A 52,082-nucleotide genomic window follows, 5' to 3' on the forward strand; every position below is an offset into this window, starting at 1 on the left:
CGCGGTAAAACCGATGCCTGCCAAAATCGTCATACAGACCCCCGATCCAAAGCACGATAAAGCCACAACAGAGCCGCCTGCGCGCTGTCACCCGTATGATGCAGCCCAAGTTGCCAACCGGTCGCGCGGCACAACTGCGTCAGCGCATCCTTGCGTTTGGCAAGCCGGTCCAGATAGCGATCGCGCAGCTCTCCGGCCTTCAATGTCTCGTGGCGGGTCGTGCCGCCGACGCTTTCGAAAATGGTCCGGCCACGATAGGGAAAGCTCTCCTCGGTCGGGTCCAGAATCTGCAACAGAACGCCGCGAACGCCCCGGTCCGCAGCTTTGGTCAGGGCCAGTTCGACCTCGTCCATGGGCCCCAGAAAATCGGAAATGAAAACGGCCCGCGCATGCGGGATCATGGCGCGGTGCTCGGGTGGAGCATAGTCGGCCTCGGCATCCTCGGACCAGGCTTGCGCCAGCCGCACGATCTGTGCGTTGCCGCGCCGAGGCGGTAGTGTTGTTCCTGTCAGGCCAACACGTTCGCCACCCCGCACCAGCAGGATGGCCGTAGCCAGACCCAGCAAGCGCGCCCGGTCCGCCTTGGTCGGTTGGTTCTTGTCAGACGCAAACCGCATCGAGGCGCCCTGATCGACCCACAGCATCACCGATTGCGCGATCTGCCATTCGCGCTCGCGCACAAATTGCTGATCCCCGCGCGCCGAGCGGCGATGGTCGATCATCCGACGACTGTCACCGATCTGCGCCGGGCGGTACTGCCAGAAATCATCACCCAGACCCGACCGCCTGCGCCCGTGATCGCCCAGCAGAACCGTTCCGGCCAGATGTTCGGCCCGCGCCAACAGGGGCGGCAGCCGGGACGCCTCTGCCTCGGATCTTTCACGAAGGGTCAGCGCGGCATTCACGCCGCAGCCTCGGTGCGGATCAAGCCGGCAGCGGTGCTTTCGATCAGATCAGCAAGGCTGTCCCCGCGCGCCCGGGCGGCAAAGTTCAGCGCCATCCGGTGGCTGAGCACAGGGCGCGCCATATCCAAGACGTCCTCAGCATTCGGGGCCAGCCGTCCCTGCAACATCGCCCGCGCCCGCACGGTCATCATCAGCGCCTGCGCCGCCCGCGGACCGGGGCCCCACGCAACGGTTTCGGCCACACGTTCAGACACGCCCGCCTCATCCGGGCGGAAGGCGCGAACCAGATCGAGGATCAGCTCAACCACCGAATCTCCGACGGGCATGCGCCGCAACAGAACCTGAGCGGCCAGCAATTCCTCTTTAGTGAAAATCTCATGCGCGTCGTCTTCTTCGACGCCTGTTGTCGCCAACAGAATATCCCGCTCGGTCTGGCGATCGGGGTATTCCACGTCGATCTGCACAAGGAAACGGTCCAACTGCGCCTCGGGCAGCGGATAGGTGCCTTCCTGCTCAATCGGGTTCTGCGTCGCCAATACATGAAAGGGCGTCCCCAGCGAGCGATCCTCGCCCGCCACTGTCACAGTGCGTTCCTGCATCGCTTGCAGCAGCGCAGATTGCGTCCGGGGGCTGGCGCGGTTGATCTCATCCGCCATCAGCAGCTGGCAAAAGATCGGGCCCGAAATAAAGCGGAAATGGCGGCTGCCATCTTCGGCGGTATCCAGAACCTCGGACCCCAGAATATCGGCAGGCATCAGGTCCGGCGTAAACTGGATGCGGTTGCCGTGCAGGCCCATCACCGTCGACAGCGTCTCGACCAATCGCGTCTTACCCAGACCGGGCAGACCGATCAGCAACGCATGCCCGCCGCACAGCAGAGCGGTCAGGGTCAGGTCCACGACCCTCTCCTGTCCGATAAAGCGACGGGTGATCGAGGACTTGGCCTCTTGCAGTTTGGTTTCCAGCGCTTCGATCTCGGACACGAGGTCGGCAGGTTCGGTCATGACTTTCCCTTCCGTGGACTAATATGGTTGAAGTGTATCGCGCGAAAAGGAAATGGCAAAAGTAATGAGCGGACAAAAACCTGTGACACCTTCCCCTGATGGCATTGCGGCATCAGTCAATGCCGCCAAAACCAAGGGCCTACCCCCGGTTCATCTGTGGAATCCTCCGTTTTGCGGCGATCTGGACATCCATATCGCCAAAGATGGCTCTTGGACTTATCTAGGGTCGCCGATCAACCGGTTCGAGCTTGTGAAGCTTTTTTCCTCAATTCTTAAGAAGGAAGACGGGAAATATTACCTCGTTACCCCTGTCGAGAAGGTGGGAATCACTGTCGAGGACGCGCCTTTCGTGGCGATCGATTTCGATGCGACGGGCAAGGGCACGGCGCAGACGCTATGTTTCACCACCCATGTGGGGGATGAAGCCGTCGCAGGGCCCGGCCATCCGATCCGCATTGTCATCGACCCCGAATCCGAGGAACCCGCGCCCTACATCCTGATCCGCGCAAATCTTGAGGCGCGGATCGACCGCAAAAGCTTCTACCGGTTGGTCGATATCGCCGAACATAGCGACGGCTGGTTCGGTGTCTGGTCGGGTGGGCAGTTTTTTCCCCTGATCCGGTCCGAGGAGTTGCCGGATTAGACCCGACGCGCCACGCGACGGTCCTGCGCCAACAGCACGGCGATTGCCACGATCCCCGCGCCCAGCGCGCGGGTCCAGTTCCAGTCCTCACCCAGAACCAGCATGATCAACATCACGTAAAACGGCGCAATGTTGATGTGGAACGCGGCCAGCGCCACGCCGATTTTGCCAACGGATGCGATGAAAAAGACCTGACTCAGCCCCATTGAGATCAGCGCATACATCACAAGCATACCCATCTGTTGCATATCGACCGGCGCTGTCGGTGCAACGCTGACACCCATTTGCGCGGCGCAGAAAAACAGAACCGAGGCCGTTACCAGCCCGCCGACAAAAGTGATCGTACTGCGCCCTGTCTGGCTAAGCGCCGGGAAATCCCGCGCCGTCGCCATACTGGCCCAGCAAAACAGGGCCGTGGACGCAATGGCGCAGGCCGCACCCAAACCTAATTGCGCCGGGGCCAGCGCGCTGGTTGCAATCAGCCCGCCGATGATCGACACGACCACGCCCAGCGCAAAATTCCACCGCAAGCGCCGCGTACCTGTCGCCAGTTCCAGCAGAGTTGCAAACAAGGGCGCGCCGGACGCAATAATCGCAACCGTCACCGGGTCAGTCAGCTTTTGCGCCAGAATGATCAGGAACATCCCCGACCCCAGCGCAGCGCCGACAAACATCGCGTGCCCCCAACGCGCGCGCAACACCCGCGCGGGCCCATCCATCAACACCCAGACCGGCACCATCACCAGCACTGCCAACGCCAACCGCGCCACCAGCAACGTAATCGGAGGCCAAGTTTGCAGCAAAACCTCGGCCGCAGGAAACCCGGCTGCCCATGTCAGCATGGACGCCACTGCCAGGCCATTGCCGGATACAGCCGAGCGGCGCCCCGCAGACACAGAAAGAGTGTTCCCGCGCACGGGGTCAGGGCTCATCGCCATGGTGTCAGACCTTCTGTTGGAACGGTGGCCGAAAATGATCCACCGTGATGGCTGAAGGCTGGCTGATTCGGGCCGATGGTTCTGGCCGGTTTTCGACAAACTGTCGTTTTCAGTCTCTTTCGTTGAAATCGCTCCAAGGCTAAGGTCCGGCCAGCATCACGTGGGACCTCTTATGCCGAAATTCGCCGCCAACATCTCGCTGCTCTTTACCGAGCTGCCCTATCTCGACCGGTTTCAGGCCGCGGCGGAGGCCGGGTTTCAGGCAGTCGAGATCCTGTTTCCCTATGAGCTGGCTGCCAAGGAAACCCGCCGCGCCCTGCTGGCCAACGGGCTGGACCTGGTGCTGATCAACGCCCCTCCGCCCAACTACACCGGTGGCGAGCCAGGCTATGCTGCGGTCCCAGGTGGCGAAGCGCGGTTTCAGTCCGATATTCGCCGCGTCATGCGCTACGCCGATGTTTTGAAACCAGGGCTGATCCATATCATGTCGGGGTATTACGCGGGACCAGATGCACTAAAAACCATGGTTGAGAACCTGAAATGGGCCGCCGATTTCGCCCCCAAACAGCACTTTACGATCGAGCCGCTGAACCCTGTCTCACAACCCAACTACTTCCTGAACGATTATGATCTGGCTGCCGAAGTTCTGGCCTTGGTGGACCGCCCCAATATCGGCCTGCAATATGACAGCTTCCACGCTCATATGATCCACGGTGACGCGCTGGACGTCTGGCACCGCTTTCACCACATTGTCACCCATGCTCAGATCGGTGCCGCCCCAGGCCGGTCCGAGCCCGGACGCGGGCCAACAGACTTTGCTGCGCTTTTCGAGACCTTTGACGAAATGGGCTATTCCGGCTGGGTCAGTGCCGAATATACCCCCTCAACGGCGCAAACTATCAACAGTCTGGACTGGGTAGAGTTCTGATATCTGGCCTTTTCAAAAAAAATCGCGCAGACATCACCACAATGACTTGAAGGAACTGTGATGATCCCTGCCCGCTTTTCGCGCATTGTGTTCTGTCTGATCATGTCGGGGCTGATGTCCTGCATCGTCACAGGCATTGCCACTGTCAAGGCCATAGGATTTGGGCCCACCACATTCGGCGATTGGATGTCTGCTTGGGGGTTTTGCTGGCCCATCGCCTTTACGGTCATCTTTATCCTGGGACCCACCGTACAACGGTTGGTGAACCGTCTGGTCAAGACGCAGGATTGACCCGCTGCGAAGAGGGCCCGCCGGGCCTGATGAGCAGCGCTTCTTAGTGCGCCTCGGCCCAATTCGCGCCTTGCCCTGCATCCACGCTTAGCTTCACGTCCAGCTTCACCGCGGGGTCCGATGCCCCCTCCATCACATCGCGCGCCACACGAATCACCTGATCCACTGCATCCTCAGCCACTTCGAACAGCAATTCGTCATGCACCTGCAATAGCATCTTGGCAGGCAGCCCGTTGATCGCATCCGGCATCCGTACCATCGCGCGCCGGATCACATCTGCTGCCGTGCCCTGAATCGGCGCGTTGATCGCCGCCCGACGCGAGAACCCGGCATGCGGCCCCTTGGCATTGATCTCAGGCGTATGGATTTTGCGGCCGAACAGCGTCTGCACGTATCCGTTCTCTTTCGCAAAAGCGATGGTGTCGTCCATATATGTCCGTATACCCGGAAAGCGTTCGAAATAGCGGTCAATGAACCCCTGCGCCTCGGACCGAGGAATGCGCAAATTGCGCGCCAGACCAAAGCCCGAAATCCCGTAAATCACACCAAAATTGATCGCCTTAGCCTGGCGGCGGATTTCAGGTGTCATCTCATCCAGCGGCACGTCAAACATCTCGGAGGCGGTCATGGCGTGAATGTCCAACCCATCCGAAAACGCCTGTTTCAGGGTCGAGATGTCAGCGATATGAGCCAAAATCCGCAATTCAATCTGGCTATAGTCGAGGCTAACCATTACATTGCCCGGCTCGGCAATAAACGCCTCACGAATGCGACGCCCTTCTTCAGTGCGCACCGGTATGTTCTGCAGGTTCGGATCGGTCGAGGCCAGACGCCCCGTATTCGCCCCCGTGATCGAGTAAGACGTATGCACCCGGCCTGTATCCGGGTTGATATGGGTTTGCAGCGCATCGGTATAGGTCGATTTCAGCTTGGAAAGCTGCCGCCAGTCCAACACCCGGCGGGGCAGTTCGTGTTCGGTGGCAAGATCTTCCAGAATGTCAGCCCCGGTCGAATACTTCCCAGTCTTGCCTTTCTTACCGCCCTCAAGCCCCATCTTGTCGAACAGGATCTCACCCAGTTGCGCGGGCGATCCCACATTGAAATTCTCACCGGCCAATTCGTGAATTTCAGCCTCTAACCCGGCCATTTTTTGCGCGAAGGCGTTGGACATGCGGCTCAGGACATCGCGGTCCACCTTGATGCCGTGCATCTCCATTTCCTTGAGGACCGGCACCAGAGGCCGCTCCAGCGTCTCATACACGGTCGTCACCTGCACCTGATGCAGTTGCGGCTTGAACAGTTTCCAAAGGCGCAGCGTGATATCCGCATCCTCAGCGGCATAGGCAGTGGCCTCGTCAATCGGCACCTTGTCGAAAGTGATTGCGGATTTGCCGGACCCCAGCAGCGGTTTGATCGGAATGGGCGTGTGGTTCAGGTAACGCTCGGACAGCGTATCCATCCCATGCCCGTGTTCGCCGCCATGCATGGCGTAAGACATCAGCATCGTGTCGTCGATTGGCGCCACGTCCACGCCATAGCGCGCGAAAATCTTGGCGTCGTATTTCATGTTCTGGCCGATTTTCAGGATCGAGGCGTCCTGAAGCATCGGTTTGAGCAAAGTTAGAGCCTCATCCAGCTGCATCTGCCCCTCGGCCAGCGCGTCTGAGCCGAACAAGTCATCCGATGCCCCATCGCGGTGAGTCAGCGGGATGTAACAGGCCGAACCCGCCTCAACACTTAGCGAAATACCCACCAGATCGGCGATCATTTCGTTCAATCCGGTGGTCTCGGTATCGACGGCCACCCAGCCGGTCTGATAAGCGCGGTCGATCCACGCCTGCAGCGCGGTTGCATCGCGCACGCATTCGTATTTCGAGGCGTCGAAAGAGATATCCTCAGCCTCGGTCACAACTTCGGGCGCAGGCGCATCAGCAATCACCGGGGCCTCGGCCCCCAGCTTGTCGGCAATTCGCTTGGTGAGGGTGCGGAACTCCATATCCGCCAAGAACCCCAGCAGGGTCTCAGCGTCGGGGTCCTGAACCTCAAGATCATCCAGCGTGAAATCCAGCGGGGTGTTTTCGTCCAACTGCACCAGTTTTTTCGACAGCTCAATCTGGTCGCGCTTTTCGATCAGGGTCTGGCGGCGTTTGGGCTGTTTGATCTCTTCCGCGCGGTCCAGCAGGGTTTCCAGATCACCGTATTCATTGATCAACAGAGCCGCCGTTTTCACCCCAATCCCCGGCGCACCGGGCACGTTATCTACAGAATCCCCCGCAAGCGCCTGCACATCCACCACCCGTTCAGGCCCCACGCCGAACTTCTCAATCACGCCGTCGCGGTCGATACGCTTGTTCTTCATCGCGTCCAGCATTTCGACGCCGCCGCCCACCAGCTGCATCAGGTCTTTGTCCGAGCTGACAATGGTTACGCGCCCGCCTGCCTCACGCGCCTGGACGGCCAGCGTGGCGATGATATCGTCGGCTTCATAGCCTTCCAACTCCTTGCAGGCGATGTTGAAGGCGCGGGTCGCCTCGCGTGTCAGAGGCATCTGCGGACGCAGGTCTTCAGGCATGGCCTCGCGGTTGGCCTTGTAGAGGTCATAGAGGTCATTGCGGAACGTGTGCGAGCCCTTGTCAAAGATCACCGCCACGTGGGTCGGCGCATCCGGTCCCGCGTTCCCTTCGACATATTTCTGCAGCATGTTGCAGAAGCCCGATACAGCGCCGATGGGCAGCCCATCGGATTTGCGCGTCAGCGGGGGCAGCGCGTGATAGGCCCGAAAAATAAAGGCTGATCCGTCGATCAGATGCAGATGACACCCTTTTCCGAAATTGCTCATGCGCGCTCTCCCTGTCGGTCAGGGATCGTTCTGCCACAGGGGCAGACGGGTGACCAGTCAGGAACGTGCCCTAACCCCCAAAGAGGCCGCTGAAAAAGTCCGAAAAACTATGCACCAGGGCCATTATGACCAGCACACCGAGGAACGCAAAAAACGCAAAGGCGAAAAACTGAAACAGAATGGCGCCAACACCGATAACCATTCCGGCGATGGCCGGGCGACGCCTTTCGTGACGCAGAAGGCCAATGACCGAAACAACAATCGCCAGCCCGCCAAGCATCGCCACACCGATTTGCAAAAAATCATCCAGATCGCGGGTTCGGGCTACAGGCTCGGGTTGCTCTGCCCCCGTGGCGGCACGCAGGGTCGATTTCCCGATCTCGGCCGCCAGTTCGCCAAGCGTGACGCCTGTAGATTGCTGAGGCGCAAACGGTCCCGCCCAAAACACAAACAAGGCGGCGAACAACGCCAAAGCAGCGAAACAGAATCCGACCCAGCCAAAAACCGGGCTTGCGCTGTCCGTTTGAGTAATCTCAGTCATCACACTCACCTAAGACGAATGCGGCACAGCGTATCACGCAAATATGGGCGCGTTTTGGGAAAAAATGACTATTGGAGCAGTTGAAGCCGATCTGTGTTTAAAAAACATAGATGCACAAGACACCCGCTCAGGATAAATCACGCGATACTGAAGGCGCGGTTCGTCTTGTCCCAGTTCATCCCGGATTGCTGCGCAATGTGCTGCATCTGCTTGTTCAATGACCGATCATTCAGCCTGCGACTTAGCGAGCGTAACGGCACAAGGTTTCGTTCCCCGTACCCATCGATCAGAAAGAACATACGTATGTCGTCACGCAATCCATAGACGATGTTTTTCCCATGGATGTCCCGACCCACAATTTGGAACTCAAAAAGCTTTCGGACAAAGATGTTCAGATCATCCAATGTCTCAACCGTCATTTCCTGCCGCGCGCACATCGACAGCAAGTCCTGCGCTAATGCGCCATCTTCGGTGCTGATCCTCTCGACCACGACGCCGGGCCCGACATCTGTCTGCACGACACCAAAGGACCGCGCCAGTGGCAGTCTGGAAATGTCCAGACCACTTTTCAGCGCCGCCTTCATCTCGCACTCCAGCTCTTTCAAGGCGTTTCGGAATGCTGAATCGGGCAGCAGACGACGCACAGCGCGTTTCATTATGGATCTGTTGCGGCGGATTCTGGGACGCGTCACTTTGATCAGCAACTCTGGCTGGTTGGGGCAGGCATAAACGTTCCGGTGGCCGCCCTTGGCCACAATATCCCGGTCTGAAAGGTGCATGACCTGCACGGAAAAGAGCATCTTCGCGCCCTGGAATCATAAAGCTATTTCGTCAGGATATAGAGTCTTCACTCGGGCGGAAATAGGACGCGTAACAGTTTTGTGACGAGCCTACTGATCCTGATCCGCCAGCATATATTTGCAATCGCAATAGGGGCACTCAACCCAGCCGGTATCCTCGGGGATCTGCAGCCAGACCCGCGGATGGCCCAGCGCACCCTCGCCGCCGTCGCAGGCAACACGAGAGGTTTCGACGATCTTGGTTTCCGGCGCTTCGATGGTCACGGCTGGCGATCCTTCTTCGGTTGTCGGCCTCGCGGGCATGGTTTAGGTGCGTTTATGAGCGATGAGCAAACCGGGGGCAAGAGCCACATGAGCGATGCGGCAATCAGGATCGAAGGGCTGCGCAAGACCTATCGTGGCGGTAAGGGCCAGCCTGAAAAGCACGCGCTGAAGGGCATCGATCTGACCGTCCCGCGCGGCTCGGTCTTTGGGCTGTTGGGGCCGAACGGGGCCGGGAAATCGACTCTGATCAACATTCTGGCCGGTCTGGTGGTGAAATCGGCGGGTTCAGTGTCGATTTGGGGGTTTGATCAGGACCAACACCCCCGTCAGTCGCGCGCTGCCATTGGCGTGATGCCGCAAGAACTGAACTTGGACCCGTTCTTCACCCCGCGCGGCGCATTGGAGGTGCAGGCCGGGCTCTATGGCGTACCCAAGTCGCAGCGCCGCAGCGATGAAATTCTCGATCTTGTCGGCCTCAGCGACAAGGCCGAGGCCTATGCCCGCACGCTATCGGGCGGCATGCGGCGACGGCTTTTGCTGGCCAAGGCACTGGTGCACCACCCCAAGATTCTGGTTCTGGATGAACCCACGGCGGGCGTGGATATCGAACTGCGCCAGATGCTCTGGACCAATGTGCGCAAGCTGAACGAACAGGGTATGACGATCATCCTGACCACGCATTATCTGGAAGAAGCGCAAGAGATGTGTGACGAGATCGCCATCATCAACCACGGCGAAAAGATAGCGCAGGACAGTACCGCCAACCTGCTGGGTCGGATGGACAGCCGGACGATGGTGATCCTTCCCGACAGCCCGGTCGTGGATCTGCCCACGACTGATGGTGTCGAAGCCGCTTTGCGCGATGATGGCAGCCTTGTCCTGCAATATCGCAGCGCCCAGACCAGCGCTGAACAGGTGCTTGAGGCCGTGCGCGCCGCAGGCATCCGCATCCGCGACGTGCGCACCGAAGAGGCCGATCTCGAGGATGTGTTCCTCGCCCTGACCTCATCCCGTGCCGATGATGGCCCAGCGGATGATCTGGATCAGCCGCGCCGGGGGATGCACCGGGTCAAGCTTTAAGACCGGTCGATTCGCGCCTGATAGCAGTTGTTTCGGGCGGATCGCACGTGGACATAGGCGATGTCCGCACGGGCAAAGATGTCCTTTACCGCCGCACCAATCTGATCTGTCGGGGCGATCGCCCCGGTGCCATAGACGATCCGGTCATCCAATCCATACCCCTTGATCAGATAGTCCGGAGAGGTGGTCAAAATCTCGGGCAGCTCCGTGCCCTCATATCGCTTACACGGGCTGGCACATAGAAAGATCGGACCCGTTTCCGCGTAAGGTTGTGCCTCTGGAAAAGGGCGATGCGCCAATATCAGCATTTCTTGGCCTTCTGGTATGTTTTGTAGGCAATGTCGGCAGGGATTGCCCGCACCTTTGGAAACGGCGTGCTCGGGTGAGGCGCCATATGCGTCCGGCCCTCCGGCCTGAAGCGCGCGGACTTGGGGGGTGGGAAGGGCAGTGATCTTGAACATCTCGGGTCTCCTTTTTCTGCCACCCTGCCCAGAGGGGAAACTGCAATCGACCCGTTTCCTGCGCAAAGGACTCGAAAAAGAACAAAAGGTGAATATAATGTGGAATCGCCATGTATGCCGAGCTGTCGATCACGTCGAATTTCACCTTTCTCACCGGGGCCTCGCACCCCGAGGAGTATATGCAGCGTGCCGTCACACTTGGTCTGCCCGCCATCGCGATTGCCGATGACAACTCGGTCGCCGGGATCGTGCGTGCCCATACCCAGGCGCGCGAGATTGCCCGAAAGGTGCGCGAACGTATCGAATGGGAAGGGCAGAACACGCCCATCGGCCCGCCCTGCCCCGATCACATTCCCAAACCACCCTCCTACCCGATCCACGCCGTGCCGCGCCTGATCCCAGCGGCACGGCTGATCTTCACCGACGCGCCCACCGTCACCGCCCTGCCCCTGAACCGGCAGGGCTGGGGCAACCTGTGCCGCATCCTGTCGAAAGGCCGCCTGCGTGCGGAAAAAGGCGACTGCATCCTGCACCTGTCCGACCTGTTGGAATTCTCTGACGGTCTGCACCTGCTGCTCTGGCCACAAGCGACCCGGCCGCAGGGCGGCGCGAGTGCTTGGCGGACACAGGCGCAAAAGCTGACGCGCCGCTTTTCCGGGCGGATGCATCTGGTGATGCACCCCAGATATGATGGCGCAGACAGGGAGTATTTCTCTGTATTAGAGACTGAATCACAACAACTCAACCTCCCCACCCTCGCCAGCGCTGCGCCGATAATGCACCATGGTACCCGTCGCAAACTGGCCGATGTACTGACCGCCATCCGACTGCGCCGCAAGGTCGACGATCTGGGCCGCGACGCTCTGGCCAATGGAGAGCAGCGCCTGCGCTCGGAAACCGAGATGCTGCGCATTTTCAAAGGCCATGAAGGCGCTGTGACCCGCGCCCATATGGTCAGCGAGCAGCTACAATTCTCGCTGGATGAGCTACGCTATGAATACCCCAACGAAGGCAGCGACCAGGAAACCCCGACCCAGCGCCTGCACCGTCTGGCCCATGAGGGGTTGAACTGGCGTTATCCGGCGGGCGCGTCCGAGAAGGCCAAGAAAATGCTGGCGCATGAACTGACCCTGATCGGCAAGCTGAAATATGAACCCTATTTCCTGACCGTCCGTGACATCGTCACCTTCGCCCGATCCCGCGATATCCTGTGTCAGGGGCGCGGTTCAGCGGCCAATTCGGTGGTCTGCTATTGCCTCGGCATCACCGAAGTCAGCCCGGAACTGGGCACGATGGTGTTCGAACGCTTCGTGTCTGAGGCGCGGGACGAGCCCCCCGATATCGATGTCGATTTCGAACATGAACGCCGCGAAGAGGTGATTCAGCACATCTATGACCGCTATGGCCGGGAACGCGCGGGCCTCTGCGCCACGGTCGTACATTATCGCGGCAAACGCGCCATCCGCGAGGTGGGGCGAGCGATGGGGTTGACCGAGGATACGATCTCGGCGCTCTCGTCACAGCTATGGGGGTTCTTCTCGGCCAAAGGTCTTGAAGCCGAACGCATGCGCGAGATTGGCCTTGATCCCGACGATAAACGCCTGAAACAGACTCTAATGCTGGTCTATGAGATTGACGGCTTCCCCCGTCATCTGTCTCAGCATGTGGGTGGGTTCATCATCACCGAAGGGCGGCTGGACGAACTTGTCCCCATCGAAAACGCCACGATGGAGGATCGTACGGTTATCTGCTGGGATAAGGATGACATCGATTCCTTAGGTATTCTGAAAGTCGATGTGCTCAGCCTCGGGATGCTGACCTGTATCCGCAAGGCGTTCGATCTGATCAGCCAGCACCACCAGACGGGCTATAGCCTCGCCACCCTGCCGCCCGAGGATCCGGCGGTGTATGACATGCTGTGCAAGGCGGACAGCGTCGGCGTGTTTCAGGTGGAATCGCGGGCTCAGATGAACTTTCTGCCCCGCATGCGACCGCGCAATTTCTATGATCTGGTGATCGAGGTCGCAATCATCCGCCCCGGCCCCATTCAGGGCGACATGGTCCACCCCTATATCCGCCGCCGGAACGGAGAGGAGGAGGTCAACTTCCCCTCGGATGCGTTGGGTGAAGTGTTGGGCAAAACGCTGGGCGTGCCGCTGTTTCAGGAGCAAGCCATGCAGATTGCCATCGTGGGCGCGGGGTTCACCCCAGAACAGGCGGACCGGCTACGGCGCTCGCTGGCGACGTTCAAGAAACATGGTAATGTCAGCGAATTCCGGGCCCTGTTTCTGCGCGGGATGGAGCGGAACGGCTATGAACAGGATTTTGCCGAGCGCTGTTTTTCGCAGATCGAAGGCTTCGGCTCTTACGGTTTTCCCGAAAGTCACGCAGCCAGCTTTGCGCTACTGGTTTATGCCTCAGCCTGGATCAAATGCCACCATCCGGGGATTTTCGCCTGCGCGCTGCTGAATTCGCAGCCGATGGGCTTCTATGCCCCCGCCCAGATCGTGCGCGATGCGCGCGAACATGGTGTCCAGGTGCGCCCGGTCTGTATCAATGCCAGTTTCTGGGACAATGTGATGGAACCCGACGGTCACGGCGGGTTGGCCCTGCGGCTGGGGTTCCGTCAGATCAAAGGCCTGAGCGAGGAAGATGCCAGCTGGCTGACCGCCGCGCGCGGCAATGGCTACCATCAGGTGGATGACGTGTGGCGTCGTGCCGGGCTTGGTCCCTCGGTGATCGAACGGTTGGCTGAGGCCGATGCCTTCTCCGCCTGCGATCTGACAAGGCGCGAGGCGTTGTGGCAGGCCAAAGCGATTGCCACCGCCAAGCCCCTGCCCCTGTTCTCGCAGGATCTGGAAGGCGAGGCGCTGGACGAGCCTGCAGCCTATCTGCCGCAGATGACGTTGGGCGAGCAGGTGGTTGAGGATTACGTGGCCACCCGCCTCAGCCTCAAGGCGCATCCGGTGGCTCTGATACGGCATCTACTGACGCCAGAGCCGCGCGACAAAACCACACCTGTTGCGTGACGTCTGAACCGGGTATCCGCCCGGAACAGAGTCGAAAACGGACCAAATATGACCCGCCCCACCCTGCCGCCGCGCTTTCCCGCGACCCCGGAACAAATCAACGCGCAGGTCCGTGCCTTTTACGCCCGCGTACGCGAGGATGCGGTGCTGGGGCCGGTCTTCAACGCACATGTCCACGATTGGCCAGCACATGAGGACAAGATCGCCGCCTTCTGGAGCAACGCCATCCTGTATGAGCGTAGCTATGACGGCAATCCGCAGCGGGTCCATATCGAGCGGCCCGACGTGCAGTCCGACATGTTCGCACATTGGCTGGATTTGTTCGAAGAGGTCGCCACCCAGGCCTTACCCCCGGAAACCTCCACACCATGGGTCGCGCTGGCCCGAAGAATCGGCGTGGGAATGAAGGCCGGTGTGCAATCTGCACGCCAACCCAAAGACGCACCTACCATCCTGCGTTGATCCCAGGGCATGGCAGCTTTGCCATGTTAGCGGTAAAATAAGGGCTATGCGGGTCGGCCAAATGGGTTTACTCAGGGGTACGACAGCCCCAATGCGCTGCGCCCCTACACCGACACATCACCCGAGGCCGCCTCATGAGCACTCAGAACACCACCCTTCGGGGGCTTGGCTATGCGTTTGCGGGCTTTGCGGTTTTTGCCAGCCATGATGTACTGATCAAAGTGCTGGGTAGCACCTATTCGGTGATGCAGATCATCTTTTTCGCAACTCTGTTTTCCTTTGTGCCGATGGCGGTGACGATCCTGACCGACCGGACCACGGGCAATTTCCGACCACATCATCCGTGGCTGGTCCTACTGCGCTCGGCCCTGATGGTGACGTCCATGGTCTGCGCCTTCTACGCTTTCTCGGCGCTGCCGCTGGCCGAGGTCTATTCGCTGCTATTCGCCTTCCCTCTGTTCGTCACTGTCCTGTCGATCCCAATCCTGGGGGAAGTCGTGCGCGCACAGCGTTGGGCCGCCGTCGGCTGTGGCCTCATCGGAGTTCTGATCGTCCTGCGCCCCGGTGCAACGGACATCACTCTGGGCCACCTCGCGGCCCTGACTGCGGCATTTTCCAGCGCGTTAGGGTCTGTTTTGGTGCGCAAGATCGGGAATGAGGAACGCTCGGCCGTGCTGATCCTATATCCGATGCTGCTGGCCATTGTGGTCATGAGCTTGATGCAACCCGCCGTTTACCAACCTCCCTCGCTGCTGCATCTGGCGATGATGGCGCTGGTGGGCGTGTTCTCGGTCGTCGCACAACACTTGATCATCCTTGCCTATCGAGCCGCGCCCGCTGGGGTCGTCGCCCCCAGCCAATACAGTCAGATCATCTGGGCCACATTGTTCGGCATGGTCTTTTTCAACGAGCGGCCCGATGGCTGGGTCGCCGTTGGGGCCAGCATCATCATCGCCTCAGGCGTCTATGTGGTCTGGCGCGAAAGCCGGGCGAACACCTCGTCGGTCAATACCCCGGTTCTGCGGGTCCGCTCGCCACGCTCTGACACCGGCGCAAGCCGTCCCGGCAAATAAAAACGGCGCGCCATTCACAGCGCGCCGTCCTCAAAATCGCAGGTTGAGGACCTTAGTAAACCACGACCGAGCGGATGCTTTCGCCCTTATGCATCAGGTCGAAACCGTGGTTAATGTCGTCCAGACCCATGGTGTGGGTGATCATCGGGTCGATCTCGATCTTGCCTTCCATGTACCAGTCGACAATTTTCGGCACATCGGTCCGGCCCCGCGCACCGCCAAAGGCCGTACCGCGCCACGAGCGGCCCGTGACCAGCTGGAACGGACGGGTCGAGATTTCGGCTCCCGCAGGCGCCACGCCGATGATGATCGATTCACCCCAGCCCTTATGCGCCGATTCCAATGCGGCACGCATCACGCCCACATTGCCAGTGGCGTCAAAGGTGTAATCCGCGCCACCTTTGGTCAGGTTGACCAGATAGGGCACCAGGTCGCCTTCAACTTCGGTCGGGTTCACGAAATCGGTCATGCCAAACTTGGTCGCCATCTCGACCTTGGCGGGGTTCAGGTCAACGCCAACGATTTGATCGGCCCCGGCCAGACGCAGGCCCTGAATGACGTTTAACCCGATACCGCCCAGACCGAACACGATGGCGCGGCTGCCGATTTCCACCTTGGCAGTGTTGATCACAGCGCCGATCCCTGTGGTCACACCGCATCCGATATAACAGATCTTGTCGAAGGGCGCATCCTCACGCACCTTGGCCAGCGCAATTTCCGGCAGAACCGTGTGGTTCGAGAAAGTCGAGCAGCCCATGTAGTGCAGGATTGGATCACCATCCAAAGTCGAAAAGCGCGAGGTCCCATCCGGCATCAGGCCCTGCCCCTGCGTTTCACGGATCGCCTGGCACAGATTGGTCTTGGGGTGCAGACAGTATTCGCACTCCCGGCATTCCGGGGTGTAGAGCGGGATCACGTGGTCGCCCGGTTTCAGGCTGGTCACACCGGGGCCGACCTCGACCACGATGCCTGCGCCTTCATGGCCCAGAATCGCGGGGAACAGCCCCTCGGGATCCGCGCCCGACAGGGTGAATTCATCGGTGTGGCAGATGCCGGTGGCCTTGATTTCCACCAGAACCTCACCCGCCTTGGGGCCTTCGAGGTTCACATCCATCACTTCCAAAGGTTTGCCTGCCTGAACGGCGACGGCGGCACGGGTGCGCATATTCGGTGTCTCCCTGTCACTTTTGCCTCGACCCTGCGTCAATTGCCGGGCGTTTTCAACTGCGCTTTGATGCCAGCTTTGCTAAACATCTGATATTGCAGAAACGACATTGCCGGAAAGAGGAACGCCAATGCACCGTTTTATTCCCACGCTGGCCCTGCTGACCGCCTGTGCCCAGCCCCCCGCGCCCGAGGATGCGCCCCTGTCGCTCGAACCCGCCCCGGTCGATCTGGCCTTTTGTCAGGGCGAAGCTGTTGCAGGCTCTGTCGGTCAACCGGTTTCGACCATTCAGGCCAAGTTGCCCGAACGGTCCCGCGTTCTGGGGCCCGGTGATCTGGCCACGCAGGATTACCGCATCGACCGGCTGAATGTTTTTGTAGATGAGACCGGGATCATCCAACGCCTGACCTGCGGGTAAGCGTGGACTCGGCGGGCGATTCTACGATAAGAACAAAATGGGAACATTTTGATGTCTGCCAATGCCAAAACGCCGAATACTCTCGCTCTGGTTTCCCCGTCTGGGGGCTGAACGGCTGATCCGCGCTGCGCGGGGGCTGCAAGATGGGCCTTTGGCTGTGGTGACTGAGCAGTCGAACATGCAGGTGATCACATCCCTGAACGCGGATGCGCAGACCGCTGGTCTGCGCGTGGGCCAACCAGTGCGCGACGCTCATGCCATGTGCGCCAATCTGGTGACACGCCCCCGCAACGCCCCGGCCGAGGCTGCGTTTCTGACCGCCCTGCGCCGGTGGGTGGGCAAATTCAGCCCATGGGTGGCTGAAGAAGCGCCAGACGGATTGATCGTGGACCTGTCAGGCTGCGCGCATCTGTTCGGCGGGGAAGAAGCGTTGTTGAACGTGATCGAAACCGACTGCGCCGATATGGGGCTCAGCGTGCAGATGGGCATCGCCGACACGCTGGGTGCGGCCTGGGCGCTGGCACGCTACGCGGGGCAAGAGGCCACCTCCGACCGCAATGGCGACGCCATCAGCCAAGAGGCCCGCGCCACCCGCGCCCGCGCCACCAAGCGGCGGCACTGGACCAAGGGCGGGGCCGCACCGCAAATGGTGGCTGTGGGCAGTGGCGCGCGGATCACAGCGCCGGGGCAATCCTATGGCGCGCTCAGCTCGCTTCCCATTGCAGCGCTGCGGCTTGAGGATCAGGTGGTCGCACAGCTGAACCGTCTGGGCCTGCGCAGGATCGGCGACCTACTGGGGCAGCCGCGCGCGTCGCTGGCGCGGCGATTTGGGCGGGGACTGGTGCTACGGCTGGATCAGGCGATGGGCAGCGCGCCCGAGCCGGTCTCGCCCGCCCGACCGCCGCATCACTTTGCGGTGCGGATGACCCTGCCCAACCCGATCGGTCTGACCGAAGACGTCATGGCCGCCATCGACCGCGTTCTACCGACGCTCTGCACCAAGCTAGAGGAGAAAGCGCGCGGGGTGCGGACTCTGCGGCTGGAAGCCCATCGCGCCGATCAGGCGGCTGAGATCATCGAGGTCGGGCTGGCCCGTCCAACCTATGATAAACACCGCATTCGCCCTTTGTTAGAGATGAAAATCGACCAAATCGATGCGGGCTATGGCATCGACATGCTACGACTTGAGGCGGTGCAGACGGAACCCATCCACGCCCGCACCATGGCCGGTCATGCCGAGGCGCGCCGCGTCGCCCGCAACCGATTGGACGGTAACACCGCTGTCGAAGACCTGATCGGAAAACTAGGTGCGCGGGTCGGGCTGGAGGCGATCACAAGGCGGCACCCGGCGGCCTCGCATATCCCCGAGAAAACCGCACAGGTGCTGGCTGCTGCGTGGTCCGAACCCGCGCAAGACTGGCCTGCACCACCGCGTCCGCGTCCCTTGCAGATGTGGCAACCCGAGCCAGTAGCCGCTCCAGATACCCCAGACGTGCCAGACACATTTCGCTGGCGCGGGCGAAACTGGCAACTGACACAAGCCACCGGGCCGGAACGGATCGCACCGGAATGGTGGCTGGATGACCCTAACTGGCGCAGCGGCGTGCGCGATTACTGGGTGGTTGTGACCGAACAGGGCGAGCGGCTGTGGCTGTTTTACGGCCACGGCGGCACCATGTCGGCGGGCTGGTTTTGCCATGGTCAGTTTGGATAAACCCCTGATTAGAGTCTACTTACCGCGATACACCAGCCAATCCGGCAGGTAATCAATCAGCCGGATCACCCAGGAAAACGGCGCAGGGAAATCGGTGCGGAACCGGCGACGCGCCATGGCTTTGGCCACGCGATCCGCCGCGTCCTCGGGCGTCATCAGCATGGGCATTTTGAAACTGTTCTTCTCGGTCAGCCGGGTCTTGATGAACCCCGGATTGACGATCCGTACGGTTACACCCGATCCGGCCAAATCATGTCGCATCGTCTCGGCCAGCGACACCAGCGCCGCCTTGCTGGACGCATACCCAATCGCCGCTGGCAGACCGTGATAACCAGCCAAAGACCCGATCAGGGTGATATCCCCGCGCCCTGTCTGGACGAACCCCGGCACGGTTTCCCCCAGCACCCGCATGGCCCCAAGATAGTTCACATCGACCATCCTCAGCGCGCGTTCCGTATTCCAGTCACCACTCCGCATGGGATCATAGGCACCAGCGTTATAGACCAGCCCATCGACTGAGCCGGCCTCGGCCGCTGCCGCACAAACAGACTCTAAATCAGTCACATCCATCGCAATCGCACGGGCGTTGGGCAGGGTATCGCAAATCTCGGCCAGACGCTCTGCGTTGCGGGCGGACAGGATCAGATGCGCGCCCTGGCGGCTGAGGGTCTCGGCCAGAGCCCGCCCCAGCCCTTCACTGGCGCCGATGATCCAATATGTCTTTCCGTCAAAGCTGCTCATTCCGGGACCGTTTCATATGCTTTTCTGTTTTACGACCGCCGAGGGGTGCCGGATCACAGGCGGGACAGATAACGCATCTTGTAACCCGATGTCACAACCTAGTGCATTTTCGAAATTCTTCTAACCCGATTGATCCACCCAAGCCTATTCTGCGTATCTTATTGTAATACGTTACAGAACGAGGCTTGAATGTTCGACGAAACCCGGAGCGGTCGGAAAAAAATCGCAGTAATAGGCGCAGGCATCTCGGGTCTCTCCGCAGCTTACTACCTGTCAGAAAGCAATGACGTAACCGTCTTCGAGGCCGAACCCCGGCTGGGCGGTCACGCGCGCACGGTTATGGCGGGAAAGAACGGCGATCAGTCGGTCGATACGGGTTTCATCGTATTCAACTACGTGACCTATCCTTATCTGACCGCCTTGTTTGATGAACTGAACGTGCCGGTTATCAAGTCGGAAATGAGCTTTGGTGCCACCATCGACAATGGCCGCATCGAATACGGGCTGAACAATCTGCGCACCCTGACCGCGCAGAAACGCAATCTTGCGCGCCCCGCATATTACAAGATGATCGCCGACATTCTGCGGTTCGGCAAAGAGGCCCCCGAGGCCGCACAAGACGACGACACCACGATCGGAGAGCTGGTGGATCAGCTGCGCCTTGGCCATTGGTTCCGCCACAATTACCTGATGCCCATGTGCGGCGCGATCTGGTCGACTCCGGTTGAGTTCGTGGATCAGTTCCCCGCCCGCTCATTGGTGCAGTTCTTCCGAAACCATGCACTGCTGGCCAGTGGCCGCGCCAAGCAACATCAGTGGTATACCGTCAAAGGTGGCAGCATCGAATATGTGCGTCGCATCGACGCTGCGCTGCGTGCGCGCGGATGTGATATCCGATTGGCCGCGCCAGTTGATCACGTGAAACGCGACGATGTGGGTGTTACGGTCCACAGCCAAGGGCATGCGGACCAGTTTGACGAGATCATCCTGGCCACCCACTCCGATCAATCGCTGGCCATTCTGGGTGACAGCGCGACCGAAGGCGAACGCGCCGCACTTGGTGCAATCCGGTATCAACCGAACACAGCGATCCTGCATTGCGACGAACGCCAGATGCCCCGTCGCCGTGCCTGCTGGTCCAGTTGGACCTATCGGTCGCAAGCCGGAAACGTAGGCGTAACCTATTGGATGAACCGTCTGCAGAACATTCCCGACAGCGATCCGCTGTTCGTGTCGCTGAACGCTTCATCAGAAATTCCCGCGGATAAAATCTATGATCAGGTGGAATTTGCGCACCCGGTCTTCGACAAAGCGGCCCTGAAGGCACAAGGGCAAATCCGCGCGATGCAGGGACAGAACCGAACCTGGTTTGCCGGCGCCTACAACAGGCACGGCTTTCACGAAGATGGGATTGCCAGCGCGATGCATGTGGTCGAGCACTTGAATGGCACCCAACACACATTCGGAGCTGACAATGAGACTGATGCACAAAACGCAGCCATCGTGGCCTCGGCAAGCGTCTGACTTCTGTCGGGCGACACTCTTGTCCTTGGCCCTGCTGGTGCCGGGCAGCCTGCAGGCCGCTACCGGGCTGAATGATCTAGACGATCCGCAACTGCGCGGCACGGCGACCTATCGCTATCTTGGGCTGCCGCTTTACAACGGGCGGCTTTTCACGCCGGGCGGCGGGGCGTTCGACTGGAACAAGGACTTCGCGCTGGAACTGCAATACCGTCGTAACGTGTCGAAAAAGGTGCTGATCAACTCGACCCTGGACGAGATGGACCGCATCGGGCGTCCCGCCCCTGTGCGTGATCAGCTTGAGGTCTGCTTCAAGGCCGTAAAAAAGGGCGATCGGTATCTGGCAGTTTCGGATGGGCCAAATGAGGTGTCCTTCTGGCTGAACGGCGCAAAAACCTGCACCATGCGCCATCCGGGCATCAAGCGCAGCTTCATGTCCGTCTTTCTGGGCGAGAAAAGCCGCTCGGCCGCTTTCACGCAGAAGCTCAAAGGTCAGTAATGCTGTATCCGAGGGTCAGCCTCTATGCGCTGATGCTCGCGGCGGCGGGCATCCCGCTTTACATCCACCTGCCGCGCTTTGCTGCCGTCAATCTGGGTATAGGGTTGGGGGTGATCGGGACGGTTCTATTGCTGATCCGCCTGATTGATCTGGTGCAGGATCCGCTGATCGGATGGGCCATCGACCGCTGGCCGGGGGCGCAGCTTGCATTCGCCGCTGCTGCCGCGCTTGGATTGGCCATCGGGTTTCCCTTGCTCTTCGGCCTACCCGAAGAAGCAAGTATCCCTGCATTAGCGTCTGTGTTAATCCTTCTATTCTCTGCCTACAGCCTAGGCACGATTCTCCTCTATGGGCGCAGCGCTACGCTTGCCAAGCGAGCCGACGCCCAGGAATTGATGACCCTGGCTGCGTGGCGCGAGGGCGGGCAACTGACGGGCGTCATTCTGGCAGCCATCGCCCCGGCTGTGTTCGTGGCGCTTGGCGCCGGGGCGCAAGGCTATCCCGCTTTTGGGCTGTTTCTGGGGGTGCTGGCCCTTCTCGCCCTTGCGATGACCATTCCAATCTGGCGGCGCGCGCCGATCACCGGACAAGGGATATCTCTGGCGGGGCTTGGACAAGCTGGTGCGTTGCGTCTTTTGGTTCTGGCGCTGGTGAACAGCCTTCCTGTGGCCATCACCTCGACCCTGTTTCTGTTCTTTGTTGAAGACAAGCTGCAACTGCCGGGCAAAGCGGGCCCACTGCTGATCCTGTTTTTCCTCAGCGCAGGCGTCAGCGTTCCGCTTTGGGCACGGCTGAGCAAGCGAATTGGCCCAAAACAGACTCTGATTATAGCCATGCCCCTGTCTATCGCGGGCTTTATTGGAGCGGCCATGCTGTCGGCTGGAAACCTAGCTGGCTTCGCCGCGATCTGCATCGCTTCGGGCGCGGCGTTGGGTGCCGATATGGTGGTGCTGCCTGCCATGTTCTCGGTTGTGCTGACGCGTGCAGGGCTGAATGCCTCAACCGCCTTTGGCATCTGGTCCTTTGCGGGCAAGCTGGGCCTTGCGCTGGCTGCTTTTTTCACCCTGCCGCTGCTGGAACGCAGCGGGTTCACTCCTGGTCAGGAGAACACGACCGAGGCGCTGAAAACGCTCACCCTCGCCTATGCCGTTCTTCCCTGCATCCTGAAACTCGGCGCGTTCGGACTGGTTCTGACGCTGCCTACTGAGGTCTCTGCCAAATGAAACTGCTTGTTGTTCTGCTTTTAGCCGTCTTGGCTCTGTTCGTCGCAAAGAGTCGATTTCTGAGCTTCCGATCGCAATCCCCCGCCGATTACGCTGGAACCGGCCCTGCCTTCAAAATGAAGGAAAACCTGAACGGAGAGATCCTGTCCGAAGGTCTGATCTACGGCCCCAACGGCAAAATGACCAACAGCTTTGTCGCCCGCATGGTCGGGGAATGGGACGGCAACTCCGGGACGCTGGCCGAGTATTTCACCTATTCCAACGGAAAGAAGATGACACGTAAATGGTATCTAACACTGGGTGCCGGCAACACATTCACGGCCAAGGCGGATGATATCGTGGGCGAAGGGCAAGGCACGATTTCGGGTTCGACCGTCAAACTGACCTATCGGATTATCCTGCCCGAGGACTCGGGCGGGCATACGCTGGATGTCACCGACTGGATGTATCTGACCGAAAGCGGCGTGATAATGAATCGCTCGGAAATGCGCAAATTTGGCATCAAAGTCGCCGAACTCGTCGCCACAATGCGCCCCGCGCCTGAGGTCAAAGCCGCGCATCTGAACGGAGCCAACGGGTATGACTCAGACAGCGAAGCAAGGCCCCTGCAATGACCCTGCGCCGGTTTCTGATCACTTTACTTGCCATCGCTGGCGTCGCTGCGCTGGCGTCATGCTCGGCCAAACCGCGGGTGCCCAAATCGTTCCTGTCAGACCGGCAGTTGAATCTGGAAGAGTTCTTTGAGGGTAAAACCGTCGCCTATGGCCAATTTCAGGATGTTCTGGGCAATGTCCCACGCCGGTTCACGGTGGATATCGACGGAACATGGGACGGCACAACCCTGACTCTGGTCGAAGATTTCGTCTATGATGACGGCGCGACCGAGCAGCGCATCTGGACCCTGACCAAAACCGGCGAGGATACTTGGACGGGCACGGCTCCGGGTGTGCTGGGTACGGCTAGCGGGATTGAACGCGGCGATACGTTCAATTGGAAATACAAGATCGATCTGCCGATCAAGGACGGCACCATGCGGGTGAATTTCAACGACTGGATGTGGTTGCTGACCGATGACCGGTTGCTGAACCGCGCCTATGTCTCGCGCTATGGTGTGCGCCTGGGCGAAGTCGTACTGTTCTTCGAAAAGAAATAGAAAAAGGGCAGGCGCAAGGGCCCGCCCCAAAATCAGAATTGCCTAGGTCGACTTAGAAGTTGAAGCGCGCACCAAAATCGGCACGGATAAAGCCATCTTCGTCGCCTTCTTTGATCTCGCCGATACCGCCGCGCAGCGATGCGCCGTTGCCCAGATCGTAGATTGCGCCAACACCGATGTTGCGCTCGTCATCATCCGCGTTGCCGTCACCATAAGCGACCAACAGCGTTGTCGCGACTCCAACGTTATACGAGGCCGAGAAACCATATGCGGTGCCATTCTCGGCATCGTCCGCGACGTCATCGTCCGCCAGGAACAAAGTACCGTAGAAGTCACCCAATTCTGCACCAAGTGTCAGAACAGTAAGGCTTTCGTCGTCGCCATTCGCCAGATCTTTTTCACCATAGGCGACCGAAGCGGTAAAGGCGTCAAACGAGTATGACGCAAAAATATCCCAGCGGTCGGTGCTTTCATCAGACCCGTTCAGAGCAACAGTTTCCTGATCATATGAACCGCCAAAGCTCAGGTCGCCAAGCTGGTACTGAGCGAACACCGCGTTCGCGCCCGAACCCGTCGAACTGTATTCGAGGAACTCGTAGTTGACGCCAACATACTGACCCAGGAATTCTTCCAGGCCCGGTTCATTGCCGAAGTAGTCATCCAGGTTGTCAAACGAACCTGCCACGTTTCCGGCATCGACACGCAGCCCACCGTAGAGAACTGAGAAACGCGCGCCGTTCAGGCCCGCCTCAGTGGCTTCGCCATTGCCGTTGTCTTCGTCGGCTTGCAACCGGACGCGTGCCTGAAATTCAACGCCGCTGTCCGTTTCGACAATCCCGTCGATGTTCAGACGGAACCGCGAGATCAGGATCGTGTCGTCAGTGTCAACATTTGCAGTGTCCGTCGAGGTAACGACGCCACCAGCGGTGTTGAAATTGGTAACGTCGCCAGAGCGATCTTCTTCGTAGCCGATACCAAAGCGGGCGAAGCCGCTGAACTTTATTTCCGCCGAGGCGGCACCTGTGGCCGCAATCAGTGCAGTCGATGCGATGAGGAGTTTTTTCATGGTAAATCCATAAATTTCGAGAGGAGGATGGCCGCAAAGCTGCGCCCGACGCTCCTTTCGTGGATTTACAAAAAATACGCAATATGTAATTTTTGTCCAAATACCAGCATATCGTGCTCTGTTGCATCTATGCATCCATCTGCTTCTGGCGATGCAGCGTGTGTCCCCTACTTATGAGGGTTTTGCGCATTCTCCAGACTGATAACGCAGCTGTGATCCACAAAAATCATCCTGACTTCTTGCAAATCAATCGCGTCACTCATGTTGGAAAAATCAACCTGGCACCTTGGATGTTTGACCTGCCTTGCGACGGAAATCCGATTCGACGATTGGGCAAGGCGTCAATTGCTGGTGTAGAAGAAAGACAGCTTGCGGCTTACGCCTCCCGGCGGTCGGGGGAAAGGTTCAGCGGCGCGTACCTGTTCGCGGGCAGCGCGGTCCACTTCGCGCGAGCCCGAGCTGTCAACCACTTCGACAAATTCCAGTGTGCCGTCGGGGTTGATCTGGAAAAACACCTGCGCGAACCCTCGGGCCGACACAAAGACAAGCGGCGCTCGGTTCAGATGCACCAGTACCTGCCCTTCGTAATTGGTTTCATTCGCATTGCCCGGCCCGCGACCGCCTGATCGCGTACCGCTATTGCCGGATGTGAACGCGTCGACGCCCCGGCGACGATAGGCCGTCAAAGGCGACTCGATCTCTTGTGCAGGGAAGCGCAGGTTGCTGAAATCACGTGCGCCGTTGGCGATACCCCGTCGTTGAGGAACAGGCTGCCGTTCCGGGCGCTGCGGGCGGATCGAGGTTGTGACAGCCAATTCGGTCGGCGCGTCGTTTTCAACCGGCTCCAGCGCCGTTTCGGGCAAGTCAGGTTCAATCGCCTCACTTTCCAACGGAACAACCGGAATCGCCGTCGCCTCGGGAACTGGCGCAGCTTCAGTCGGGGGCAAAGCAGCCAGTTGTTCCTGCGCCGGCTCGACAGGCTGCGCCTCTTCCAGAGGTTCAGTCGATTCTGCCGCAGCATCCGGATCGCCCTCGGGCGTTTCGGCACGTTCGGCCACCTCAACAGGCGGAGTTTCGTCGGCCTCTTCGCTGGCGGACTGATCGCCATCGGTCCCGTCTACACTTTCAGCCACGTTTGGCTCGACTGGTTCAGTGGCCTCGGGCTGCACGACTTCGGCCTCTCCCAGATCCGGGGCAAAACTTTCTTCGGGGTTGTCCGACGCGACCAGCGCCTCGCTGATGGGAACCTCGGGGGTTTCGGGAATCTCTTCTTCGACCGGCTCTTCCTCGGCGGGGGGCTCGGGCGCTTCGGCCTGTTCCGGCTCAACGGCTTCTTCAGCCTCCTCGGCGAGGTCTTCGAAACTACTGCCCAGCTCAACTGAGTTCTGCGCAGCCGCCTCGCTGCCGTCTTCGGCCAGTCGCGGCGCAGTATAGAGCAACCCCATCAGGTGCAGGATCAACGACACCAGAATGGCTACGACGGCGATGACCACCGAACCCCGGATCATTTCAGCGCCTTTTCCGTCACGACAAAGACAGAACTTGCCCCAAGGCGGCGAAGCTGGCCGGTGATTTCAATAAGCCGCGCGCCGGGGGCCTCGCGGTCCGGTACGATGCGGACGGCACCGGGTTCGCGCCCTTCCATATAAAGCTCGGGCAGAATGGCGTTGCCGCGAAAGCTGAGCGTTCCGTCCTTATGCAGCACCAGTGCATCCGGCGGCTCTCGCCCTTCCAGTTCCGAGGTGTTCACAAGTTCTAGGTCGGGGTCCAGAGGCGTAGCGATCGTTCCCGTGATCAGAAAGAAGATCAACATCAGGAACACGACATTGATCAAAGGAATCGTGGAGTCGCGCTTGCGACGCGGAGTACCTGAGCGGATCATTCCAGCACCAACACGCTGAGGTCTTCGCGCCCGCGCAGACGCACCAGCAAATCGACCAAACGTTGCGAGGTGGTGTCGGGATCAAGGCTGACCAGCACCTGCCCGGTCTCAATCTGTTCGGTCAGTTGGTCTAACGTGACCTCGGCCCCGTTCAGCGTCAGACGGTCGGGGCCAAGCTGAACGAACAACCGCTCGGTCTGTGTGTCCGAGGGCTGGCTGCCGCCGGTCGCATTGCTCAGTTCGACTTCGGCAAATTTCGAAAAGGTCGAGGTCAGCATGAAGAAAAGCAGCAACAGAAAGATCACGTCGATGAGGGGGGTCATCGACAAGGGCCGCCGGACAAAGGGCGCGCGGTTACGCATGTCCGGGCGCGGCAGCCATGGTCTGAGGTGCGTCAGGCAGTGGAATCGCTTGACCAGGCACAAGAATGGTCCGCAGCGCCTTGTCGGCAAACACCCGTTCCCGCGCGGTGCGGCTTTCGAACCAGGACAGCACCATCGAGGTGGGCATCGCCACCGCCAGGCCGACAGCAGTGGTAATCAGCGCCACCCAGATCCCGCCTGCAAGCAACGACGGGTCAACGGACGAGCCCGCAGATTGCAGGCTCTGAAACGCTTCGATCATGCCCAAAACCGTCCCAAACAGACCCAAAAGCGGGGCCAACTGCGCCACGGTGTCCAGCAAGCGAAACCCACGCTCCAATCCGGCCAGGGCCAGACCGGCCTCGGCATCCAGACGCTGATCCAAGCCGGGGGTTTCGGGCGCGTCCATGGCCACCTCGACAAGCGGGGCCAGATAGCTGCGGCTTTTGGCCAGACGCGCGCGGGCGGTTTGTACGTCGCCATCATCCCATGCCGCCAGCGCCTGCGACAACACCCGGTGCCGCCCCACGCCCGAGGCTGCAAATTGCCAGAGTTTGTAAAGGGTCACCGCCAGCGTCACCACGGACATCGCAATCAGGATCGCAACAACCGGCCCGCCGAGTTCAAGGATCTGTTCTATTGCCTGTATCATCCCAACACCTCTGCATCCGTCCGGCTGCTCAGCGTCAGGGCGGCGTCACAGATCGGGCTGTCGGCACCGTCTACAAGACAAGAGCTTGTGCCATTGAAGAGCACCTGCCCCACCCCGGCGCAGGTGATACCGGTCAGATCGAACTGACGCACCCGCACGCGATCCTTTGGCATATCGCGGAATGAAAACAGCGTCAGACGCTCGACCGTACCTTCCGCATCGAAGATCACGGTCTGAAAGCTGGCCGTCTCAATCGCGGTGCCGGTGTCGTTTTGCACCACAAAGGTCAGCCGACAGGCCTCACCAGTATCTTGCATAGTGTTGAGTTCGATCTGCAATCCGCCCGTTTGGGACTGATCAGATTGCGCCAACGCTGCAAAAGGCAAAGTGCCGATAAGAACAGCGGCAACTGTCCGGCGGAGAAACAACATGCGCGTGCTCCTGATTTGTTTCTTGCGGTCCGAAGGCCTGCGACGTTCCGCCGACATTCAGTTACACATATCCAACACAGTCCGTAGGTGAAAGCCATCCCGACAGCTTTGTGATTTGACGCAAAGTTCCGCCACCGCGCCGCTCGAGTTACTGCGATGTGACCAGGGCGCAAGCCAGCAGCCATTCCAGCGCGTTGGATTTCATCCCGTGTTCAGCCGTTATGGCGATGCTGCGGCTTTCGAATATCTGCCCATATATTGGCCATTCGTCCTGATTGAATGGATAAATTGCACCCTCGACCTTTTTAAGTTCCCATTCGTTAAGCTTGCCACCCGCCACGCCAAAGCTGATCTGACCGGGAATGGTTTCATCACCATAGTGGTCGGTCAGCAAAGGGTCGGCAAAGCTGCGCTGACCCAGCCCCTGCACGAAACTGACATTGGCCGGGTTGCAGCCCATCCCGAACCACATCCCCTCGACCGCCGCTGCAAATAATTCCGCAGGGATTTTGCCCGTTGCTGCGTATTGCAGCGCTATCTGCCCCGCCCGCCAGTTCGAGCCGGGGCCAAACCGCAGCCATCCCCGCCCCCAAACATAAGAATCCGTGTTGTGCAGCCCGAAATCCTGACCCATCCGCTTGCCGTTCAGGGCGCGGTATTTGATCCAATTTTCGATCGCGGCAACCAGCTTGGCATCCGTGGCCCGCCCTTCGCGCCCCGCCTTGACGTAGTCTAAATAAGAATTGGCAAAAAACTCTGGTCGCACGCCCTCCAGCGGGGTCTCGGCACGGGGTTCGAACGGGTTGAAATCCTCGAACACCTGCCGCGTGGCGGCATGACCTGTTGCGCGGTATAAGACCGAGGCCGAGGCGATGCGCGCCCGCGAGACATCGGCGCGCGGATCGCCCTGCCCGTCCTCATTTTCAGGCACCGGCTGTTGTTCCGCCCAAAGCCAGGCACGAAGCGCTTCGTCGATCAGCGCATCTCCAAGGGCCGCGTCCCCGCAAACCGTCTTGATCACATGGCCCAGCTTGGCGGCCCCATGGGCAAACCGATACGCAGCCCAGTCCTCCGGCGCATAGGCATACGTCACCTGAACCGGGTTCCACGAGACCGAGCCCAAAATCCCGCTGCTGGAATATTCAACGCCACCGATGATCCCGCCATCCGGCAACTGCGTGCGCCGCCAGATCGAGGCCCCCCACAGCGCCTCGTGGATCAGATCTGGCAGTACGGTTTCACCATCCCCCCGGTCCAGGTCATTCTTTCGAGCTGCAACATCACCATGCGCGAAAGGTTTTCCGCTTTCTGGCAGGTTCAGTGCCAAAGCGCGGATATGGGGGTAGGTCTCGACCAGATCGGCCATGTGATAGACCACGTTCATATGCTGGATACGGCGATCCCAGTCACCCGCATCGTGCCAACCGCCCCACGCCTCCGGGTTCGCAGTCATCTGGGACGCGTCGGGGTAGTCTTCGACCCCCAAGGCCTCGGCCTGTTGCGCCAGGGATTTCGCGGCCGAGGCCTTGCCATACCCTTCGCGCGTGTCACCCAGTTTGACGCCGGTCTGCCAGACGGTCAGCCCATCTTCGGGATGACCGTTGCGCGGGCGGGTGCGGCCCTCGCCATATGGATCTGTGATCGCGCAGCCTGATCTTTGGTGGAAATACCACCGCGCCGCCAGCCGCAACGCCCCGTCATAAACCCTTTGCGTCACATTGAACGGAAACGACTGCCCGACCCGGTCGACCTGAATATAGTACGATCCGATGTGATCAAGGTCCGAGAAATCGGCCTCATATACATCGCAGCCATTATAGTTAAGGTCCGGCCCATGCGGCTCGGACCCCGGTTTGGCCAGTCGCAATCGCCCCGATCGCAGTTCGGCCCCGTCCTCAGTCGAGATCAGGCGCCAAACCGTCTGTTCGGACAACAGCGCATCGGTATTGCCGCCCTGATTGTTCATGTCATGACCCCACCAGCTTCCGACATAGGCCTTTTTAGGGCCTAGTATTGGATAGCCTTGCTGGCAGAGATGGATGGATTCGCTGAAAGTCTCGGCCTGTTTCCGCGCCGCGGTTTTGGTCACAGACGGCCCGTTCAACGAGACAGTCGCACCGTCGGGAATAACGCGGTCCAGCACAAAGGTCAGTTGGTGCCGCTTGGTGCTTTCCCATCGCCTGACACCAATGGCGCGCGTCGCAACAGGGGTGGTTTTTCGATAAAGCGACCGGATCGTCGCGGGCTGGCCGTCGACCTGAACCTGCCATTGCGCGGGCTGGTCGGCCAAGGCGGCGGTCGGCGCCTCTTGAGGGCCTTGGCGAAAACCGCCTTTGCGGCTGCCCTTGGTTATCTGTGGCCATGGAGTAAAAAACTGCGGCTGTGTTTCGCTTTGACGACCCGAGAAATTGCCCTTTTCCCCGTTCAGCTTACCACGCGCGCCAAAGGCATTGCCCGTATCTAGGGTCCAATTAGCCCGGTCCTGCGCCGTCACGACAATGGGTTGCGGCAGGTCGAACATCGTATCCATCACCGTCAGTTGGACCACGCTATCGCCCAAAAAACCCATAACAGGGTCTGGTAGCTCGCCTGCTGCGACACTGGAAACCAGCGTGTGGGCAAAGGGCGCAGACAAGGCCAGAGCCGTTCCTTGCAGCAATACTGCGCGCCGTGTGAGTCCCATTGGCTGTATTCCTTGCTTCGATGCGACTGTTTTACACCCTACGATCAAGACTGCGAACAAAGCGCCAGATCAATTTTGGGCGAAACAGGCTGTCAGGATACATAATCACTCCGCGCAGCCCTTCCAACAAGGCCACAGGTTTGCGGCCATATTGGAACTGATTGCGGACATTGGACCAATAGCGGTCAATCTCACGCGCGCGCAGCAGACGCCGCAGCTGCGCGCCGAATTTCTGCTGCATTGCGGGATTCTTGGCGATCTTTTCGATGCAAGGCGCCATCTGGGTAAACCCCGTGTCTCGGGTCTGAAAATTCGCCCCGGTGGCCACCTGCCTATACAGCAACAGCGCAGGGCCCGGCACCACCTCAAACCGACCTTCCAGCGCGACGCGACTCCAGAACTCCCAATCCTCGCCGTTTTTCAGGCTGGTGTCATAGCCCCCGGCCTGTCGCGCTGCTTGCGTTCTGAGAGCCAGCGCGCCACCATTGACCACATAATTCTTGCGCAACAGTGCCGCCAATTGATCCTGTTCGGGGATCAGCGCGCGATTATCCGCGCCGCGCAAATCTTCGCCGTCGACGTTGATCCGCTGAACGCCCGCAACGGCACCAACCGCGTCGCTGTTCGATAGCGATGCGTGGAACCGCTGCAACGCCTCAGAATGCAGCAGATCATCCGCATCCAGAAACAGAACAAACGCGCCACTGGCTTGTTCGAGCCCTAGATTGCGGGCGGCGCTGACGCCCTTTGCCGGGCCTGACACTGGCCGAAACCGGGCATCCTTCTGTGCGTAAGCATCGAAGATGCGTCGTGTGCCGTCGGTTGAGCCGTCGTCGATACAGATCACCTCGAACGCGGTTAGGGTTTGGCTGCTGACGCTGTCGAGCGTCTGCGTCACGAACCGTTCCATGTTGCGGGCGGGGATGATGATTGAAAACTCGGGCACGGGGTCGGTCATTTCAGCCGCCTCCGACCCGGTCGACCTGCACGGCCGAAGCGCTGTATTCGGCAAACTCCACCCGCATCAGGGCAGCCAGCATCCCGGCGCCACGATAGATCTCCAACAAGCCCCGATACCATCTGGGTTTCGAGCCGAACCCCAGGCACAGACACATCACACAGCCCCATCCGATGACACCCACCCCTTTGACCGCACGCATTGCGACGCCTTTGCGCCGGATCAGGGCGATGCGCCCCAGCGTGTTGCCCTTGCGAAACCAGCGCCGTCCCAGCCATTTCAGCGTCGCGCGGTTTTCAGGCACGTCGTCCCAGACCATTGCCTGCGCCGCCGCCCGGATCACACCGCCTGATTGGCGCATGCGCGAAAAAAACTCTTCGTCCTCGCCGCCGGTGATATTGAACCGGGGATCAAAGCGCATGTTGCGGTCGCGAATGACGCGTGCATCGGCCATCGAGTTATTCGTCGCCGCTGACACCAGCGCAGCGCCCTGCTCATACGGCCCCATTCGAAACAGGTTCAGCGCTTCGACCCAGCCCGGCGGAGGGGTTCTGAACCTCGGCTCGACCGGGCCCTGCGCAGCAATCGTGTCCGGCAGTTGCATCGTGTCCAGCATCTGCAGAAGCCATTGGTCCGAGACCGCCTCATCATCATCCAGAAACGCGACATAGTCCGCGTCGGACGGCGCCTCGGCCAGCGTCCGGTTCCGGGCCGAAACAATGCCGCGTGCGGGTTCAATCACATAGATAACCGGCCAACGCGAAAGGGCGTGAATATCCCCTAACTCTGCTTGCGCCGTGGCTTCGGGCGCGTTGTCGGCAATCACGAGCGTCACGCGCACATCCCGACCCTCAAGCTTTTGCGCGTTCAGACTGTCGATCAGCGCCTTCAGCCCATGAGGCCGCAGGTAGGTTGCGATACAAATAGCAACATGAGGTCGCGTGCTATGGCGGGCATCAGCGCTCATAACCCGCCTGCTCCAGCGCCTGTCCGGCCAACTTGTCGAACCGGGCTTTCTTGCTGTCCGGCCACTCGGCCCAGCGCTTTACCGGGTTGAAATCCGCGGTCTTTGCCTGCGGTTGCCAACGCTGTTCGTTCGCAGCGGTTGAACGCGAGGACCCCCGCACCGGCATCTTGTCGATCTCGGCCCAAGGAAAGCGCGGGGCCTCCAGCCCGATATGGTCCAGCATCTGCTGCACGTGGCTGGGCGTATTGCCGACGATATCCTCGTATCGGACAACCATCGTATCAGCGTTTTCATTAGGGCCGCCGCTGCTGAAACTCAGAATCGCCTCGGCCCCCAAACGCCATTCATCGGCCAATTGGCGGAAATTTTTGCTGCGCAGGGAAAACCGCGAGAACGTTCTGAGCGAGGAGTCCAGCACGTCCCGCCCGTCCCTGAGACATAGGATTATCTTGGCGTCGGGAAAGATATAGCGTGCCAGCGACAGGTCCTGCACATGCGGGCATTTTAGTAGTATGTGCTGCCCCTCGGCCTGCGCCTGCAACTCGCGGAACCATGCCCCAGCCAGCATGGCCAGCATGTCATAATGCCCCAGCACTTCCTCATTGCGCGGGAAGTACCGCAGGAAATCACGCGAAAAGGCCGCTGCGTCGCCAGCCGCGTGAAGCAGCGGAAACTCATAGAGCCTGCCGGGATCGGCGGTGACGTCAGGGTGCATTCCCACCAGATCATGCACAAAATTCGTCCCCGAACGGGGCAAAACGCCAAAAATCAGGATCGGAGTACGGATGTCACCGCGCGCCCTGCGCGCAAGGGCGGCAAGATGTGCGCCCTGTTCGGCAGAGACTTGCGGCATGAAATCCCGGCCATCCAGAAACCGGGCCCCCAAAATGCGGCGGGTCATACGCGTGATCTGGTTGATGCGCAGGTCCCCAAAAATCCGTGCTGTATCCCGGACGCCCATATCTTACCCGTGCGTTCCCGTCTTGATCGGTGGCAAAAGTTGCCAAGTGGGCCAAGGTAGATTGTCGCGCCCGAGAAACTGCGCGACAAACTCCATGTCGTCGCGGAATTGCTCGGCCAACATCACGCGAGTTTCGGGTGTGGGCGGCGACACTTTTGTTTTCAGATGCTGTTTATTCATAGCCAGAGCCTGCTTCAAGCCAGGTGCCTTCTTCAACCCTTTGACCAAATCTGCCAACCCAAGCGAACGCAGAACTGAACCACCCTTGCGTAATGCATTCTGAACGGCCTGGTTTTTGTATACGATAGTTTCGTGATGACGTTCAGTTATCGCAGAGGGGTTTTCCTCGGGCGCGACACCCAAATGTGCGCAAATGCGCCGATAGGTTCCCTGAGGATCTTTCGCCACGTCTTCGGACAGCAGGACAAGCAGTGCGCCTTTGTTGAAGTAGTCCAACCAGTTTTGCAGGTTCGCTTTGTAGTGGCTTTGCAGCGTGTAGGCCGGGTTCAGCGGCAGCGCATCTTCGAACGATGTATCAGGAGGAATGTGACCTTTGCGGATCTCGTGCAGATGATTTGAAAACGCCCGTTCGACCGGATCACGCAGAATACAGATCAGCTTGAAGTCGGGGTTATAGTCCCACGCCCGTTGTGCGGCATCGCGACTGTAGAAGTAATTGGGCGAGCATTCGCCCCGGATAACGCCCGGTTCAGCCGAGTCGAAGCGGGATTCATACCACTGAAACCCCAAATCGTAACGGGCATTGAAAAAATTGAGCTCTTTCGTTTCACTGGTCCGCACCGACGGGTGTTCGGAAAGCACATGATGCAGCCACGTGGTGGCTGCTTTTTGGACACCAATCCCGATAAAATTTGTCTTCGTCACTCGCTCACACCTTCGAAAAACAGGCCCTATGGCCCGACACCTTTACCCCTGCCGTCACCGGCGCAAAAACTTTGTGAACACGTCTTTCCTGACGACGATACTCAACGCATGCGGTAGTGTATGCAAGTATCGCTTGAGCAGGTAGCCCGGACCTGTCGCGATACGGTGCAACCACTCCAATCCCATGGACTGCATCCATCGCGGTGCTCGGGCGTAGTCCCCAACCACGTAGTGATAGCACCCTCCACAGGTCACCACCCAGGCGCATTGCGTCAGCTTCGGCGCGATACGGGCGGCAAAATACTGTTCTTTCGGCTTGCCGAGCCCCACCCACAAGATATCCGCACCGCTCGCATTGATATCGGCAATCACCGCCTCTTCATCGGCGGGATCAAAATACCCGTTGCGGCGCCCGGCAATGACAAGACCGGGATACATCTCTTGCAGGCGCGCTGCGCAATCTCGGTTGATCTCTTCGGTCGCGCCCAGCAGGTAAAAGCTGAGACCGTTTTTAGCAGCGACCTTAGCCGCCGAGTGGATGAAATCTGTGGTTGCGGTACGTTCGGGCACCCCGCCCTCTCCGTGCGCCATACGAGACGCCCAGACGACGATCTGGCCATCCGCATGGATGATATCAGCCGAATCCATCACACGGGCAAATCCTTCGTCCGTGGCATAGGTGGATATGGCATGCGCATTCGAGCTGAACACAGTCACCGCACGTGTCAACGCGCCAGATCGCCGTTTGAGCACATCTTCCGCCATTGCTTTGGTCAGGTCTTCATCCCCGGCTTGCGCGACGGGTACCCCTCCGACCAATATGTGCGGCAAGCGCATTTCGACCGTCTTGTTCATCAATACTCGTTCCAAAATCACCAGGTAACACTCGACGCTGGACTCAAAGTAACAGCCGCAGCGATTCTTACTATTAAATTAGAGTTTATCTTCCGTTCATCTTGGAAATTGACCCTACTTCGCACCAATTGCAGGCAAGCCGCACCGAATTAGTCATCAATCCTCCGAAACTTAGCACATTGTTTACGACATATGCGGTTTTCTCTGTTGAATACAGGTTTGTGGGCCTATGTTTTCTGTAGTCCGTGTTTCAGATTGTTAATTAGTTATGACTGATCAGTATCGCCGAGGATTGGATGTTGAATTGACGGGTTTCGGCCAGGCTCCGGCCGGCGATCCCGAACTTAGGGTGTTGTCGAATATCGCGTGGGCGATCCGACGTTCGATCCTGTGGATATTGCTGGTCGGATTTCTGGGCGGGGTGACCGCCTATCTGCTGTCCTACCTGTCGGACACGAAATACACCTCAAGCGCGAAGGTCATGATCGAGACCCGCGTTCAGACCGAAACTCAGTTTACGCCGCAGGTATCGGGCCTGCCCCTTTCCCTGACATCGCTTGAGAGTGAGTTGCAACTTCTGCGCTCGACCGACCTGATCGAAAATGTCGTGGATCGTCTGGAACTGCATATGGATCCGGAATTCTCGGGTGCTGAAACTGGCTTTACCCTGTCTCCTATTGCCTTGGCGCGCCGTTTGAAAAACGGGCTGGTCAGTGCACTCAGCGGGGGGGATGACGCGGACGAGGGTGGCGACAGTGGTCAAACCCTGGAAGAGATGCAGCGCGAAGCGACCATCGAGAAATTGCTGGAGGCACGCCGCATCGAACAGATCGGCGAAACCTCAGCCGTGTACGAAATTCGCGTCTCTGCGAAAACGCCGCAAAAAGCAGCCGTCATCGCCAACAGCCTGGCCAATGAGTACCTATTTGTCCTGACGCGCATGAAACGCGATGATCTAAGCCAGTCGCAGGAATGGTTGGCAACGCGGATCGGTCAGATTCGCGAAGACCTGAACAAGCTCATCTCGGATCTTGAGGCACATTCGGTCGAAACGCCGTATTCACCGGAGGAATACGCCACCATCAAGGCACAGCGCATCAAGGCCGAGAAACGCGCCCGGCTGGTGAATGAAGAACTGTTTGTGCTGGATGAACAGACCAACACCATCCAACTGCTCAGGGACAATGGCAATGTCGCCGAAGCGGTAGAATTCGCCGTTCAATCGGCGCTGGTACCGCAGAGCACGGCCAATAATTCAGATGACGCGCAAGCGGTTCTGGACAGTGCGTTGGAAGCAGCACAGCGCAAAACGGAAATTCTGAACGGACAGCTAGCCACGCTGAATATCAGCATCAACACGTTCAAGGACCAGCAGGTACGCCAGGTTCAGCATGACTCGGTCACCAAGCGGATCGAGAATGAGATTCTTGTGGCAGAAGCAATCTATCGTGACTTTGTTTCGCAACTGGGGCGTCGGGCCGAACAGGGTGATTACCTGGATGCAGGGGCCCACATTATCGAAACTGCACGCGCTTCGGTCGATCCATCAGAGCCGAAACGGGCGCAAATGGCGATCGGGGTCATGATTGCAATGATCTTTGGCGGCCTGGGTTTTGCCGTGATCCGCGAACTGTTCCAAACGCGCCTCAGAACCACCTATGAGCTTGAAAACACCACGGGCGTCAAACTTTCGGCAATCATTCCCGAAGTTCGAAAGGACCCCCCCTTTGAAACCTTCTTTACCAATGACGGAAAGCTGGACCCAGAGTTGCTGCATTTCGGGCGTAAGCTTCTGGCCAGCAGCGATATTGGTCTGCGCACCCTACGCAACGAGAGTGAGCTGACCACCTCTCAAGCGGCCGAGTTCTTTACCAAGAATGTCGATAGCAAGCACGGCCAGCGCTTTGCCGAGAATGGGTGCATGATCTTCTCTGGCGCGTCAGCGGTACCAGATGAGGGGAAAACGTCCGGCCTACTGCTGATCGGGTCGGTCTGCGCGCAAGCCGGGTATCGGACGTTGATCATTGACTGCGACACGGTCACTTCCACCTATCGCGACCTGTCGCAACTGTCCGTCGAAGGGTTGAAACACGGGGCAAAGCACCCAGCGTCGTTTCAGGACAACATTGTCAGCACCCCGCAAGACGGACTGGATATCCTGCCGTTGATCGGACCGTTGGAAGACGAGGCTCAGGCCAAAGAAGTGGGTGAGTTCCTGTGCTCTCCGGCCTTCCTGAACCTGCTCTATTCGCTGTCCGACATGTATGAAGTGATCCTTCTGGATACACCGCCGTTGTTGCGCGCGGTCGAGTCGGCTTACCTGTCGCAAATCTCGCATCGGGTAATCCTGTTTGCGCGCTGGAACAGCACGCATAAGAACACGGTCCTGCAGGCAATGCGCGAATTGGAAAATGCGGGCGTTCGCCCCTCGGCCCTGGTGGCGACGCGGGTCGATATGAAACAGGTCCGACACTACGGCGACCCAATCCTCGGATAACTGACCAGTCCAAAGCAAAAGGGGCGGCACCCCGACCTCGCAATAAGAAACGGGCGCGGGCCAAAGACCTCGCGCCCGTCGCAAGCCAACCGCATTTTGGTGTTATTCGGTCAGAGGGACCTCTTGCGTGATCTCCTGCACCGAGACTTCTACGCTGTCACCGGGCAACAACTGGGTCAGTTTGTCTGCACCCAACTGTTGCAGTTGTCCGTCTACCACCCGAAAGATCGTGACCGAGTAGTCAATATCCGTAATCAGGTTTTCGGTTCCGATCTCATCTGACGCGCCAGCCAGATATTTCGAGATCGTATCCATCTGATGCCGCGCATCACGGACGGACAGGCTGGCGGCGCGACGCTCTTGCAACAACCGCAGCGACCGTTCCTGATCATATTGCTCTTGATCGCGTTTCAAGCGGGTCAGGATCAGGCTTGTGGCTGCCAGATCCTCTTCAACCTCCAGCAAACGGGTTGCAGACAAAACGGTTGTACGGCGAGTATCGGCCATACGGGACCCCGGCGCGAGGCCCTTTTGGACCAGCGCGACGACCCGCGCCTCTTCCTCTTCATCGGCCGCGACAGCCTTGGCAAGCTCTACTTTCTGTTCTTCAAGAATCCGGATCCGCTCGGCCGCCTGAAATTGGGCATCTTCGAAATAGGCGCGCTCACCTGCTTCGTTTTCCTGATTGATGGTGCGAATCCGGACATGTTCTGCCACCAATTCCTTCAAGACCCTGGGAGATATAGAAACACTGGCCTGACTGGGCGGCGCCAGATCCATATCTTGCGCCAACTCGGATGAGGCGCGCCATGCAGTCACCAGCCCCTGTGCGTGTTGCAACGCAGCCTGACCATAGGTGGTCTGCCAGCGCAGCAGTTGGATTGGGTCAATGGTGACATCATCGGCCAGTAGCCGGCTCCTAACCCCCCCGGCCAAGGCAACCGCCTCGCGCGCAGTGATGGCGGGGCGAAAGTCGATCTGACCGGTGCGCGCAACATCGCCGCCAATGATAATCGGGCGGTATCCATTGCGGGCGATCTCGATCTCATCTCCGTCCAACTGGATGATATAGATCTCGCCATTCTGGTCATATTGCTTGACGATCTTTCCCGCTGCGTCCTGACGTACCAACTGCTCCAGCGCATCCGTCGACAGACCTTGCGCTTGGAACTGGCCCAGCCATTGCAGGTTGACCTCGCCATGGGCATCAATCGCCGCTTCAAAGGACAGATCTTGCAAACCCGTCAAAGTCACACGGACCTTGTCACCTGGCTCAAGGTTGAAATCCGCCGCCGCCGACATTGGCATCGCTAGCAGGGTGCACAATCCGAGCGCGCGGTACGCGGTGGACAGGCGCAACGCTGGGTTTCTAAATCTGCGTTTCATAAGCCATCATCCTATCGTCGGTCAGTTCGGGATCAGCAGCCGGTTCCATTGCAAACGGCACCGATCGTGCGGAACAGGATTTTCAGATCGTACCAGAAGCCCAGATTTCGCGCATAGTCGCTGTCGAAGATCGCCCTATGCGAGAACTCAACCTCGTTGCGTTCGGACACCTGCCACAAGCCGGTGATCCCTGGCTTCATCAGCGTGTATTCGCGCCCCGGATACAATTCCTGCTGCTGCGGCATCATCGGACGTGGGCCGACAAGGCTCATGTCGCCGATCAGAACATTCCAAAGCTGAGGCAACTCATCCAACGAGGTCATACGGATGAAACGACCGAATTTTGTGACCCTCGGATCGTTGTCCAGCTTTTGCTTTGTTTCCCATTCGGACGCAGCGGTTGGATTTTCGGCCAAATGTTTCTGAAGTTGAAACTCTGCGTCAGAAACCATCGACCGGAACTTGAGGAAGTCGAACTCGCGACCGCCGATTCCAACACGGCTTTGGCGATAGATGGCAGGTCCGCCATCCAACTTCACCAAGACGGCAATCACCAACATGACCGGCAGCACAAACGGCAGACCGATTAGAACCAACAAAATATCCAGCAAACGCTTGCCTTTGACAGCGTAGAAGCTCCGCAAATTGGAGAACTCGTCACAGACCTTAATAGAACTTTGGTTTGGTTTATAAATTTCCGATTCTTCTAATTGGAAAGAACCTCGTATTTGGTTCATAATAACCCCCAAAACTAACACAACGGACTAAAATCACGCCAACAAGTCTTCCAGCCGCGCAACACACCCGCTTGGGAATCTGCCCCAAAAAACAAGGCAAAGACCCAACGATTGACTACTATCCGCTCAATAGATTTGGGGAACGCCGCACACGAACGCGACAACCCACCCTTTGTTTTCTCCCGACTCACACATGATGTGCGGTCAGGATTTTTACCCCGCTAGATACTCGCACTAATGGTCTGATGTGACAACGATTTTGTTAACCACCTGTTAACAAAACGACCACAATTTCGTGAACATGCTAAGTAAATTGACACGCTGCCTTAAAAATGGGCTGAACTTCACCCAAAACAAACCGCTGAGGCCAGTCCAAACAAGCCTTGCCACCCTTCGCGTATTGTCCCTGCGCTGAGCAGGGATTTTGTCAGTTTCCAGTTTTAACGGCGGATTTCTCAGCGATCTTCACGCGCAACCTTCCGTTGAATAGAAAATGAAGTCCGGCGATCAGAGCCGGAGCACTGCATCCGATCAGGAAGCTGAAGATCACGGCCTGAATTAGGCCTGTGCCCGTTAGAAGAAATGCCACAAAACACATTGCGGCAACCAGCGGACCTGACAGTAAATACAATATGACCATCGGTTTTGCTCTTGGTTTATGCGTCGTTTCTGCGTCTGCCTACCCTGAAACCAGAATGTGTGTTTTTTGGGGCAACTGTTGGAAAATATAGTTTCCCAAAGTCAAACAGTCGCGGGGTAACACATCAAATTGATCTCAAGTTCATCATATCATCATATTTTCAGGACCACGATATCCCTTTAGCCGGGATTCAAAATTCATTGTGCCAGTGGGCAAATTTGCGCCACCCGGCCCACTCGAATCTGTCGGTCTTCAGTTAAGAAGTTGTTAACGCTGAATTACTTCGAAGAGGGAAATCCGCTTGCGGACGCCCAGCCACGTATCTTCCGCCATGCTGCGGCAGTTGCCGTCTGATGCAGGCATGCGAAAACCACGAACATCACGACAGCTGAAAGCGAAAGCAGCGCAAATTGTAACACGATTCCACCCGACTCAGCTGCGAGAACCGCCAGAGGCGCGAAAGCAACAGCTCCAGCAACGGCTTTGAATATCTCTGGCACGGGCACCGCAATGGGGTCGATGCGGCGGCCAATATGGTAGTAGGCCAGAAAACTCAGCAATCCGCTGATCAAAAAGGCAACGGCGGCACCCGGTGGACCCAGAAGGTAGATGAAGACGAAAGATAGCGCGACATGCACAGCCAGCGAACACAAGGTAATGGTCAATTGCAGCCCAGTCTTTTTGGCGCGCGAGAAGGCAAAGCTAAAATACGCCCCCTGCAACCCGAACGTAAATGAGGCTATCGCCAGAACCCGCAGATACCCTGTGGTTCGGTGAGCAAATTCAGCGTCGAACAGCAGATTGGCAAAAACGCTTGCCGCACAGATCAGCGCAGCCACGATGGGCACCGCAATCAGCATCAGAAACGAGAAATACCGCTCCAGCACCGCGTCTGACGATTGCGCGCCGCGTTTTTCTAGCGCCTCGAATATCGACGGACCCCATACGCGGGACAGGGTCTCCATCGGAAGGCGCACAGTTCGGGAGGCCAAGGTTTGCGCCGCCGCGAAATAGCCCACGTAGTCCATCCCCGCAAAGACGGCCAGCAAGGATTGCGTTGACATCGCAAAGAATGTGGCGGTGGAGGAGACGACAGCCACGGGAAACCCGAATAGAAGATAGGTTTTCAGCACCGCCCCTTTTGGCCGCGCCACGCCCGAGCGGCGCAGCGTTTCCGCCAGAGCATAGGCCCCGGTCAGTGCTGCGCCCAGGGACATGCCAATCAGCGCGCTTTTGTAACCGCCACCGGTCAGTACAAATCCGACCGCAAGCGAAACGCCCAGCCCATGGCGCAGCAAGGTAACGGCTGCGTATTTCGGCCCCTCGTGGTACTGGCGCAGGCAGGCGGTTCCCAGTTCGTGCATCGCGTGGCTGATGCAATAGATCGCCGCAAAGAAAAGGCCGTCGATCCATCCACCAGGCAGGATGACCGACACCAGAGCTGCCAGAACGAACAGCGCCACAGCCAGGATCGCAGCCGTCGACAGGGACATGGCGATGGTTTTGCCTTCGAATTCCGGCGTGTGGTGGAATCGTCCGATCGCAATCGCCAACCAATGGAAGGTGAACGAAAACATCAGATTCCCAAGCAACAGGGTCAGCGTATAACGTCCGAAATCCGCAGGCCCCAGAACGCGGGTCATCACGACAAGGATCGCAATCGCAATCACCGCAGACATCATTCTGGGCACGAAAAACCACGTCATCGCAGGTCGGACCTTAGAAACGACAGATGAAAACTCATAAACAATCCCAATCGCCCGGTCGACTCACCGCACGTCCGCCGACCTTTCGCCTGTCTGGCTACTGTGACACCCGCCCGTCGAATGTACAGATGGTTTTTGGATCATGCGCCGCGCGCATAATTCATTTGCCGGGTCCACCGCGGCCGTGGCAAACTTTACCGAGTGATTAAAACCGGTGGAAAAATTCAAGCTGTCGACCCGATGAGGCGCGCCAATTCCTACCGCAAATTCTTTGGATAGACCTTACGCAGCGATGACGCCCCTGACCCGACAGACACAATACCAGCAACAATCCGGCGCAGCCTTCCATCATTGGATTCTGGCCGCCTGTCTGGTGATCATGCTGTTGGTTGGCACCGATGTGGTCTCGATCGTGCTGTGGCAAATGGGGCTGGCCAAGAAGATTGAAATCGTGCTGCTGATACCGATCATGGGCATCACGTTGCTGTATTATCGCCACTTGATCCGGGGCATGACGGCCTCACCCGAGATCACGCTGTTGATCTGTTTGACTGCCTTATCAATCACCTGGAGCGATTTTCCCGCCTATTCAATCGAGCGTCTCGTTCCCTTGATCGTGACGTCCGGGTTTGCCATCGCTTTGGGTAGCATGATGTCCATGCGTGGGCTTTTGATCTTTCTCGCCATCTATTTCGGGAGCTCGATGGTTCTGTCGATGGGCGCAATCATGACCCTGCCGCAAGCACGTGGTATCCCGCCCTGGGGGGACACCTGGAACGGGATCTATGCACACAAAAACGGGCTGGGACTGGCGGCAATGACGGCGATGCTGACGTGCTACTATGCGTCGCGACAATTCACAGGGCGGCTGAAAACCGTCTTTATGATCGGCGCCCTGCTGGGTGTCTTTTTGCTGATCGCCTCAGAATCGCGCACCTCTCAGGTCATCGGGCTGATCACGATGTCGGCGCTTTTGATCAGTCAGATCGTTCCGCGATTGGAAACAATTTGGGCCATAGGCTTCATTTTGTTTGCAGTTCTCTTTGTCGGTACGATTGCCTTCCTATTGGCCTCACCGATTGCCGAGCCTTTGTTTGCGCTGATCGGACGCAAACCCACCCTGTCCGAACGCATCCCGATCTGGGAGCTGGTCTGGCCCAATGTTAAAGAGCGGTTCTGGTTGGGCTGGGGTTATCTAGCCCATTGGAATGAAAACGCACCACACCTGCGGTTCTACGCCAGCAAGGGAGAGCTGGGGTTCCTGCCGCATTATTCGCATAACGGGTTGCTTGAGACCTTCTTGAATGCCGGTTTTATCGGCGTGGCCCTTCTATTTTTGGGTCTAATGAGGTTCTTTTTCTCGGTTTTCTACTGCATGCGCCACATCCCGCAGCGCGATCCGTTCGTATTCGTGTTTGTTCTGGGTATGATGTACCTGTTCTCGAACATCACCGAGAGCACGCTTCTTAGTCGGATGAGTTCCAGTTGGATTTTCTTCCTGGCCTACACGACCAAAATGAATCTGGTCGCCCGCGCGCTGCGGGCCGATGCACGGGCCCACTATGAGCTCCAGAACAGAACGCGCCGCGCTTCCCAATTCGTGTCAAAACCCACGTGAATGTTGCGACTTTTTTCTAAGCAAAGGGTAATTTCGGACCCTATGCAGTTGCAGAAAGATTGACAGGCGCACGGTGGGTAGTGTGGACTCTGGCCATTCGCGTATCGAGATCAATTTCGATTCAAAGGTATTTGGGGGAGGCCCAGTTGAAGACAGCAATATTCGCAGGCGGTAAGGGCTCTCGCCTGATAGAAGAAACCCGCATTCGTCCCAAGCCATTGGTGGAAATCGCCAACCGGCCGATCCTCTGGCACATCATGCAGCATTATTCGACCTATGGTCATCATGAATTCGTGCTGGCCCTTGGGTATATGGGCGATCTAATCAAGCAGTACATGTCCGATCTGTGTCAACATGACGGGAACCTGAGGATCGACTTTGCCAAGCGCGAGTTGTTTGGCGAACCTGAATACCGGAACCCCGCGCTGGACGCTCAAATGCCGCCTTGGACCGTGGATTTGATCGACACTGGCGTCGACACGATGACAGGCGGGCGTCTGGCTCGGCTACAGCCCTATCTGGGGAACGAGACCTTCATGCTGACCTATGGGGACGGCGTGTCAAACGTAGATCTGGACGCGCTGCTGGCCTTTCACCGGTCGCACGGCAAGCTGGCTACGATCACTATGGTGCGTCCCCTGACCACGTTCGGGCATCTTCAGGTGCGCGAGGATGGTCTGGTCGAAGGGTTCATGGAAAAGCCCGAAACCGCCGCAGATTGGATCAATGGCGGCTTCTTTGTTCTAGAGCCGGAAGTGTTCGACGCCGTCGCCAGTGTAAATGGCGACGAAATCATGTGGGAAGAAGGCCCCTTGCCCAAGCTGATGGAGCTGGGAGAGCTGATGGCCTATCGCCATCCCGGCTTCTGGTACTGCATGGACCACCTCGCCGACAAACGCCGTTTGGAAGATATGTGGAAGAACGGCAATCGCCCCTGGGCCACGTGGGAACAAGGCAACGGGCCGACGAACGGCTCGACCCGCCTGACCGGCGACGGTCATCGCCCCGGCATTGGCCGAGGCGGAAATCCGGGGGACTGGGTCCGCTACAAGTCCCTGTAAGCGTTTCGAATTAAACTGCCTGGAGCGTCTCAAGAACGGTCCGGGCACCGCGTTCACCGGATTTGAACGCCTCATCTGTCCACTGATAACCCCACTCGCCGAACCGTCCGACATAGGTGATGCCGACTTCGTCCAGCCATTTGTGGACGATCGGCAGCGCCTCTTCCCGGTCCAGATCGAAGATGATGTTGGCGTGCGTAATCAGACGCGCATCCTTGTGCAGGATCTCTTCATCCTCGGTGATCAACCCGATCTTGACCAGATCATCAATCACCGGCTGAATCAGGTCCTCGGGCGCGACATCCAGCGGTCTGTATTTGTTGGAATAATAGCATTCGGCCTGAACAGAACCACATCCCGGCGGACAGGTCTTAGTCGACATTTTGTGCGGAAAGCTTAGGCGGGTAAAGACGATGTCCTCGTCGTAGATATAGGTCCAGGTAGCCGGGGTAAAATCATCGCGCGCAAGGCCGATATTCACCGTCACACAAGTGGTGCAGGCCAGCTTGGCAGCCGCGTCCAGAACCGATTGCGGGGCGCCTTTGACCATCGGGATCAGGTCCGGCAACGGGATGGAGGAGATCAGCTTGTCATAACTCTCGGTCACACCATTTTCGAACCGAACCGTTTTGGCCACCGGATCAATCGCCACCACCTTGTGATCCAGATGCAGATCGGTTTTTTCCATGAAGGGCTTGAGGTATGAGATAAAGCCCCCCTCGGTCGGATACCGGAAGTCGGTGATATAGTGGACATCCGGCGTTTCGGCGAAAACCGCGCCTCGAATCACTTCTTCCATCGAGGGGCGATATAGGCGCGGGCCCATCCAGACGGTGCTCATCTGATCGGCGTCCACGGTGTGATATTTCTTGCCGTAAACCGCCGGGAAATGCGTACCGAAGGTTTCCCCAAAGACCGAGATCAGCCATTCCAGATAATTCGCAGGCTTCTCGACCACTTCCTGTTTGGACGCCTCGATGAAATCCAGAATGCACTGGGTTTTCAGCTCATCAGGCAAGTTGTGCAGATTGGCCTGCGCCGGGTGCTTGACCCAGGCCCCGTGGTAATAGTTGTTCACGTAAGCCTGCAGTTTTTCGTATTTGCCGTCCACGTTACTGGCAAACAGATCTTGAATACGCGGGTCTTTCGAGAAGGAAATATGCGGACCGTCGTCGAAGATGAAGCCGCTGTCATGGGCAAAGGTTGCCGTATGACCGCCGGGAAAAGCGTTTTTGTCGTACATCCGGCTTGAAACGCCCGCGCCATGCAGATGATGGGCCGCGCCCAGACCAGCCATGCCGGACCCAAGGATAATGATGTTCTCGTCACTCATATCAGGTTTCTTTCGCAATCTCGCGGCGCCACCAGGCTATGGTGTCCGCAACTCCGGTTTCCAAAGTGAATTTCGGGGACCAGCCTAGCTCGGTCCGCAATCGGGTATTGTCGGCCTCGACCAGAGGCGGGTCGCCCGGCCGGGCCTCGCGCGCACCAAGACGCACCAGGTCTTCGGCACCAATCTGACGGGCGATTTCAAGGATCAGATCAGACAGCGGGATGGCCGTGCCGCTGCCGATATTGACCGGACCTTCAAGGTCGCTGTTCAGCAGGGCCACTATCGCGCTGGCAACATCGTCGACATGCAGGAAATCTCGTTTCTGCCGCCCATGAGTGCACAGGGCTTCGCGCCCTTGCAACAATGAGATCACTACATCCGCCGCCAATCGCCGTGGATTCTCACCCGGCCCGTACAGAAAGAAGGGTCGCGCCCAGGCCCCCGACAGATCCAGCGCGCCACACATCTTTTCAAAAGCGGTAGCCAACCCCGCCTTGGCCGCGCCGTATTCAGTTGCCGGTGTCAGGGGTGTCTCGCGCTCATGCAGCTTGATCGGCTTGGACCAGTCATATTCCATGCACGACCCGCAAAATGTAACCCGCTGCCCGCCCGCCTGTGCAAAGGCGAATAACAGGTCGATCGAGTGCTGCACCCAGAGGAAATTCTCCAACGCTTGCTGGTTTCCCGGCCCCATATACCAGGCCAACGCTAATAGATGGCTGGGTCGGTGCTGGTCCAACACCGCTTGGATCTCCGCGGCGTCAGTCGTATCTGCGTTAATCCAGGTCACGTCGCCGGAGACTTGCGGGGGTGGACCACTTCGATATGTGGCGATGACTCGGCACCCGGCAGTGGCGAGCTGACGAACGCAAGCGCGTCCGATAAATCCCGCTGCACCCGTGACCAGAACCGTTGGTTTTTGCTGTTTCGAACTCATCATGGCTGGGGATACTATCTTGCGGAGCTTTCAGGAAATCAGACTGGATTGAGCGGCCGGGTCGCATCTGTTTCAGAAACAGTAAATGCAAAAAATGGACATTGTGCACGCGGTGCAGAGGCGTCAATTCGAATCCCTCGGCCAAGCTCCGTGCTTTTGAATGTGGTGGAGGAACTAAACGCCTGCGCAAACGTCAGTATTGGACCCCGCACGCAAAGCCAAATCGTCCTGTGGGAAACAACGCCGGCAGGCCGCAAGGGACAATCCGTGAAAATCATTAAACACCCGCCTTCATCAACGGCACCCAAACAAAAACAACCCGCACGACACGTGGTCAGAAATCAAACAAAATCTACCTTGCCTGGGATTCTGCAACCTAGGCCGGCCCCCAAAAACTTAAACACAGACAGCCTGATTTTCCACAATTTTCAGACTTTCCTTGGGGTGTTTGCCGGTGACGCTGAACAAGTGTGCAAGCGCAGGTTCGGAAAAAACCTTTGGAAGCTTGGCCGCCATATGAGATAGTTTGGCCTTATTTTGTGTTAAAGGATCAAGCGGTTGACCAGTTCCTCAGTTTCCACCACCGCCTCGCGCGATGTGCTGATCTTCTCTCAACGCAGATTGAACGACAACGTTTCGCGCTGTTCGGGGTTCGAACTCGAAGACGTTCTGACCGAAATAGAAGCGGTCGACATCGTGGCCCCAGCCCGAAAACGGGACCGGTCGCTGCCTTATGATCCCAAACGCTGGCTGTCCAAACGAACAGATCTGTTCCGGCACTGGCCGTCTGGTGCGCAGAAAGTGACGCTGCAAAAGGACTATGACATCTTTGTTTGCGACGTCCAGAAACCGCAGGAGCTGCTGACGCTGGATGCGATCCCGAACTGGCGCGAACACTGCGGTCTGGCCGTCTGTGTGCTGGAAGAGGTCTGGAGCAAGGACCTGCACGTCCACCTGCCTCTGATCCGATCTCTGGCTAAGTTCGACCTGATCGCCTGCGCCTTTGCCGAGGCCTGCGACACCCTGCACAGCATCACCGGCAAACCGGTGATTCACCTGCCTGGTGCTGCGGATATGATCCGTTTTGCGCCAACCTCTCTTTCCGCTGAGCGCCCCATAGATATCTATTGCATGGGACGCAGACGGCCCGAGCTGCATGACCGTTTGCTCAAGGTAATCAAGGATCGCGCGGGCTTCTATCTATATGATTCCGCAACAAAACCTCCGACCACGGCGCAACATGCGGTGCATCGGGATTTGCTGGCAAATCTGGTTCAGCATTCCAAACTGTTCATGGTGGATATCGCCAAGATCGGCCATGCCGATCAGAAAAAAGGCAATATTGCCTGGGGTCCCCGCCATGTTGAGGGCATTGCTGGCGGGGCCGCTCAGGTCGGCTATGCGCCGGACTCGGATGACTATCGGCAGTATTTCGATTGGCCAGAATCCGTGTTCCGCCTGTCCGAGGATCCCGACGAGGCTATTGACCAGATCGTCGGGTTGTTGGAAACGCCGGGTAAGCTCGATCAGATGCGCCGGGTTAACATGGCCCAAGCCCTGAACAAACACGATTGGCTGCACCGCTGGGCGCAAATTCTTGAAAAGCTGGGTCTGCCGGAATCAGATGGGATGGCACACAGACGGCAAGTGCTGTCCGAAGTGTCTGAAATCTTATTGAGCGGAGACACAGTCCAAACGGCCTAGGCCCTTGTTTGTCGGTAGATGGGGGAAAGTTCGTGGGGCGGCATGTGGCACTCAATACCCCTTCAAAGCCAGTCAGAAAAACCAGTATGTGCTAAAATAAACATGCCGCCCACCCAAGCAGGATGACATTGTGGCAAAATTGTGTCCACGATTCTTGGGGAAACTTATTGTTCGCTTTTTGGAAACGATGACTCACTCCCGAATCAATTGGTTCCCGCATGGGCAAAAACACCCGCTCCCGCACCATCTCGGCCCACTTTTTAACGGGTATGTGGAGCGATGGCTGTGATCGCCCCCTCAGGTCAGTTCCAGTTTTTTCTTCAACGGGCCACTGTTTTTGACAATGACGGCCTGCACCGGTTCGGACACGCCCTGGATCGTGATGCCGCCGGTCTTACCCAGCATGTCAGGAATACCCAGGCCGCACATTTCATGCATATAGGTTGAATAGACGATCCCGGCCTCGATTTTATTGGTGACAGTCTCGAAAGCCTCGGCAATGATCGACACATTGCCAATCGCCGTCACCGGGCTGGGTGCTGCTTGGTCCGAGGTCTTGCCCACCCGTCCGATAATGGCCCGGCCCGAGTGCACCCCAATCCCGATCTTCAGCGGCTCAACAAGATGCTGACTAAGGCTGCCTTGCGTCTCTTGAACCAGCAACTGGCACTTGGCCGCTGCATAAAGCGCAGAGCGCGCGGCCTGGGTTTTGTGCGTCTCAAGTCCGAAAACAGCCGTCAGCCCGTTATTGGTGAACTTGTCGATATGGCCATTCTGCTCTTCGATCTGTTCGACCACCATGTCCAAAAGCTGGTTGAGGACAAAAATGACGTCATAGGGCAGTGACTTGTCCACGAATGGGCGGAAATCCTTGATCTTGAGGTTCAACACGCTGACCTCACGCTCGACCCCCCAGCCGAACGGATCGGATTTCAACGGCGTCGATGCGGCGCGCTGAGGCTGGATGATTGGGCGGAGGCTGACATCTCCGTTCACGCGCGCCTGACAGGCAAGGCGCATGTTCGGTTCCGCGTTGATCTTGTCGAGAAGTTTGCGTTCGGCCGGGCCGATCGGGCTGAGGCCATCCTGCTCGGACAGAACCACTACCCGGCAGGTTGAACACCGCGCCCGCCCGCCACAGACCGACAGGTGATCAATCCCGTTGTCGCGGCTTACATCCAGAATAGTCTTTCCTGGGGCCGCATCCACGGTCAGCCCTTCGCCATAAGTCACGCGCACCTTGCGGCGCAGGTTCTGGCCCAGCAAAAACAGAACGAACAGGGACAGCAGCGCGCACAGAATGATCACCACCCAGCCCTGCGCAATCGCCTGATATTCGGAAACGGCAGCGCGCACCTCGGTCAAGCGCAAGGCCAGTTCTGTCGCCTCTGCCCCGTCCGGATCAAGGCTGAGGCGCAACACCTCGCGCTTGGCCGCTGTCATCCATCCGGCCATCGCCACGATCGGTACGGCCACCGCCAGCGGCAAAAGCACCAACAAGCCGTCCTTGTACCAATGCTTCGGTCGAAGCCAGAAATGCACGCCAATCAGCCCGTGCCCCCAGACCAGCAACATCAGCGCATTCTGTTTGATCGCCGCAACCGGCCATAGCAGCGACAGTTCCTGCAAATAGCTGACGGGCACGCCGGTCAGCAACTCGGACCCGCGGGTGACGATGATATGGCTGACAAGCCAATAGGGAATGGCCAGCCCCAGAATGATCTGAAACCAGCGCCAGAACGGCATTTTCAAGCTTCGGATGCTGAGGATCGTGACCGCGCCCAACAGCGCATGCACCGCCAGGGCGCCATAGAGCAGAACCGTTCCGGGGACCGAGCTCCAGATCGCGGACATAACGGCCAGCATCCGGTCCATCCACTCCAGCGATACCAGCCCCAGACCGTGGTTGATAAAATGCCCCGTTGCATAGGCCAACAGCACCAGCCCCGACCACAACCGGGCCTGCTGAGTCACGGTTCCTCGCCCGTTGGCTTTGATCTCTCGATGTCTGACGGCCATCTTCAACGCCCCTGATCAATCGCTTGTTTCGTAATCACCTAAAATGGCTGACACGCAGGGGTAGAGGATTATTCACCACAAATCCGTTTTCGCCTTCACGTTCAGGTGTGGTCTTCGTGTGGAAAGAACAGCGGGTTAAGCGCCATGCCGCTTAAGCCTCAGTTTTTTGGCCTTGGCAGTCCTATTGGCAACGTCACGCTTCGTTCAGGAAGGGCGCAAAAAAGGGGCCGCCGGTATCGGCAGCCCCCTAATTTTACTTGTCAGACCGGCCTTACAGAAGGAACTGATCGTCGTCCGGTAGCAAATGCTCCAGCAGATCAGCGACGGTCAGATCCAAAAGCTGGTCAGCTGTATCCAGCGCTTCGGTCTGAGCCCCGTTCAAAACCAAAAGCTCGGCTTCGTCTTCTTGGGTCAGCTCATCGGCATCGGTTTCGTCTGTGAACTCGAACATATCCCAGTCACGGGTGTCGACAAAAGCAACGCTTTCCTGGGGCTGAGCGGCAATTCTGGGCTCGCCCGGACCAGTCGTGCCGCTGCCGTCGATATCGTCACCATAGAAGATTTCGACATCGGCAACGTTGTCGACGGCGTTCCCGCCCACCACGGCCCCCTGATCGTTCAGGATCCACTCATAGTACGTTTCACCTACATCAGTTTTCCACAGCAGACGATATCCGCCCTCATTGGTCTCTTCGACATGGATCGCGCTCCAGCCTTCAATCCTGTCTGGTCCAACAGCGCTGCCCCCTTCGGTCACGCCAACACTGCCATTGATCAGATAGCCGCTTGCGGTCGAAACCGCCAACGTGGTCGCACCATCAGATTCGATCGGAGTCGTCACATGGCCGATAGTGTCGTCATCGTTGAGGTCCACATCGTAGAACGCTTCGATACCTGCAACGTTGTCGACGGCGTTCCCGCCCACCACGGCCCCCTGATCGTTCAGGATCCACTCATAATACGTTTCACCTACATCAGTTTTCCACAGCAGACGATATCCGCCCTCATTGGTCTCTTCGACATGGATCGCGCTCCAGCCTTCAATCCTGT

General features: G+C 58.4%; 48 protein-coding genes (1 of these 48 only partly in view). 18 read left to right on the plus strand and 30 right to left on the minus strand.

The features are described 5' to 3' along the window. The 3 genes in view from ACR0CA_RS11005 to ACR0CA_RS11015 are tightly spaced (each overlapping or abutting the next) and all read right to left on the minus strand, a layout consistent with a single transcriptional unit that may run on beyond the window. On the minus strand, positions 1-33 hold the 5' end (the start) of the coding sequence (locus ACR0CA_RS11005; RefSeq protein WP_480899003.1) for a DUF4159 domain-containing protein. It extends 2,730 nt beyond the left edge of the window; only the first 33 of its 2,763 coding nucleotides appear in the window; its start codon is at positions 31-33; its stop codon lies beyond the left edge, outside the window. Further along, positions 30-905: a DUF58 domain-containing protein gene (locus ACR0CA_RS11010; RefSeq protein ID WP_480899006.1), complete on the minus strand. Its 876-nt coding sequence runs from the start codon at positions 903-905 to the stop codon at positions 30-32. Before ACR0CA_RS11010 ends, ACR0CA_RS11005 begins: the two co-directional genes overlap by 4 nt. Next, positions 902-1,909: an AAA family ATPase gene (locus tag ACR0CA_RS11015; protein WP_170789493.1), complete on the minus strand. Its 1,008-nt coding sequence runs from the start codon at positions 1,907-1,909 to the stop codon at positions 902-904. Before ACR0CA_RS11015 ends, ACR0CA_RS11010 begins: the two co-directional genes overlap by 4 nt. A 64-nt stretch (positions 1,910-1,973) precedes the next feature. Between ACR0CA_RS11015 and ACR0CA_RS11020 the strand changes: the two genes are divergently transcribed. Beyond that, positions 1,974-2,552 carry a DUF1285 domain-containing protein gene (locus tag ACR0CA_RS11020; protein ID WP_480899009.1) on the plus strand — a complete coding sequence of 193 codons (579 nt, stop codon included), beginning with the start codon at positions 1,974-1,976 and terminating at the stop codon, positions 2,550-2,552. On the opposite strand, the gene ACR0CA_RS11025 is transcribed toward ACR0CA_RS11020, so the two are convergent. Beyond that, positions 2,549-3,484 (minus strand): DMT family transporter, encoded by a 936-nt coding sequence (locus tag ACR0CA_RS11025; RefSeq protein WP_170785486.1) that lies wholly within the window; start codon positions 3,482-3,484, stop codon positions 2,549-2,551. The two genes, ACR0CA_RS11020 and ACR0CA_RS11025, sit on opposite strands and share 4 nt — an antisense overlap. 178 nt (positions 3,485-3,662) lie before the next feature. On the opposite strand from ACR0CA_RS11025, the gene ACR0CA_RS11030 reads away from it, so the two are divergent. Both ACR0CA_RS11030 and ACR0CA_RS11035 read left to right on the plus strand, forming a co-directional pair. Then, entirely contained in the window at positions 3,663-4,418 is a 756-nt protein-coding gene (locus ACR0CA_RS11030; protein WP_480899012.1) for a hydroxypyruvate isomerase family protein, read from the plus strand. A gap of 60 nt (positions 4,419-4,478) precedes the next feature. After that, positions 4,479-4,709, plus strand: coding sequence for a DUF2798 domain-containing protein (locus ACR0CA_RS11035; RefSeq protein ID WP_170772971.1), 231 nt, complete (start codon positions 4,479-4,481; stop codon positions 4,707-4,709). Between the two features lie 43 nt (positions 4,710-4,752). On the opposite strand, the gene polA is transcribed toward ACR0CA_RS11035, so the two are convergent. The 4 genes from polA to ACR0CA_RS11055 all read right to left on the minus strand — a co-directional run bounded on the left by polA (position 4,753) and on the right by ACR0CA_RS11055 (position 9,153). After that, positions 4,753-7,548: a DNA polymerase I gene (gene polA / locus ACR0CA_RS11040; RefSeq protein WP_480899015.1), complete on the minus strand. Its 2,796-nt coding sequence runs from the start codon at positions 7,546-7,548 to the stop codon at positions 4,753-4,755. Positions 7,549-7,618: 70 nt separating this feature from the next. Further along, positions 7,619-8,089, minus strand: a complete 471-nt coding sequence (locus tag ACR0CA_RS11045; RefSeq protein WP_170772976.1) for a hypothetical protein — start codon at positions 8,087-8,089, stop codon at positions 7,619-7,621. A gap of 137 nt (positions 8,090-8,226) precedes the next feature. Beyond that, positions 8,227-8,889 carry a YrbL family protein gene (locus tag ACR0CA_RS11050; protein ID WP_480899019.1) on the minus strand — a complete coding sequence of 221 codons (663 nt, stop codon included), beginning with the start codon at positions 8,887-8,889 and terminating at the stop codon, positions 8,227-8,229. A gap of 90 nt (positions 8,890-8,979) precedes the next feature. Then, entirely contained in the window at positions 8,980-9,153 is a 174-nt protein-coding gene (locus tag ACR0CA_RS11055; RefSeq protein WP_480899021.1) for a zinc-finger domain-containing protein, read from the minus strand. A gap of 87 nt (positions 9,154-9,240) precedes the next feature. Here ACR0CA_RS11055 and ACR0CA_RS11060 point away from each other — a divergent pair, with 87 nt between their 5' ends. After that, a complete protein-coding gene (locus tag ACR0CA_RS11060) occupies positions 9,241-10,233 on the plus strand; it encodes an ABC transporter ATP-binding protein (protein WP_480899071.1) in 993 nt (330 codons plus the stop codon). Here ACR0CA_RS11060 and ACR0CA_RS11065 read toward each other — a convergent pair. Then, positions 10,230-10,694 carry a DUF1203 domain-containing protein gene (locus ACR0CA_RS11065; RefSeq protein WP_480899024.1) on the minus strand — a complete coding sequence of 155 codons (465 nt, stop codon included), beginning with the start codon at positions 10,692-10,694 and terminating at the stop codon, positions 10,230-10,232. The genes ACR0CA_RS11060 and ACR0CA_RS11065 overlap by 4 nt on opposite strands. 110 nt (positions 10,695-10,804) lie before the next feature. Here ACR0CA_RS11065 and ACR0CA_RS11070 point away from each other — a divergent pair, with 110 nt between their 5' ends. The 3 genes from ACR0CA_RS11070 to ACR0CA_RS11080 all read left to right on the plus strand — a co-directional run bounded on the left by ACR0CA_RS11070 (position 10,805) and on the right by ACR0CA_RS11080 (position 15,258). Further along, a complete protein-coding gene (locus tag ACR0CA_RS11070; protein ID WP_480899025.1) occupies positions 10,805-13,723 on the plus strand; it encodes an error-prone DNA polymerase in 2,919 nt (972 codons plus the stop codon). Positions 13,724-13,771: 48 nt separating this feature from the next. Further along, positions 13,772-14,185 (plus strand): group III truncated hemoglobin, encoded by a 414-nt coding sequence (locus ACR0CA_RS11075; RefSeq protein ID WP_480899028.1) that lies wholly within the window; start codon positions 13,772-13,774, stop codon positions 14,183-14,185. A 134-nt stretch (positions 14,186-14,319) separates the two neighbouring features. After that, a complete protein-coding gene (locus tag ACR0CA_RS11080) occupies positions 14,320-15,258 on the plus strand; it encodes a DMT family transporter (RefSeq protein ID WP_170785291.1) in 939 nt (312 codons plus the stop codon). A 52-nt stretch (positions 15,259-15,310) separates the two neighbouring features. Here ACR0CA_RS11080 and ACR0CA_RS11085 read toward each other — a convergent pair whose 3' ends face one another. Next, positions 15,311-16,423, minus strand: a complete 1,113-nt coding sequence (locus ACR0CA_RS11085) for an S-(hydroxymethyl)glutathione dehydrogenase/class III alcohol dehydrogenase (protein ID WP_170789483.1) — start codon at positions 16,421-16,423, stop codon at positions 15,311-15,313. Positions 16,424-16,553: 130 nt separating this feature from the next. Here ACR0CA_RS11085 and ACR0CA_RS11090 point away from each other — a divergent pair, with 130 nt between their 5' ends. Together ACR0CA_RS11090 and ACR0CA_RS11095 are read left to right on the plus strand one after the other, a co-directional pair. Further along, entirely contained in the window at positions 16,554-16,841 is a 288-nt protein-coding gene (locus ACR0CA_RS11090; RefSeq protein ID WP_480899031.1) for an I78 family peptidase inhibitor, read from the plus strand. A 61-nt stretch (positions 16,842-16,902) separates the two neighbouring features. Next, positions 16,903-18,555 (plus strand): Y-family DNA polymerase, encoded by a 1,653-nt coding sequence (locus ACR0CA_RS11095; RefSeq protein WP_170785297.1) that lies wholly within the window; start codon positions 16,903-16,905, stop codon positions 18,553-18,555. Positions 18,556-18,570: 15 nt separating this feature from the next. On the opposite strand, the gene ACR0CA_RS11100 is transcribed toward ACR0CA_RS11095, so the two are convergent. After that, positions 18,571-19,296, minus strand: a complete 726-nt coding sequence (locus ACR0CA_RS11100; protein WP_170785299.1) for an SDR family NAD(P)-dependent oxidoreductase — start codon at positions 19,294-19,296, stop codon at positions 18,571-18,573. 189 nt (positions 19,297-19,485) lie between these two features. Between ACR0CA_RS11100 and ACR0CA_RS11105 the strand changes: the two genes are divergently transcribed. From ACR0CA_RS11105 to ACR0CA_RS11125, 5 genes are read left to right on the plus strand one after another with little or no spacing between them, the layout of a single operon-like run. Continuing rightward, positions 19,486-20,820 (plus strand): NAD(P)/FAD-dependent oxidoreductase, encoded by a 1,335-nt coding sequence (locus tag ACR0CA_RS11105; RefSeq protein WP_480899033.1) that lies wholly within the window; start codon positions 19,486-19,488, stop codon positions 20,818-20,820. A gap of 19 nt (positions 20,821-20,839) precedes the next feature. Further along, entirely contained in the window at positions 20,840-21,316 is a 477-nt protein-coding gene (locus ACR0CA_RS11110; RefSeq protein ID WP_237215819.1) for a hypothetical protein, read from the plus strand. Continuing rightward, positions 21,316-22,539 (plus strand): MFS transporter, encoded by a 1,224-nt coding sequence (locus ACR0CA_RS11115; protein ID WP_480899035.1) that lies wholly within the window; start codon positions 21,316-21,318, stop codon positions 22,537-22,539. The genes ACR0CA_RS11110 and ACR0CA_RS11115 overlap by 1 nt, the downstream gene beginning before the upstream one ends. Next, complete coding sequence (locus ACR0CA_RS11120) at positions 22,536-23,153, plus strand: DUF3833 domain-containing protein (protein ID WP_480899037.1); 618 nt, start codon at positions 22,536-22,538, stop codon at positions 23,151-23,153. The genes ACR0CA_RS11115 and ACR0CA_RS11120 overlap by 4 nt, the downstream gene beginning before the upstream one ends. After that, positions 23,150-23,692, plus strand: a complete 543-nt coding sequence (locus ACR0CA_RS11125; protein ID WP_170789477.1) for a DUF3833 domain-containing protein — start codon at positions 23,150-23,152, stop codon at positions 23,690-23,692. Before ACR0CA_RS11120 ends, ACR0CA_RS11125 begins: the two co-directional genes overlap by 4 nt. A gap of 52 nt (positions 23,693-23,744) precedes the next feature. On the opposite strand, the gene ACR0CA_RS11130 is transcribed toward ACR0CA_RS11125, so the two are convergent. The 12 genes from ACR0CA_RS11130 to ACR0CA_RS11185 all read right to left on the minus strand — a co-directional run bounded on the left by ACR0CA_RS11130 (position 23,745) and on the right by ACR0CA_RS11185 (position 35,394). Next, positions 23,745-24,758 (minus strand): porin, encoded by a 1,014-nt coding sequence (locus ACR0CA_RS11130; protein WP_480899039.1) that lies wholly within the window; start codon positions 24,756-24,758, stop codon positions 23,745-23,747. A gap of 341 nt (positions 24,759-25,099) precedes the next feature. After that, positions 25,100-26,266: an energy transducer TonB family protein gene (locus ACR0CA_RS11135; protein WP_480899041.1), complete on the minus strand. Its 1,167-nt coding sequence runs from the start codon at positions 26,264-26,266 to the stop codon at positions 25,100-25,102. Beyond that, complete coding sequence (locus ACR0CA_RS11140; RefSeq protein ID WP_480899043.1) at positions 26,263-26,640, minus strand: ExbD/TolR family protein; 378 nt, start codon at positions 26,638-26,640, stop codon at positions 26,263-26,265. Before ACR0CA_RS11140 ends, ACR0CA_RS11135 begins: the two co-directional genes overlap by 4 nt. Continuing rightward, complete coding sequence (locus ACR0CA_RS11145) at positions 26,637-27,002, minus strand: ExbD/TolR family protein (protein ID WP_480899045.1); 366 nt, start codon at positions 27,000-27,002, stop codon at positions 26,637-26,639. The genes ACR0CA_RS11140 and ACR0CA_RS11145 overlap by 4 nt, the downstream gene beginning before the upstream one ends. After that, entirely contained in the window at positions 26,995-27,654 is a 660-nt protein-coding gene (locus ACR0CA_RS11150; protein WP_170785314.1) for a MotA/TolQ/ExbB proton channel family protein, read from the minus strand. The genes ACR0CA_RS11145 and ACR0CA_RS11150 overlap by 8 nt, the downstream gene beginning before the upstream one ends. Then, positions 27,651-28,085 carry a hypothetical protein gene (locus ACR0CA_RS11155; protein ID WP_480503506.1) on the minus strand — a complete coding sequence of 145 codons (435 nt, stop codon included), beginning with the start codon at positions 28,083-28,085 and terminating at the stop codon, positions 27,651-27,653. Before ACR0CA_RS11155 ends, ACR0CA_RS11150 begins: the two co-directional genes overlap by 4 nt. Positions 28,086-28,233: 148 nt before the next feature. Then, a complete protein-coding gene (locus tag ACR0CA_RS11160) occupies positions 28,234-30,768 on the minus strand; it encodes a glycoside hydrolase family 9 protein (protein WP_480899048.1) in 2,535 nt (844 codons plus the stop codon). 31 nt (positions 30,769-30,799) lie between these two features. Then, positions 30,800-31,726, minus strand: a complete 927-nt coding sequence (locus ACR0CA_RS11165; RefSeq protein WP_480899050.1) for a glycosyltransferase family 2 protein — start codon at positions 31,724-31,726, stop codon at positions 30,800-30,802. Between the two features lies 1 nt (position 31,727). Continuing rightward, positions 31,728-32,693: a glycosyltransferase family 2 protein gene (locus ACR0CA_RS11170; RefSeq protein WP_480899052.1), complete on the minus strand. Its 966-nt coding sequence runs from the start codon at positions 32,691-32,693 to the stop codon at positions 31,728-31,730. Next, positions 32,683-33,654 (minus strand): sulfotransferase family protein, encoded by a 972-nt coding sequence (locus ACR0CA_RS11175; RefSeq protein WP_170789469.1) that lies wholly within the window; start codon positions 33,652-33,654, stop codon positions 32,683-32,685. The genes ACR0CA_RS11170 and ACR0CA_RS11175 overlap by 11 nt, the downstream gene beginning before the upstream one ends. A 3-nt stretch (positions 33,655-33,657) precedes the next feature. Further along, positions 33,658-34,539, minus strand: coding sequence for a sulfotransferase family protein (locus ACR0CA_RS11180; protein WP_480549992.1), 882 nt, complete (start codon positions 34,537-34,539; stop codon positions 33,658-33,660). A 54-nt stretch (positions 34,540-34,593) separates the two neighbouring features. Next, the gene (locus tag ACR0CA_RS11185; RefSeq protein WP_170773028.1) at positions 34,594-35,394 is read right to left on the minus strand and encodes a WecB/TagA/CpsF family glycosyltransferase; all 801 of its coding nucleotides are present in this window, start codon (positions 35,392-35,394) and stop codon (positions 34,594-34,596) included. A 268-nt stretch (positions 35,395-35,662) separates the two neighbouring features. Here ACR0CA_RS11185 and ACR0CA_RS11190 point away from each other — a divergent pair, with 268 nt between their 5' ends. Continuing rightward, positions 35,663-37,891 carry a GumC family protein gene (locus ACR0CA_RS11190; RefSeq protein WP_480899055.1) on the plus strand — a complete coding sequence of 743 codons (2,229 nt, stop codon included), beginning with the start codon at positions 35,663-35,665 and terminating at the stop codon, positions 37,889-37,891. 102 nt (positions 37,892-37,993) lie between these two features. On the opposite strand, the gene ACR0CA_RS11195 is transcribed toward ACR0CA_RS11190, so the two are convergent. From ACR0CA_RS11195 to ACR0CA_RS11205, 3 genes are all read right to left on the minus strand, one after another. After that, a complete protein-coding gene (locus ACR0CA_RS11195; RefSeq protein WP_480503513.1) occupies positions 37,994-39,277 on the minus strand; it encodes a polysaccharide biosynthesis/export family protein in 1,284 nt (427 codons plus the stop codon). A 32-nt stretch (positions 39,278-39,309) separates the two neighbouring features. Then, entirely contained in the window at positions 39,310-39,888 is a 579-nt protein-coding gene (locus ACR0CA_RS11200; protein ID WP_480899057.1) for a sugar transferase, read from the minus strand. Positions 39,889-40,932: 1,044 nt separating this feature from the next. Continuing rightward, positions 40,933-42,360: an oligosaccharide flippase family protein gene (locus ACR0CA_RS11205; RefSeq protein ID WP_480899059.1), complete on the minus strand. Its 1,428-nt coding sequence runs from the start codon at positions 42,358-42,360 to the stop codon at positions 40,933-40,935. A gap of 292 nt (positions 42,361-42,652) precedes the next feature. On the opposite strand from ACR0CA_RS11205, the gene ACR0CA_RS11210 reads away from it, so the two are divergent. Next, on the plus strand, positions 42,653-43,978 hold the full coding sequence (locus tag ACR0CA_RS11210; protein ID WP_480857941.1) for an O-antigen ligase family protein: 1,326 nt from the start codon (positions 42,653-42,655) through the stop codon (positions 43,976-43,978). 146 nt (positions 43,979-44,124) lie between these two features. Beyond that, the gene (locus tag ACR0CA_RS11215; protein ID WP_170789463.1) at positions 44,125-45,039 is read left to right on the plus strand and encodes a sugar phosphate nucleotidyltransferase; all 915 of its coding nucleotides are present in this window, start codon (positions 44,125-44,127) and stop codon (positions 45,037-45,039) included. A 10-nt stretch (positions 45,040-45,049) separates the two neighbouring features. Here the strand turns inward: ACR0CA_RS11215 and ACR0CA_RS11220 are convergent, their stop codons facing one another. Together ACR0CA_RS11220 and ACR0CA_RS11225 are read right to left on the minus strand one after the other, a co-directional pair. After that, the gene (locus ACR0CA_RS11220; RefSeq protein ID WP_170789462.1) at positions 45,050-46,372 is read right to left on the minus strand and encodes a protoporphyrinogen/coproporphyrinogen oxidase; all 1,323 of its coding nucleotides are present in this window, start codon (positions 46,370-46,372) and stop codon (positions 45,050-45,052) included. A gap of 1 nt (position 46,373) precedes the next feature. Beyond that, the gene (locus ACR0CA_RS11225; RefSeq protein WP_480899062.1) at positions 46,374-47,312 is read right to left on the minus strand and encodes an NAD-dependent epimerase/dehydratase family protein; all 939 of its coding nucleotides are present in this window, start codon (positions 47,310-47,312) and stop codon (positions 46,374-46,376) included. Between the two features lie 555 nt (positions 47,313-47,867). Here ACR0CA_RS11225 and ACR0CA_RS11230 point away from each other — a divergent pair. Continuing rightward, positions 47,868-49,013 (plus strand): glycosyltransferase, encoded by a 1,146-nt coding sequence (locus tag ACR0CA_RS11230; protein WP_480899064.1) that lies wholly within the window; start codon positions 47,868-47,870, stop codon positions 49,011-49,013. A 297-nt stretch (positions 49,014-49,310) separates the two neighbouring features. On the opposite strand, the gene ACR0CA_RS11235 is transcribed toward ACR0CA_RS11230, so the two are convergent. Next, complete coding sequence (locus ACR0CA_RS11235) at positions 49,311-51,032, minus strand: adenylate/guanylate cyclase domain-containing protein (RefSeq protein ID WP_480899066.1); 1,722 nt, start codon at positions 51,030-51,032, stop codon at positions 49,311-49,313. Between the two features lie 271 nt (positions 51,033-51,303). Further along, positions 51,304-52,082 (minus strand): hypothetical protein (locus ACR0CA_RS11240; RefSeq protein WP_480899068.1); only part of this gene is annotated, 779 nt, incomplete at its 5' end.

This window comes from Ruegeria sp. F12, assembly GCF_056533885.1.

Coding starts and splice junctions, on each gene's coding strand:
- ACR0CA_RS11210 (WP_480857941.1), top strand. CDS start 42,653: ATGACGCCCCTGACCCGACAGACACAATACCAGCAACAATCCGGCGCA.
- ACR0CA_RS11145 (WP_480899045.1), bottom strand. CDS start 27,002: ATGCGTAACCGCGCGCCCTTTGTCCGGCGGCCCTTGTCGATGACCCCC.
- polA (WP_480899015.1), bottom strand. CDS start 7,548: ATGAGCAATTTCGGAAAAGGGTGTCATCTGCATCTGATCGACGGATCA.
- ACR0CA_RS11190 (WP_480899055.1), top strand. CDS start 35,663: ATGACTGATCAGTATCGCCGAGGATTGGATGTTGAATTGACGGGTTTC.
- ACR0CA_RS11130 (WP_480899039.1), bottom strand. CDS start 24,758: ATGAAAAAACTCCTCATCGCATCGACTGCACTGATTGCGGCCACAGGT.
- ACR0CA_RS11100 (WP_170785299.1), bottom strand. CDS start 19,296: ATGAGCAGCTTTGACGGAAAGACATATTGGATCATCGGCGCCAGTGAA.
- ACR0CA_RS11235 (WP_480899066.1), bottom strand. CDS start 51,032: ATGGCCGTCAGACATCGAGAGATCAAAGCCAACGGGCGAGGAACCGTG.
- ACR0CA_RS11135 (WP_480899041.1), bottom strand. CDS start 26,266: ATGATCCGGGGTTCGGTGGTCATCGCCGTCGTAGCCATTCTGGTGTCG.
- ACR0CA_RS11065 (WP_480899024.1), bottom strand. CDS start 10,694: ATGTTCAAGATCACTGCCCTTCCCACCCCCCAAGTCCGCGCGCTTCAG.
- ACR0CA_RS11155 (WP_480503506.1), bottom strand. CDS start 28,085: ATGTTGTTTCTCCGCCGGACAGTTGCCGCTGTTCTTATCGGCACTTTG.
- ACR0CA_RS11220 (WP_170789462.1), bottom strand. CDS start 46,372: ATGAGTGACGAGAACATCATTATCCTTGGGTCCGGCATGGCTGGTCTG.
- ACR0CA_RS11170 (WP_480899052.1), bottom strand. CDS start 32,693: ATGAGCGCTGATGCCCGCCATAGCACGCGACCTCATGTTGCTATTTGT.
- ACR0CA_RS11020 (WP_480899009.1), top strand. CDS start 1,974: ATGAGCGGACAAAAACCTGTGACACCTTCCCCTGATGGCATTGCGGCA.
- ACR0CA_RS11070 (WP_480899025.1), top strand. CDS start 10,805: ATGTATGCCGAGCTGTCGATCACGTCGAATTTCACCTTTCTCACCGGG.
- ACR0CA_RS11075 (WP_480899028.1), top strand. CDS start 13,772: ATGACCCGCCCCACCCTGCCGCCGCGCTTTCCCGCGACCCCGGAACAA.
- ACR0CA_RS11045 (WP_170772976.1), bottom strand. CDS start 8,089: ATGACTGAGATTACTCAAACGGACAGCGCAAGCCCGGTTTTTGGCTGG.
- ACR0CA_RS11080 (WP_170785291.1), top strand. CDS start 14,320: ATGAGCACTCAGAACACCACCCTTCGGGGGCTTGGCTATGCGTTTGCG.
- ACR0CA_RS11095 (WP_170785297.1), top strand. CDS start 16,903: ATGCCAAAACGCCGAATACTCTCGCTCTGGTTTCCCCGTCTGGGGGCT.
- ACR0CA_RS11090 (WP_480899031.1), top strand. CDS start 16,554: ATGCACCGTTTTATTCCCACGCTGGCCCTGCTGACCGCCTGTGCCCAG.
- ACR0CA_RS11160 (WP_480899048.1), bottom strand. CDS start 30,768: ATGGGACTCACACGGCGCGCAGTATTGCTGCAAGGAACGGCTCTGGCC.
- ACR0CA_RS11150 (WP_170785314.1), bottom strand. CDS start 27,654: ATGATACAGGCAATAGAACAGATCCTTGAACTCGGCGGGCCGGTTGTT.
- ACR0CA_RS11175 (WP_170789469.1), bottom strand. CDS start 33,654: ATGGGCGTCCGGGATACAGCACGGATTTTTGGGGACCTGCGCATCAAC.
- ACR0CA_RS11195 (WP_480503513.1), bottom strand. CDS start 39,277: ATGAAACGCAGATTTAGAAACCCAGCGTTGCGCCTGTCCACCGCGTAC.
- ACR0CA_RS11050 (WP_480899019.1), bottom strand. CDS start 8,889: ATGCTCTTTTCCGTGCAGGTCATGCACCTTTCAGACCGGGATATTGTG.
- ACR0CA_RS11030 (WP_480899012.1), top strand. CDS start 3,663: ATGCCGAAATTCGCCGCCAACATCTCGCTGCTCTTTACCGAGCTGCCC.
- ACR0CA_RS11060 (WP_480899071.1), top strand. CDS start 9,241: ATGAGCGATGCGGCAATCAGGATCGAAGGGCTGCGCAAGACCTATCGT.
- ACR0CA_RS11205 (WP_480899059.1), bottom strand. CDS start 42,360: ATGACGTGGTTTTTCGTGCCCAGAATGATGTCTGCGGTGATTGCGATT.
- ACR0CA_RS11025 (WP_170785486.1), bottom strand. CDS start 3,484: ATGAGCCCTGACCCCGTGCGCGGGAACACTCTTTCTGTGTCTGCGGGG.
- ACR0CA_RS11035 (WP_170772971.1), top strand. CDS start 4,479: ATGATCCCTGCCCGCTTTTCGCGCATTGTGTTCTGTCTGATCATGTCG.
- ACR0CA_RS11125 (WP_170789477.1), top strand. CDS start 23,150: ATGACCCTGCGCCGGTTTCTGATCACTTTACTTGCCATCGCTGGCGTC.
- ACR0CA_RS11120 (WP_480899037.1), top strand. CDS start 22,536: ATGAAACTGCTTGTTGTTCTGCTTTTAGCCGTCTTGGCTCTGTTCGTC.
- ACR0CA_RS11115 (WP_480899035.1), top strand. CDS start 21,316: ATGCTGTATCCGAGGGTCAGCCTCTATGCGCTGATGCTCGCGGCGGCG.
- ACR0CA_RS11165 (WP_480899050.1), bottom strand. CDS start 31,726: ATGACCGACCCCGTGCCCGAGTTTTCAATCATCATCCCCGCCCGCAAC.
- ACR0CA_RS11185 (WP_170773028.1), bottom strand. CDS start 35,394: ATGAACAAGACGGTCGAAATGCGCTTGCCGCACATATTGGTCGGAGGG.
- ACR0CA_RS11225 (WP_480899062.1), bottom strand. CDS start 47,312: ATGATGAGTTCGAAACAGCAAAAACCAACGGTTCTGGTCACGGGTGCA.
- ACR0CA_RS11105 (WP_480899033.1), top strand. CDS start 19,486: ATGTTCGACGAAACCCGGAGCGGTCGGAAAAAAATCGCAGTAATAGGC.
- ACR0CA_RS11085 (WP_170789483.1), bottom strand. CDS start 16,423: ATGCGCACCCGTGCCGCCGTCGCCGTTCAGGCAGGCAAACCTTTGGAA.
- ACR0CA_RS11140 (WP_480899043.1), bottom strand. CDS start 26,640: ATGATCCGCTCAGGTACTCCGCGTCGCAAGCGCGACTCCACGATTCCT.
- ACR0CA_RS11015 (WP_170789493.1), bottom strand. CDS start 1,909: ATGACCGAACCTGCCGACCTCGTGTCCGAGATCGAAGCGCTGGAAACC.